At 52.9% G+C, this 57,671-nt stretch carries 42 protein-coding genes, 4 tRNA genes, 5 rRNA genes and 1 riboswitch (2 of these 52 only partly in view); of the genes, 34 read left to right on the top strand and 17 right to left on the bottom strand.

Annotated features, from left to right (window positions below; translation table 11 throughout):
* The 4 genes from ACMYSL_RS27655 to birA form a co-directional block, all read left to right on the top strand.
* A 23S ribosomal RNA gene (locus ACMYSL_RS27655) occupies positions 1-1,318 on the top strand (it extends 1,589 nt beyond the left edge of the window).
* Positions 1,319-1,384: 66 nt separating this feature from the next.
* Positions 1,385-1,500 (top strand): 5S ribosomal RNA (gene rrf / locus ACMYSL_RS27650).
* 190 nt (positions 1,501-1,690) lie between these two features.
* A complete protein-coding gene (gene murB, locus ACMYSL_RS27645; protein WP_434660741.1) occupies positions 1,691-2,719 on the top strand; it encodes a UDP-N-acetylmuramate dehydrogenase in 1,029 nt (342 codons plus the stop codon).
* A complete protein-coding gene (birA, locus tag ACMYSL_RS27640) occupies positions 2,716-3,678 on the top strand; it encodes a bifunctional biotin--[acetyl-CoA-carboxylase] ligase/biotin operon repressor BirA (protein ID WP_434660739.1) in 963 nt (320 codons plus the stop codon). Before murB ends, birA begins: the two co-directional genes overlap by 4 nt.
* Before the next feature lie 25 nt (positions 3,679-3,703).
* Here the strand turns inward: birA and coaA are convergent, their stop codons facing one another.
* Positions 3,704-4,654 (bottom strand): type I pantothenate kinase, encoded by a 951-nt coding sequence (coaA, locus tag ACMYSL_RS27635; protein WP_112217424.1) that lies wholly within the window; start codon positions 4,652-4,654, stop codon positions 3,704-3,706.
* A 441-nt stretch (positions 4,655-5,095) separates the two neighbouring features.
* On the opposite strand from coaA, the gene ACMYSL_RS27630 reads away from it, so the two are divergent.
* The 14 genes from ACMYSL_RS27630 (at position 5,096) to dcuB (ending at position 20,971) form a co-directional block, all read left to right on the top strand.
* Positions 5,096-5,171 (top strand) — tRNA-Thr (locus ACMYSL_RS27630).
* Between the two features lie 10 nt (positions 5,172-5,181).
* Positions 5,182-5,266: transfer RNA gene (locus ACMYSL_RS27625), tRNA-Tyr, on the top strand.
* A 119-nt stretch (positions 5,267-5,385) separates the two neighbouring features.
* A tRNA-Gly gene (locus ACMYSL_RS27620) sits at positions 5,386-5,460 on the top strand.
* A gap of 5 nt (positions 5,461-5,465) precedes the next feature.
* Positions 5,466-5,541, top strand: a tRNA-Thr gene (locus ACMYSL_RS27615).
* 115 nt (positions 5,542-5,656) lie between these two features.
* On the top strand, positions 5,657-6,841 hold the full coding sequence (gene tuf, locus ACMYSL_RS27610) for an elongation factor Tu (RefSeq protein ID WP_182235593.1): 1,185 nt from the start codon (positions 5,657-5,659) through the stop codon (positions 6,839-6,841).
* Positions 6,842-7,073: 232 nt separating this feature from the next.
* Complete coding sequence (secE, locus tag ACMYSL_RS27605) at positions 7,074-7,457, top strand: preprotein translocase subunit SecE (protein WP_110277335.1); 384 nt, start codon at positions 7,074-7,076, stop codon at positions 7,455-7,457.
* Between the two features lies 1 nt (position 7,458).
* Complete coding sequence (gene nusG / locus ACMYSL_RS27600) at positions 7,459-8,004, top strand: transcription termination/antitermination protein NusG (RefSeq protein ID WP_041143537.1); 546 nt, start codon at positions 7,459-7,461, stop codon at positions 8,002-8,004.
* 156 nt (positions 8,005-8,160) lie between these two features.
* Positions 8,161-8,589, top strand: coding sequence for a 50S ribosomal protein L11 (rplK, locus tag ACMYSL_RS27595; RefSeq protein ID WP_004097640.1), 429 nt, complete (start codon positions 8,161-8,163; stop codon positions 8,587-8,589).
* A gap of 3 nt (positions 8,590-8,592) precedes the next feature.
* Entirely contained in the window at positions 8,593-9,300 is a 708-nt protein-coding gene (gene rplA / locus ACMYSL_RS27590) for a 50S ribosomal protein L1 (protein ID WP_110277336.1), read from the top strand.
* Positions 9,301-9,593: 293 nt separating this feature from the next.
* Positions 9,594-10,091 carry a 50S ribosomal protein L10 gene (rplJ, locus tag ACMYSL_RS27585; RefSeq protein WP_111753862.1) on the top strand — a complete coding sequence of 166 codons (498 nt, stop codon included), beginning with the start codon at positions 9,594-9,596 and terminating at the stop codon, positions 10,089-10,091.
* Positions 10,092-10,157: 66 nt separating this feature from the next.
* Complete coding sequence (gene rplL / locus ACMYSL_RS27580; RefSeq protein WP_049842133.1) at positions 10,158-10,523, top strand: 50S ribosomal protein L7/L12; 366 nt, start codon at positions 10,158-10,160, stop codon at positions 10,521-10,523.
* A gap of 325 nt (positions 10,524-10,848) precedes the next feature.
* Positions 10,849-14,877: a DNA-directed RNA polymerase subunit beta gene (rpoB, locus tag ACMYSL_RS27575; protein ID WP_434660734.1), complete on the top strand. Its 4,029-nt coding sequence runs from the start codon at positions 10,849-10,851 to the stop codon at positions 14,875-14,877.
* A gap of 76 nt (positions 14,878-14,953) precedes the next feature.
* A complete protein-coding gene (gene rpoC, locus ACMYSL_RS27570; RefSeq protein ID WP_434660732.1) occupies positions 14,954-19,177 on the top strand; it encodes a DNA-directed RNA polymerase subunit beta' in 4,224 nt (1,407 codons plus the stop codon).
* A gap of 453 nt (positions 19,178-19,630) precedes the next feature.
* Positions 19,631-20,971: an anaerobic C4-dicarboxylate transporter DcuB gene (gene dcuB, locus ACMYSL_RS27565; protein WP_110277340.1), complete on the top strand. Its 1,341-nt coding sequence runs from the start codon at positions 19,631-19,633 to the stop codon at positions 20,969-20,971.
* A 43-nt stretch (positions 20,972-21,014) separates the two neighbouring features.
* Here the strand turns inward: dcuB and ACMYSL_RS27560 are convergent, their stop codons facing one another.
* From ACMYSL_RS27560 to rsd, 10 genes are all read right to left on the bottom strand, one after another.
* The gene (locus ACMYSL_RS27560) at positions 21,015-21,332 is read right to left on the bottom strand and encodes a PTS lactose/cellobiose transporter subunit IIA (protein ID WP_110277341.1); all 318 of its coding nucleotides are present in this window, start codon (positions 21,330-21,332) and stop codon (positions 21,015-21,017) included.
* A gap of 3 nt (positions 21,333-21,335) precedes the next feature.
* Positions 21,336-21,596 carry a PTS sugar transporter subunit IIB gene (locus tag ACMYSL_RS27555; RefSeq protein ID WP_249415956.1) on the bottom strand — a complete coding sequence of 87 codons (261 nt, stop codon included), beginning with the start codon at positions 21,594-21,596 and terminating at the stop codon, positions 21,336-21,338.
* Between the two features lie 219 nt (positions 21,597-21,815).
* Complete coding sequence (locus ACMYSL_RS27550) at positions 21,816-23,348, bottom strand: sensor domain-containing diguanylate cyclase (RefSeq protein WP_434664292.1); 1,533 nt, start codon at positions 23,346-23,348, stop codon at positions 21,816-21,818.
* 302 nt (positions 23,349-23,650) lie between these two features.
* On the bottom strand, positions 23,651-24,784 hold the full coding sequence (gene thiH / locus ACMYSL_RS27545; protein WP_434660729.1) for a 2-iminoacetate synthase ThiH: 1,134 nt from the start codon (positions 24,782-24,784) through the stop codon (positions 23,651-23,653).
* Complete coding sequence (thiG, locus tag ACMYSL_RS27540) at positions 24,781-25,551, bottom strand: thiazole synthase (protein ID WP_434660727.1); 771 nt, start codon at positions 25,549-25,551, stop codon at positions 24,781-24,783. Before thiG ends, thiH begins: the two co-directional genes overlap by 4 nt.
* Position 25,552: 1 nt before the next feature.
* The gene (gene thiS / locus ACMYSL_RS27535; RefSeq protein ID WP_181484078.1) at positions 25,553-25,753 is read right to left on the bottom strand and encodes a sulfur carrier protein ThiS; all 201 of its coding nucleotides are present in this window, start codon (positions 25,751-25,753) and stop codon (positions 25,553-25,555) included.
* Positions 25,737-26,492, bottom strand: coding sequence for a HesA/MoeB/ThiF family protein (locus ACMYSL_RS27530; protein WP_434660724.1), 756 nt, complete (start codon positions 26,490-26,492; stop codon positions 25,737-25,739). Before ACMYSL_RS27530 ends, thiS begins: the two co-directional genes overlap by 17 nt.
* A complete protein-coding gene (thiE, locus tag ACMYSL_RS27525) occupies positions 26,485-27,120 on the bottom strand; it encodes a thiamine phosphate synthase (RefSeq protein ID WP_434660722.1) in 636 nt (211 codons plus the stop codon). The genes ACMYSL_RS27530 and thiE overlap by 8 nt, the downstream gene beginning before the upstream one ends.
* On the bottom strand, positions 27,120-29,015 hold the full coding sequence (gene thiC / locus ACMYSL_RS27520; RefSeq protein WP_434660720.1) for a phosphomethylpyrimidine synthase ThiC: 1,896 nt from the start codon (positions 29,013-29,015) through the stop codon (positions 27,120-27,122). Before thiC ends, thiE begins: the two co-directional genes overlap by 1 nt.
* A gap of 85 nt (positions 29,016-29,100) precedes the next feature.
* Positions 29,101-29,214, bottom strand: a riboswitch (TPP riboswitch).
* 54 nt (positions 29,215-29,268) lie between these two features.
* Positions 29,269-29,766, bottom strand: coding sequence for a sigma D regulator (gene rsd, locus ACMYSL_RS27515; RefSeq protein WP_110277349.1), 498 nt, complete (start codon positions 29,764-29,766; stop codon positions 29,269-29,271).
* 95 nt (positions 29,767-29,861) lie between these two features.
* Between rsd and nudC the strand changes: the two genes are divergently transcribed.
* The 6 genes from nudC to ACMYSL_RS27485 all read left to right on the top strand — a co-directional run bounded on the left by nudC (position 29,862) and on the right by ACMYSL_RS27485 (position 34,218).
* Positions 29,862-30,635, top strand: coding sequence for an NAD(+) diphosphatase (gene nudC, locus ACMYSL_RS27510; protein ID WP_434660718.1), 774 nt, complete (start codon positions 29,862-29,864; stop codon positions 30,633-30,635).
* 40 nt (positions 30,636-30,675) lie between these two features.
* Positions 30,676-31,740 (top strand): uroporphyrinogen decarboxylase, encoded by a 1,065-nt coding sequence (gene hemE, locus ACMYSL_RS27505; protein ID WP_112217126.1) that lies wholly within the window; start codon positions 30,676-30,678, stop codon positions 31,738-31,740.
* Between the two features lie 9 nt (positions 31,741-31,749).
* Positions 31,750-32,421: a deoxyribonuclease V gene (nfi, locus tag ACMYSL_RS27500; RefSeq protein ID WP_182235601.1), complete on the top strand. Its 672-nt coding sequence runs from the start codon at positions 31,750-31,752 to the stop codon at positions 32,419-32,421.
* A gap of 42 nt (positions 32,422-32,463) precedes the next feature.
* Positions 32,464-33,054, top strand: a complete 591-nt coding sequence (locus tag ACMYSL_RS27495; RefSeq protein ID WP_110277353.1) for a YjaG family protein — start codon at positions 32,464-32,466, stop codon at positions 33,052-33,054.
* Between the two features lie 186 nt (positions 33,055-33,240).
* A complete protein-coding gene (gene hupA / locus ACMYSL_RS27490) occupies positions 33,241-33,513 on the top strand; it encodes a nucleoid-associated protein HU-alpha (protein WP_004097675.1) in 273 nt (90 codons plus the stop codon).
* Between the two features lie 6 nt (positions 33,514-33,519).
* Positions 33,520-34,218 carry a DUF1481 domain-containing protein gene (locus tag ACMYSL_RS27485; RefSeq protein WP_112217128.1) on the top strand — a complete coding sequence of 233 codons (699 nt, stop codon included), beginning with the start codon at positions 33,520-33,522 and terminating at the stop codon, positions 34,216-34,218.
* Between the two features lie 3 nt (positions 34,219-34,221).
* Here the strand turns inward: ACMYSL_RS27485 and zraP are convergent, their stop codons facing one another.
* Positions 34,222-34,659, bottom strand: a complete 438-nt coding sequence (gene zraP / locus ACMYSL_RS27480; RefSeq protein WP_182235603.1) for a zinc resistance sensor/chaperone ZraP — start codon at positions 34,657-34,659, stop codon at positions 34,222-34,224.
* Positions 34,660-34,908: 249 nt separating this feature from the next.
* Between zraP and zraS the strand changes: the two genes are divergently transcribed.
* Positions 34,909-36,300, top strand: coding sequence for a two-component system sensor histidine kinase ZraS (zraS, locus tag ACMYSL_RS27475; protein ID WP_434660714.1), 1,392 nt, complete (start codon positions 34,909-34,911; stop codon positions 36,298-36,300).
* Positions 36,297-37,628 carry a sigma-54-dependent response regulator transcription factor ZraR gene (gene zraR, locus ACMYSL_RS27470; protein WP_304255062.1) on the top strand — a complete coding sequence of 444 codons (1,332 nt, stop codon included), beginning with the start codon at positions 36,297-36,299 and terminating at the stop codon, positions 37,626-37,628. Before zraS ends, zraR begins: the two co-directional genes overlap by 4 nt.
* On the opposite strand, the gene purD is transcribed toward zraR, so the two are convergent.
* Together purD and purH are read right to left on the bottom strand one after the other, a co-directional pair.
* Positions 37,625-38,914 carry a phosphoribosylamine--glycine ligase gene (purD, locus tag ACMYSL_RS27465; protein ID WP_434660711.1) on the bottom strand — a complete coding sequence of 430 codons (1,290 nt, stop codon included), beginning with the start codon at positions 38,912-38,914 and terminating at the stop codon, positions 37,625-37,627. The two genes, zraR and purD, sit on opposite strands and share 4 nt — an antisense overlap.
* Positions 38,915-38,929: 15 nt before the next feature.
* Entirely contained in the window at positions 38,930-40,519 is a 1,590-nt protein-coding gene (gene purH, locus ACMYSL_RS27460) for a bifunctional phosphoribosylaminoimidazolecarboxamide formyltransferase/IMP cyclohydrolase (protein ID WP_434660709.1), read from the bottom strand.
* A 625-nt stretch (positions 40,520-41,144) separates the two neighbouring features.
* Here purH and ACMYSL_RS27455 point away from each other — a divergent pair.
* From ACMYSL_RS27455 to rrf (ACMYSL_RS27445), 3 genes are all read left to right on the top strand, one after another.
* Positions 41,145-42,684: ribosomal RNA gene (locus tag ACMYSL_RS27455) — 16S ribosomal RNA — on the top strand.
* Positions 42,685-42,910: 226 nt separating this feature from the next.
* Positions 42,911-45,816 (top strand): 23S ribosomal RNA (locus ACMYSL_RS27450).
* Positions 45,817-45,882: 66 nt separating this feature from the next.
* Positions 45,883-45,998 (top strand): 5S ribosomal RNA (gene rrf / locus ACMYSL_RS27445).
* Together the 16S, 23S and 5S rRNA genes form the textbook arrangement of a ribosomal RNA operon.
* Before the next feature lie 100 nt (positions 45,999-46,098).
* On the opposite strand, the gene ACMYSL_RS27440 is transcribed toward rrf (ACMYSL_RS27445), so the two are convergent.
* Positions 46,099-46,536, bottom strand: a complete 438-nt coding sequence (locus ACMYSL_RS27440; RefSeq protein ID WP_182235608.1) for an acetyltransferase — start codon at positions 46,534-46,536, stop codon at positions 46,099-46,101.
* 156 nt (positions 46,537-46,692) lie between these two features.
* Here ACMYSL_RS27440 and metA point away from each other — a divergent pair, with 156 nt between their 5' ends.
* From metA to aceK, 4 genes are all read left to right on the top strand, one after another.
* The gene (metA, locus tag ACMYSL_RS27435; RefSeq protein WP_434660707.1) at positions 46,693-47,622 is read left to right on the top strand and encodes a homoserine O-succinyltransferase MetA; all 930 of its coding nucleotides are present in this window, start codon (positions 46,693-46,695) and stop codon (positions 47,620-47,622) included.
* Between the two features lie 260 nt (positions 47,623-47,882).
* Positions 47,883-49,484: a malate synthase A gene (gene aceB / locus ACMYSL_RS27430; RefSeq protein WP_434660705.1), complete on the top strand. Its 1,602-nt coding sequence runs from the start codon at positions 47,883-47,885 to the stop codon at positions 49,482-49,484.
* A gap of 31 nt (positions 49,485-49,515) precedes the next feature.
* Entirely contained in the window at positions 49,516-50,820 is a 1,305-nt protein-coding gene (aceA, locus tag ACMYSL_RS27425; RefSeq protein WP_434660703.1) for an isocitrate lyase, read from the top strand.
* 54 nt (positions 50,821-50,874) lie between these two features.
* Positions 50,875-52,617, top strand: coding sequence for a bifunctional isocitrate dehydrogenase kinase/phosphatase (gene aceK / locus ACMYSL_RS27420; protein ID WP_434660702.1), 1,743 nt, complete (start codon positions 50,875-50,877; stop codon positions 52,615-52,617).
* Between the two features lie 14 nt (positions 52,618-52,631).
* Here the strand turns inward: aceK and ACMYSL_RS27415 are convergent, their stop codons facing one another.
* Together ACMYSL_RS27415 and iclR are read right to left on the bottom strand one after the other, a co-directional pair.
* A complete protein-coding gene (locus tag ACMYSL_RS27415; protein WP_434664291.1) occupies positions 52,632-53,036 on the bottom strand; it encodes an ASCH domain-containing protein in 405 nt (134 codons plus the stop codon).
* 9 nt (positions 53,037-53,045) lie between these two features.
* Positions 53,046-53,873 carry a glyoxylate bypass operon transcriptional repressor IclR gene (gene iclR, locus ACMYSL_RS27410; RefSeq protein ID WP_110277248.1) on the bottom strand — a complete coding sequence of 276 codons (828 nt, stop codon included), beginning with the start codon at positions 53,871-53,873 and terminating at the stop codon, positions 53,046-53,048.
* Positions 53,874-54,067: 194 nt separating this feature from the next.
* On the opposite strand from iclR, the gene metH reads away from it, so the two are divergent.
* Positions 54,068-57,671, top strand: partial view of a methionine synthase gene (metH, locus tag ACMYSL_RS27405; protein WP_434660701.1) — the 5' portion only. Its footprint extends 80 nt past the window's final position; the window shows 3,604 of its 3,684 coding nt (coding positions 1-3,604); its start codon is at positions 54,068-54,070; its stop codon lies off the right edge, out of view.

Genomic DNA, 57,671 nt, shown 5'->3' with positions numbered 1-57,671 from the left:
GTAACATCAAATCGTACCCCAAACCGACACAGGTGGTCAGGTAGAGAATACCAAGGCGCTTGAGAGAACTCGGGTGAAGGAACTAGGCAAAATGGTGCCGTAACTTCGGGAGAAGGCACGCTGATGGTAGGTGAAGTGACTTGCTCATGGAGCTGAAATCAGTCGAAGATACCAGCTGGCTGCAACTGTTTATTAAAAACACAGCACTGTGCAAACACGAAAGTGGACGTATACGGTGTGACGCCTGCCCGGTGCCGGAAGGTTAATTGATGGGGTTATCCTCGCGGAGAAGCTCTTGATCGAAGCCCCGGTAAACGGCGGCCGTAACTATAACGGTCCTAAGGTAGCGAAATTCCTTGTCGGGTAAGTTCCGACCTGCACGAATGGCGTAATGATGGCCAGGCTGTCTCCACCCGAGACTCAGTGAAATTGAACTCGCTGTGAAGATGCAGTGTACCCGCGGCAAGACGGAAAGACCCCGTGAACCTTTACTATAGCTTGACACTGAACACTGGTCCTTGATGTGTAGGATAGGTGGGAGGCTTTGAAGTGTGGACGCCAGTCTGCATGGAGCCATCCTTGAAATACCACCCTTTAATGGCTGGTGTTCTAACGTGGACCCGTAATCCGGGTTGCGGACAGTGTCTGGTGGGTAGTTTGACTGGGGCGGTCTCCTCCTAAAGAGTAACGGAGGAGCACGAAGGTTAGCTAATCCTGGTCGGACATCAGGAGGTTAGTGCAATGGCATAAGCTAGCTTGACTGCGAGCGTGACGGCGCGAGCAGGTGCGAAAGCAGGTCATAGTGATCCGGTGGTTCTGAATGGAAGGGCCATCGCTCAACGGATAAAAGGTACTCCGGGGATAACAGGCTGATACCGCCCAAGAGTTCATATCGACGGCGGTGTTTGGCACCTCGATGTCGGCTCATCACATCCTGGGGCTGAAGTAGGTCCCAAGGGTATGGCTGTTCGCCATTTAAAGTGGTACGCGAGCTGGGTTTAGAACGTCGTGAGACAGTTCGGTCCCTATCTGCCGTGGGCGCTGGAGAATTGAGGGGGGCTGCTCCTAGTACGAGAGGACCGGAGTGGACGCATCACTGGTGTTCGGGTTGTCATGCCAATGGCATTGCCCGGTAGCTAAATGCGGAAGAGATAAGTGCTGAAAGCATCTAAGCACGAAACTTGCCCCGAGATGAGTTCTCCCTGACTCCTTGAGAGTCCTGAAGGAACGTTGAAGACGACGACGTTGATAGGCCGGGTGTGTAAGCGTAGCGATACGTTGAGCTAACCGGTACTAATGAACCGTGAGGCTTAACCTTACAACGCCGAAGATGTTTTGGCGGATTTGAGAGAATTTCAGCTTGATACAGATTAAACAGAATTTGCCTGGCGGCAATAGCGCGGTGGTCCCACCTGACCCCATGCCGAACTCAGAAGTGAAACGCCGTAGCGCCGATGGTAGTGTGGGGTCTCCCCATGTGAGAGTAGGGAACTGCCAGGCATTAATTAAGTGAAGAGCCCATCCTGACGGATGGGCTTTTTGCGTTTTTGTATACCAAAAATTTTATGCTTGTCAGAATTGCCTGGTCGGCCATAGTAGAGAGTTATCGCTAACGTACTACTGACAATCAGGCAAGCCTTCCCCTGCTATATACGGTAAACTAATGCTGATTTTGCATCAGGAAACCACTATGAACCACTCCCTCAAACCCTGGAATACCTTTGGCATAGACTGCTCGGCCAGAGAGCTTGTACGCGTCGAAAACGAACAACAGCTGGTTGCTGTCTGGCAAAAGGCTGTTACAGCAAAACAACCTGTTTTGATCCTGGGAGAAGGAAGCAATATTCTCTTCCTGGAGGATTATTCTGGTACGGTAATTATCAACCGTATCATGGGCATAGAGGTTGGTGAAACACCTGATGCCTGGCATTTGCATGTTGGGGCGGGGGAGAACTGGCATCGGTTGGTGCAATTCGCGTTGAATAATAAAATGCCTGGTTTAGAAAATCTTGCATTAATCCCTGGCTGTGCCGGATCTTCCCCGATTCAAAATATTGGTGCCTATGGAATTGAATTACAGAGCGTTTGTCAGTATGTCGATTGCGTTGAGTTAGCCACTGGTCAGAAGCGACGCTTTTCCGCCGCTGAGTGCCGCTTTGGCTATCGCGACAGTATTTTCAAGCATGAGTATAAGGACCTCTACGCTATTGTGGCCGTAGGCCTAACTTTGGCAAAAGTATGGCGACCGGTCTTAACTTACGGTGATTTAACCCGCCTTGATCCTGAAAATGTTACGCCGCATCAGGTTTTTGATTCCGTTTGTCACATGCGAATGACTAAGCTTCCTGATCCAAAAGTGACGGGTAATGCGGGCAGTTTCTTTAAGAATCCGGTGATTAGTGCTGAAAATGCGCAAGGTTTGCTGGAGCAATATCCAGGTATTCCTCACTACCCGCAGCCTGATGGCAGCATAAAGCTGGCAGCAGGATGGCTCATCGATCAATGTCAGCTTAAAGGCAAGGTAATTGGCGGTGCAGCGGTACACAACCAACAGGCATTAGTATTGATTAATTACGATCGGGCAACCAGTGAAGATGTGGTTAAATTAGCCCACTATGTTCGCCAGCAGGTTGGGGATAAGTTCAATATCTGGCTACAACCGGAAGTGCGTTTTATTAGCAAAACAGGTGAAGTCGATGCGGAGGGGATTATTGTATGAAAGATTATACCGTTCCTCTGACGTTGGTATCAATACTGGCCGACGCTGAGTTTCACTCAGGCGAGCAACTTGGCGAGCGCTTAGGAATGAGCCGGGCGGCAATCAATAAACATATTCAAACCTTGCGTGACTGGGGAGTTGATGTATTTACCGTCCCAGGTAAAGGCTACAGCTTGCCGGAACCTATACAGCTATTAGACGAAGAACAGATTTCGAAGCAGATTGAACATGGGCGGGTAACCGTGCTACCGGTTATTGACTCTACGAATCAGTATTTACTGGATAGGCTTAGTGAACTGCAGTCTGGTGATGCTTGCGTAGCGGAATATCAACAGGCTGGTCGCGGTCGTAGGGGGCGTAAGTGGTTTTCGCCGTTTGGTTCTAACCTCTACCTTTCAATGTACTGGCGTCTTGAGCAGGGGCCCGCTGCTGCCATTGGTTTGAGTTTGGTCATCGGGATTGTGATTGCCGAGGTACTTCAAAGCCTGGGGGCCGATAAAGTACGGGTGAAATGGCCGAATGATCTCTATTTGCAGGATCGGAAACTGTCAGGGATCCTGGTGGAACTGACGGGTAAAACCGGTGACGCTGCACAGATAGTCAGCGGGGCAGGTATCAATCTTATGATGCGTCGTGTTGAGTCTGATGTTGTTAATCAAGGCTGGATCAGCTTACAGGAAGCAGGAATCTCTATCGATAGGAATACTCTGGCCGCGCGGTTGATTAAAGAATTGCGGGCTAGTCTGCAGCTTTTTGAACAGGAAGGTTTGGCACCGTATCTAAAACGCTGGGAAAAGTTAGATAACTTTATTAATCGTCCGGTTAAACTTATTATTGGTGATAAAGAAATCTTTGGTATTTCCCGCGGGATTGATGCTCAAGGAGCCTTATTGCTGGAACAGGATGGAGTAGTAAAACCCTGGATTGGTGGCGAGATATCGTTGCGCAGCGCTGAATGAAAAAAGGGAGCTAACGCTCCCTGTCTTATTTTCGTAATCGAACTTGATTGACGGAATGATTTGCACTTTTAGTCATTATAAGACTAGCTCGCTCACGAGTTGGAAGGATGTTTTCCTTTAAATTCAAAAGATTAATCTCATTCCATAACGATGTGGCAATGTTGATAGCTTCATCTTTAGAAAGCTGTGCGTAATTATGGAAATAAGAGTCGGGGTCGGTAAATGCCCCTTCGCGAAATTTCAGAAAACGATTGATATACCATGTTTTGAGCAAGTCTTCTGGCGCATCGACATAAATTGAAAAATCAACAAAATCTGAAACAAATACATGATGTGGATCGTGTGGGTAATCCATTCCACTTTGTAAAACATTTAATCCTTCAAGAATTAAAATATCCGGCTGGGTAACTGTTTTATCCCCATCAGGAATAACATCATAAATCAGATGTGAATAGACAGGAGCAGTGGCGTTTGGAATGCCTGATTTCAGGTCGGAAACGAATTTAACTAAGCGATGCATATCGTAAGACTGCGGGAAGCCCTTCTTCTTCATCAGGCCGCGTTCTTTCAATACTGCGTTAGGATGCAAAAAACCATCGGTAGTGATCAATTCAACATGGCGATGTTCGGGCCAGCGACTGAGTAAAGCTTGCAGCACGCGCGCAGTAGTACTTTTGCCGACAGCCACGCTACCCGCAATACTGATGATATAAGGGATGCGTTGACCATTGGTACCGAGGAATTGTTCCAGTACCGCCTGGCGGCGCAAGTTAGAACTGATATAAAAATTGAGCAAGCGCGACAGTGGCAAATAAATCTCTGCAACTTCTTCAAGGGAAAGATCTTCATTGATGCCTTTTAACCGCGTGATTTCTTCCTCTGCTAGCGTCATCGGAACAGAATCACGAAGTGCAGCCCATTGGTCGCGGTTAAATTGTAGGTACGGTGTCATTAACGTTTGCTCTTTTTGGCTCATAAGCATGTTCTTGCAGTCGCCGAATGAAAGAAAGGCGGGGGTGCTTCACACTAGTTAATCAGGACAATGGGCAGGAGGGTAACACCAGATTGCAAGGAATAATAAGAAAAAAACTCATTGAATGATGCTTTCTAACGGTAACATCACAGAGGCGAATGAGTTGGTGGTGGCATATAAAGTCTTCTACAGGGCTGCCAATGTTAATTAACTGAGACCACGGGTAGCTCGTAGCGGTAAAGATGTTATATCAAAAGGGGATTTTACATTTTCAGGAGTTACCTCTAAGTAACTTTGTGCGATGAATGGTGTATTTTTGTGCTTCGTTGTTTGAATTTACACCGTTTTTTCTCGATTAAGCACAAAATGTGAGCGATAGAACGTTTTATGCAATTTTTTAGTTGCATGAACTCTCAGGTCTCCCTAGAATGCGCGCTACTTGATGCCGACTTAGCTCAGTAGGTAGAGCAACTGACTTGTAATCAGTAGGTCACCAGTTCGATTCCGGTAGTCGGCACCATCAAGTGCCTGGTGGGGTTCCCGAGCGGCCAAAGGGAGCAGACTGTAAATCTGCCGTCATCGACTTCGAAGGTTCGAATCCTTCCCCCACCACCATCTTTCGGCAACGCTTTGCGAAGCCAGGGTTGATTGGTTAAACTAGTCAACTCAAACAGAAAAAGAGATTCATCTCTTTTTTTTGTTATAGAAAGAACTGGGTAGCCGAGTTTCAGGATGCGGGCATCGTATAATGGCTATTACCTCAGCCTTCCAAGCTGATGATGCGGGTTCGATTCCCGCTGCCCGCTCCAGACGTGCTGATATGGCTCAGTTGGTAGAGCGCACCCTTGGTAAGGGTGAGGTCCCCAGTTCGACTCTGGGTATCAGCACCACTTCTTTATCTCTCCTCCCTGTTTCTCTCTATTCTATTGCATTCAACAAGTCGGGCATGTTGCCTGGTTGATGTGGTGATATCACCGATTTATCCGTGTCTTAGAGGGACAATCGATGTCTAAAGAAAAGTTTGAACGTACAAAACCGCACGTTAACGTCGGTACTATCGGCCACGTTGACCATGGTAAAACAACGCTGACCGCTGCAATCACTACCGTACTGGCTAAAACCTACGGCGGTGCTGCTCGCGCATTCGATCAGATCGATAACGCGCCGGAAGAAAAAGCTCGTGGTATCACCATCAACACCTCCCACGTTGAATATGACACCCCGACTCGCCACTACGCACACGTAGACTGCCCGGGCCACGCCGACTATGTTAAAAACATGATCACCGGTGCTGCGCAGATGGATGGCGCGATCCTGGTTGTTGCTGCGACTGACGGCCCGATGCCGCAGACCCGTGAGCACATCCTGCTGGGTCGTCAGGTAGGTGTTCCGTACATCATCGTGTTCCTGAACAAATGCGACATGGTTGATGACGAAGAGCTGCTGGAACTGGTAGAAATGGAAGTTCGTGAACTTCTGTCTCAGTACGATTTCCCGGGCGACGACACTCCGATCGTTCGTGGTTCTGCTCTGAAAGCACTGGAAGGTGACGCTGAGTGGGAAGCGAAAATCATCGAACTGGCTGGCTTCCTGGATTCTTACATCCCGGAACCAGAGCGTGCGATTGACAAGCCGTTCCTGCTGCCTATCGAAGACGTATTCTCCATCTCCGGTCGTGGTACTGTTGTTACCGGCCGTGTAGAGCGTGGTATTGTTAAAGTTGGCGAAGAAGTTGAAATCGTTGGTATCAAAGAGACTGCGAAGTCTACCTGTACCGGCGTTGAAATGTTCCGCAAACTGCTGGACGAAGGCCGTGCTGGTGAGAACGTAGGTGTTCTGCTGCGTGGTATCAAACGTGAAGAAATCGAACGTGGTCAGGTACTGGCTAAGCCGGGTTCAATCAAGCCGCACACCAAATTCGAATCTGAAGTTTATATTCTGTCCAAAGATGAAGGCGGCCGTCATACTCCGTTCTTCAAAGGCTACCGTCCGCAGTTCTACTTCCGTACAACTGACGTGACTGGCACCATCGAACTGCCGGAAGGCGTAGAGATGGTTATGCCGGGCGACAACATCAAAATGGTTGTTACCCTGATCCACCCGATCGCAATGGACGACGGTCTGCGTTTCGCAATCCGTGAAGGCGGCCGTACCGTTGGCGCGGGCGTTGTTGCTAAAGTTCTCAGCTAATCACTGATAACATTTGACGCAATGCGCAATAAAAGGGCATCATTTGATGCCCTTTTTGCACGCTTTCACACCAGAACCTGGCTCATCAGTGATTTTTTGAGTCATAATCATTGCTGAGACAGGCTCTGAAGAGGGCGTTAAGTCCGAAACGCAACAGAGCATTTCGGTTTGGTCGCCTCGTATTTCATGCGGGGTGAAGATATTTGTCTGAATTCTTGTGACAGGTTGGTTTATGAGTGCGAATACCGAAGCTCAAGGGAGCGGGCGCGGCCTCGAAGCGATGAAGTGGGCGATTGTTGCCGTGCTGCTGATTATGGCTATCGTCGGCAACTTCCTCTATCGTGACATTATGCTGGCAGTGCGTGCGTTGGCCGTAGTGATTCTGATCGCTGCAGCAGGCGGCGTCGCGCTGTTAACGACAAAAGGTAAGGCGACAGTGGCTTTCGCTCGCGAAGCGAGAACTGAAGTCCGCAAGGTTATTTGGCCAACTCGCCAGGAAACGTTGCACACTACGCTGATTGTTGCCGCAGTGACTGCAGTAATGTCACTGATCCTGTGGGGACTGGATGGTATTCTGGTTCGCCTGGTATCCTTTATCACTGGCCTGAGGTTCTGAGATGTCTGAAGCTCCTAAAAAACGTTGGTACGTCGTTCAGGCGTTTTCCGGTTTTGAAGGTCGCGTAGCTACCTCGTTGCGTGAACATATCAAATTACACAATATGGAAGAGTTGTTTGGCGAAGTCATGGTGCCGACGGAAGAAGTGGTCGAGATCCGTGGCGGCCTGCGCCGTAAAAGCGAGCGTAAATTCTTCCCTGGTTATGTACTGGTCCAGATGGTCATGAATGACGCGAGTTGGCACCTGGTACGTAGCGTGCCTCGAGTGATGGGCTTTATCGGCGGCACCTCTGACCGTCCGGCTCCGATCAGTGATAAAGAAGTGGACGCGATCATGAACCGTCTGCAGCAGGTTGGTGATAAGCCGCGGCCGAAAACGCTATTTGAACCGGGTGAGATGGTACGCGTTAGCGATGGTCCGTTCGCAGACTTTAATGGCGTCGTCGAAGAAGTTGACTATGAGAAATCGCGTCTGAAGGTGTCCGTTTCTATCTTCGGTCGTGCAACTCCGGTTGAACTTGATTTTGCTCAGGTAGAAAAAGCTTAACTGCCGATCAAAAAAACAGCGATTTAATCATTGCGTGAGGCGCGAAATTGACATACAATTTCGCGCCTTTTGTTTTTATGGGTCATATGCCCATAAAGCGATATTTATCACGGGGAGCCTTTTTTAAAGGCGTTACACCCAAACGAGGAAATTTAAATGGCTAAGAAAGTACAAGCCTACGTCAAGCTGCAGGTTGCAGCTGGTATGGCAAACCCGAGTCCGCCGGTTGGTCCAGCACTGGGTCAGCAGGGTGTGAACATCATGGAATTCTGCAAAGCGTTCAACGCTAAAACCGAATCCCTGGAAAAAGGTCTGCCAATCCCGGTTGTTATCACCGTTTACGCTGACCGTTCTTTTACCTTTGTTACTAAGACTCCGCCGGCTGCTGTTCTCCTGAAGAAAGCTGCAGGCATCAAGTCTGGTTCCGGTAAGCCGAACAAAGATAAAGTAGGTAAAATTTCCCGCGCTCAGCTGCAGGAAATCGCGCAGACCAAAGCTGCCGACATGACTGGTTCCGACATTGAAGCGATGACTCGCTCCATTGAAGGTACTGCACGTTCCATGGGCCTGGTAGTGGAGGACTAAGAAATGGCTAAACTGACCAAGCGCATGTCCGTGATCCGTGACAAAGTTGATGCAACTAAACAGTATGACATCAACGAAGCCATTGCCCTGCTGAAAGAGCTGGCGACCGCTAAGTTTGTAGAAAGCGTTGACGTTGCTGTAAACCTCGGCATCGACGCTCGTAAATCTGACCAGAACGTCCGTGGCGCAACTGTACTGCCGCACGGCACAGGTCGTTCCGTTCGCGTAGCCGTATTTGCCCAGGGCCCGAACGCTGAAGCAGCTAAAGCTGCAGGCGCCGAGCTGGTAGGTATGGAAGATCTGGCTGACCAGATCAAAAAAGGCGAAATGAACTTTGACGTTGTTATTGCTTCCCCGGATGCAATGCGCGTTGTTGGCCAGTTGGGCCAGGTTCTGGGTCCACGTGGCCTGATGCCAAACCCGAAAGTTGGTACCGTGACTCCTAACGTTGCTGAAGCAGTTAAGAACGCTAAAGCAGGCCAGGTTCGTTACCGTAACGACAAAAACGGCATCATCCACACTACCATCGGTAAAGTGGATTTTGACGCTGACAAACTGAAAGAAAACCTGGAGTCTCTGCTGGTTGCGCTGAAAAAAGCAAAACCGACTCAGGCAAAAGGCGTGTACATCAAGAAAGTTAGCCTCTCCACCACCATGGGTGCTGGCGTTGCCGTTGATCAGTCTGGTCTGACTGCGACAGTGGCGAACTAATATTCGCCTTTACGTGGGCGTAGGATTTGTCTACAATTCTACCCCCACGTTTGTTAACGAAAGTTAGCAAATAACAGATTTGTTCGTTGGAGCCTGGCCTATCCAGGCCTCCGTCGAAGACCGCAGGTGTTTCGCAAGAAACTTAATGCCCTGCGTAGACGGTGACAGAACGCTAAGATTATTTTTGGATACTCTGGCTTGTTTCTGCTCACCGTATAAAGACGCTCTTTCGTTGGAAAGAGTGAAGTGAGTTCCAGAGCATAAACTCTGGCAAACATCCAGGAGCAAAGCTAATGGCTTTAAATCTTCAAGACAAACAAGCGATTGTTGCTGAAGTCAGCGAAGTAGCCAAAGGCGCGCTGTCTGCAGTAGTTGCGGATTCCCGTGGCGTTACTGTAGGCAAAATGACTGAACTGCGTAAAGCAGGTCGTGAAGCTGGCGTTTACATGCGTGTTGTTCGTAACACCCTGCTGCGCCGCGTCGTTGAAGGTACTCAGTTCGAGTGCCTGAAAGACACGTTTGTTGGTCCGACCCTGATTGCATACTCTATGGAACACCCGGGCGCAGCTGCTCGTCTGTTCAAAGAGTTCGCGAAAGCGAATGCAAAATTTGAGGTCAAAGCCGCAGCCTTTGAAGGTGAGTTGATCCCGGCATCGCAAATCGATCGCCTGGCAACCCTGCCGACCTACGAAGAAGCAATTGCACGCCTGATGGCAACCATGAAAGAAGCTTCGGCTGGCAAACTGGTTCGCACTCTGGCTGCTGTTCGCGATGCGAAAGAAGCTGCTTAATCGCAGTTGTCTTTGTAAAGCATCTGCTTACGTATAAACTTATTCTGATATTCAGGAACAATTTAAATGTCTATCACTAAAGATCAAATCATTGAAGCAGTATCCGCTATGTCCGTAATGGACGTTGTTGAGCTGATCTCTGCAATGGAAGAAAAATTCGGTGTTTCCGCTGCTGCTGCTGTAGCTGTAGCTGCTGGCCCGGCTGAAGCTGCTGAAGAAAAAACTGAATTCGACGTAATTCTGAAAGGTATCGGCGCTAACAAAGTTGCCGTTATCAAAGCAGTACGTGGCGCAACTGGCCTGGGTCTGAAAGAAGCTAAAGACCTGGTAGAATCTGCTCCGGCCGCTCTGAAAGAAGGCGTGAGCAAAGATGACGCTGAAGCACTGAAAAAATCTCTGGAAGAAGCTGGCGCTGAAGTTGAAGTTAAATAAGCCAACTTTTCCGGTTGCAGCCTGAGTAATCAGGCTGATGGCTGGTGACTTTTTGGTCACCAGCCTTTTTGCGCTGTAAGGCGCCAGTAGCATTTCACACTGTTTGACTACTGGTTGTCCTGACAATGCTTGTTTCTATAGACGACTTAATATACTGCGACAGGTTAGGGCTCCTGAGCTGTGTAAATTGCAATGAAATGGTTTAAGCGTGATAGAAACAGGTATTGCGGAAAGTGTTCCATTTTCCGGTCAACAAAATAGTGTTGCATAAAAAACTGCCTTATGTGGGCAGATGGGTCGACTTGTCAGCGAGCTGAGGAACCCTATGGTTTACTCCTATACCGAGAAAAAACGTATTCGTAAGGATTTTGGTAAACGTCCGCAGGTTCTGGACATACCTTATCTCCTTTCTATCCAGCTTGACTCGTTTCAGAAGTTCATCGAGCAAGATCCTGAAGGACAGTATGGTCTGGAAGCAGCTTTCCGTTCCGTATTTCCGATTAAGAGCTACAGCGGTAATTCTGAGCTGCAATACGTCAGCTACCGTCTGGGCGAACCTGTTTTTGACGTTAAAGAATGTCAGATTCGTGGCGTGACCTATTCGGCACCGCTGCGTGTAAAACTGCGTCTGGTGATCTACGAGCGCGAAGCGCCGGAAGGCACAGTCAAAGACATTAAAGAACAAGAAGTCTACATGGGCGAAATTCCGCTCATGACTGACAACGGCACCTTTGTTATCAACGGTACCGAGCGTGTTATCGTTTCTCAGCTGCACCGTAGCCCAGGCGTCTTCTTTGACTCCGACAAAGGGAAAACCCACTCTTCGGGTAAAGTGCTGTATAACGCGCGTATCATTCCTTATCGTGGTTCCTGGCTGGACTTCGAGTTCGACCCGAAAGACAACCTGTTTGTCCGTATTGACCGCCGTCGTAAGCTGCCAGCAACGATTATTCTGCGTGCGCTGCAGTACACCACTGAGCAGATCCTTGACCTGTTCTTCGACAAAGTGGTCTTTGAAATTCGCGATAACAAGCTGCAGATGGAGCTCATTCCTGAGCGTCTTCGCGGTGAAACAGCTTCTTTTGATATCGAAGCCAACGGCAAGTTGTACGTCGAAAAAGGCCGCCGCATCACTGCGCGCCACATTCGCCAGCTGGAAAAAGACGATATCAAACATATCGAAGTTCCGGTTGAGTACATTGCGGGTAAAGTTGCATCTAAAGACTATGTTGACGCATCTACCGGTGAGCTGATCTGCTCTGCGAACATGGAGCTGAGCCTGGATCTGCTGGCGAAGCTGAGCCAGTCTGGCCATAAGCGCATTGAAACTCTGTTCACCAACGATCTGGACCACGGTGCGTATATGTCTGAGACTATACGCGTTGACCCAACCAACGATCGTCTGAGCGCACTGGTAGAAATCTACCGCATGATGCGCCCTGGTGAACCGCCGACTCGTGAAGCAGCTGAAAATCTGTTCGAGAACCTGTTCTTCTCCGAAGACCGCTATGATCTGTCAGCGGTTGGTCGTATGAAGTTCAACCGCTCTCTGCTGCGTGATGAAATCGAAGGTTCCGGTATCCTGAGCAAAGAAGACATCATCGAAGTGATGAAAAAGCTCATCGATATCCGTAACGGTAAAGGCGAAGTCGATGATATCGACCACCTCGGTAACCGTCGTATCCGTTCCGTAGGCGAAATGGCGGAAAACCAATTCCGCGTTGGCCTGGTGCGTGTTGAGCGTGCGGTGAAAGAGCGTCTGTCTCTGGGCGATCTGGATACCCTGATGCCTCAGGATATGATCAACGCCAAGCCGATTTCTGCCGCGGTTAAAGAGTTCTTCGGTTCCAGCCAGCTTTCCCAGTTTATGGACCAGAACAACCCGTTGTCTGAGATTACGCACAAACGTCGTATCTCCGCACTCGGCCCAGGCGGTTTGACCCGTGAACGCGCAGGCTTTGAAGTTCGAGACGTACACCCGACTCACTACGGTCGCGTATGTCCTATCGAAACGCCTGAAGGTCCGAACATCGGTCTGATCAACTCCCTGTCCGTGTACGCACAGACTAACGAATACGGCTTCCTTGAGACTCCGTACCGTAAAGTAACCGACGGTGTTGTTACCGACGAAATTCATTACCTGTCTGCTATTGAAGAAGGCAACTACGTTATCGCTCAGGCGAACTCCAACCTGGATGACGAAGGCCACTTTGAAGAAGACCTGGTAACTTGTCGTAGCAAAGGCGAATCCAGCTTGTTCAGCCGCGACCAGGTTGACTACATGGACGTTTCCACCCAACAGGTGGTTTCCGTCGGTGCGTCCCTGATCCCGTTCCTGGAACACGATGACGCCAACCGTGCATTGATGGGTGCGAACATGCAACGTCAGGCGGTTCCGACTCTGCGTGCTGATAAGCCGCTGGTTGGTACCGGTATGGAACGTGCTGTTGCCGTTGACTCCGGTGTAACTGCGGTTGCTAAACGTGGCGGTCTGGTTCAGTACGTGGATGCCTCCCGTATCGTTATCAAAGTTAACGAAGACGAGATGTACCCGGGTGAAGCAGGTATCGACATCTATAACCTGACCAAATACACCCGTTCTAACCAGAACACCTGTATTAACCAGATGCCGTGTGTGTCTCTGGGTGAGCCAATCGAGCGCGGCGACGTGCTGGCAGATGGCCCGTCTACCGACCTCGGTGAGCTGGCGCTCGGTCAGAACATGCGCGTGGCATTCATGCCATGGAATGGTTACAACTTCGAAGACTCCATCCTCGTATCCGAGCGTGTTGTTCAGGAAGACCGTTTCACTACCATCCATATTCAGGAACTGGCATGTGTGTCTCGTGACACCAAGCTGGGGCCGGAAGAGATCACTGCTGACATCCCGAACGTGGGTGAGGCTGCGCTCTCCAAACTGGATGAATCCGGTATCGTTTACATTGGTGCAGAAGTTACCGGTGGCGACATTCTGGTTGGTAAGGTCACGCCGAAAGGTGAAACCCAGCTGACGCCAGAAGAGAAGCTGCTGCGTGCAATCTTCGGTGAGAAAGCGTCTGATGTTAAAGACTCTTCTCTGCGCGTACCAAACGGTGTTTCCGGTACGATTATCGACGTTCAGGTCTTTACCCGCGATGGCGTAGAAAAAGACAAACGTGCGCTGGAAATCGAAGAGATGCAGCTGAAGCAGGCGAAGAAAGACCTGTCTGAAGAATTGCAGATCCTCGAGGCTGGCCTGTTTGGTCGTATCTACGCGGTGCTGGTTTCCGGTGGTGTTGAAGCTGAGAAGCTCGACAAACTGCCGCGTGACCGCTGGCTGGAACTCGGCCTGACCGACGAAGAGAAACAAAATCAGCTGGAACAGCTGGCTGAGCAGTATGACGAACTGAAGCACGAGTTCGAGAAAAAACTCGAAGCGAAACGCCGCAAAATCACTCAAGGCGACGATCTGGCACCGGGTGTGCTGAAGATTGTTAAAGTGTATCTGGCCGTTAAACGTCAGATTCAACCTGGTGACAAAATGGCAGGCCGTCACGGTAACAAAGGTGTTATTTCTAAGATCAACCCGATCGAAGATATGCCTTACGATGAAAACGGCACACCGGTAGACATCGTACTGAACCCGCTGGGTGTACCGTCTCGTATGAACATCGGTCAGATTCTGGAAACCCACTTGGGTATGGCTGCGAAAGGCATTGGCGAGAAAATCAATGCCATGCTGAAGCAGCAGGAAGAAGTCGCTAAACTGCGCGAATTCATCCAGCGAGCCTACGATCTGGGTACTGACGTTCGTCAGAAGGTCGATCTGAACACCTTCACTGATGAAGAAGTTCTGCGTCTTGCTGAAAACCTGAAAAAAGGTATGCCGATCGCAACGCCAGTATTCGACGGTGCGAAAGAGTCTGAAATCAAGGAACTGTTACAGCTGGGTGGACTGCCGACTTCCGGTCAGATCACCCTGTTCGACGGTCGTACCGGTGAGCAGTTCGAGCGCCAGGTAACCGTTGGCTACATGTACATGCTGAAACTGAACCACCTGGTTGATGACAAAATGCATGCGCGTTCTACCGGTTCTTACAGCCTGGTTACTCAGCAGCCGCTGGGTGGTAAGGCGCAGTTCGGTGGTCAGCGCTTCGGGGAGATGGAAGTGTGGGCGCTGGAAGCTTATGGCGCGGCATACACCCTGCAGGAAATGCTCACCGTTAAGTCTGATGACGTGAACGGTCGTACCAAGATGTATAAAAACATCGTGGACGGCAATCATCAGATGGAACCGGGCATGCCGGAATCCTTCAACGTACTGTTGAAAGAGATTCGCTCGCTGGGCATCAACATCGAACTGGAAGACGAGTAACTCTCGCTCAAACAGGTCACTGGTGCCGGGATAATTCCCGGCACCAGATTGTGCTAACTCCGACGGGAGCAAATCCGTGAAAGATTTATTAAAGTTTCTGAAAGCGCAGACTAAAACCGAAGAGTTTGATGCGATCAAAATTGCTCTGGCCTCGCCAGACATGATCCGTTCATGGTCTTTTGGTGAAGTTAAAAAGCCGGAAACCATTAACTACCGTACGTTCAAGCCTGAGCGTGACGGCCTTTTCTGCGCCCGTATCTTTGGGCCAGTAAAAGACTACGAGTGCCTGTGCGGTAAGTACAAGCGCCTGAAACACCGTGGTGTGATCTGTGAGAAGTGCGGCGTTGAAGTGACCCAGACTAAAGTGCGCCGTGAGCGTATGGGCCACATCGAGCTGGCGTCTCCGACTGCGCACATCTGGTTCCTGAAATCGCTGCCGTCCCGCATCGGCCTGCTGCTCGATATGCCGCTGCGTGATATCGAACGCGTACTGTACTTCGAATCTTATGTCGTTATCGAAGGTGGTATGACCAACCTGGAACGTCAACAGATCCTGACTGAAGAGCAGTATCTGGACGCGCTGGAAGAGTTCGGTGACGAATTCGATGCGAAGATGGGTGCGGAAGCAATCCAGGCCCTGCTGAAAAGCATGGATCTGGAGCAAGAGTGTGAAACTCTGCGCGAAGAGCTGAACGAAACCAACTCCGAAACCAAGCGTAAAAAGCTGACCAAGCGTATCAAACTGCTGGAAGCGTTCGTACAGTCTGGTAACAAGCCAGAGTGGATGATCCTGACCGTTCTGCCGGTTCTGCCGCCAGATCTGCGTCCGTTGGTTCCGCTGGATGGCGGTCGTTTCGCAACGTCAGATCTGAACGATCTGTATCGTCGCGTGATTAACCGTAACAACCGTCTGAAACGTCTGTTGGATCTGGCTGCGCCGGATATCATCGTACGTAACGAAAAACGTATGCTGCAGGAAGCGGTTGACGCCCTGCTGGATAACGGTCGTCGCGGTCGTGCGATCACCGGTTCTAACAAACGTCCTCTGAAATCTTTGGCCGATATGATCAAAGGTAAGCAGGGTCGTTTCCGTCAGAACCTGCTCGGTAAGCGTGTTGACTACTCCGGTCGTTCTGTTATCACCGTAGGTCCATACCTGCGTCTGCATCAGTGCGGTCTGCCGAAAAAAATGGCACTGGAGCTGTTCAAACCGTTCATCTACGGCAAACTGGAACTGCGTGGCCTCGCCACCACCATCAAAGCCGCTAAGAAAATGGTTGAGCGTGAAGAAGCTGTCGTTTGGGATATCCTGGACGAAGTTATCCGCGAACACCCGGTACTGCTGAACCGCGCACCAACACTGCACCGTCTGGGGATCCAGGCGTTTGAACCGGTACTTATCGAAGGTAAAGCTATTCAGCTGCACCCGCTGGTTTGTGCGGCATATAACGCCGACTTCGATGGTGACCAGATGGCTGTTCACGTACCGCTGACGCTGGAAGCCCAGCTGGAAGCGCGTGCGTTGATGATGTCTACCAACAACATCCTGTCCCCAGCGAACGGTGAACCTATCATTGTTCCTTCTCAGGACGTTGTATTGGGTCTGTACTACATGACCCGTGACTGTGTTAACGCCAAGGGCGAAGGCATGGTGCTGACTGGCCCGAAAGAAGCTGAGCGTATCTATCGCGCAGGTCTGGCCTCTCTGCATGCGCGTGTAAAAGTGCGTATCACCGAATATGAAAAAGATGAAAACGGCGAATTCGTCGCGAAAACCAGCTTGAAAGACACGACCGTTGGCCGTGCCATTCTGTGGATGATCGTACCTAAAGGTCTGCCGTTCACCATCGTGAACCAGGCGCTGGGTAAAAAAGCGATCTCTAAGATGCTGAACACCTGTTACCGTATTCTGGGCCTGAAACCAACCGTTATTTTTGCGGACCAGACGATGTACACCGGCTTTGCTTATGCAGCGCGTTCAGGTGCATCCGTTGGTATCGATGACATGGTCATCCCGGAGAAAAAATACGAGATCATCAGCGAAGCGGAAGCTGAAGTTGCTGAGATTCAGGAACAGTTCCAGTCTGGTCTGGTAACTGCGGGCGAACGCTATAACAAAGTTATCGATATCTGGGCTGCGGCGAACGATCGTGTATCTAAAGCGATGATGGATAACCTGCAAACTGAAACCGTGATTAACCGTGACGGCGAAGAAGAGCAGCAGGTTTCCTTCAACAGCATCTACATGATGGCCGACTCCGGTGCGCGTGGTTCTGCTGCACAGATTCGTCAGCTTGCTGGTATGCGTGGTCTGATGGCGAAGCCAGATGGCTCCATCATCGAAACGCCAATCACCGCGAACTTCCGTGAAGGTCTGAACGTACTTCAGTACTTCATCTCCACGCACGGTGCGCGTAAAGGTCTGGCGGATACCGCACTGAAAACAGCGAACTCCGGTTACCTGACTCGTCGTCTGGTTGACGTTGCCCAGGACCTGGTTGTCACTGAAGACGACTGTGGTACCCTGGAAGGCATCACTATGACCCCGGTTATCGAGGGCGGCGATGTTAAAGAGCCGCTGCGCGATCGCGTACTGGGTCGTGTGACTGCTGAAGACGTTCTGAAGCCGGGCACCGCGGACATTCTGGTTCCACGCAATACGCTGCTGCACGAGCACTGGTGTGACCTGCTGGAAGAGAACTCCGTTGACTCCGTCAAAGTGCGTTCCGTTGTATCCTGTGACACCGACTTTGGTGTATGTGCGCACTGCTACGGTCGTGACCTGGCGCGTGGCCACATCATCAACAAAGGTGAAGCCATCGGCGTTATCGCGGCACAGTCCATCGGTGAGCCGGGTACACAGCTGACGATGCGTACGTTCCACATCGGTGGTGCGGCATCTCGTGCGGCTGCTGAATCCAGCATCCAGGTGAAAAACAAAGGTAGCATCCGTCTGAGCAATGCGAAGTCGGTTGTGAACTCTGCCGGTAAGCTGGTAGTGACCTCTCGTAACACCGAACTGAAGCTGATCGACGAATTCGGTCGTACCAAAGAGAGCTATAAAGTTCCTTACGGTGCGGTGATGGGCAAAGGTGATGGTGAGCAGGTTGCTGGCGGGGAAACCGTAGCGAACTGGGATCCGCACACCATGCCGGTAATCACTGAAGTAAGTGGTTTCATCCGCTTTACTGACATGATTGACGGCCAGACCATTACTCGTCAGACCGACGAGCTGACCGGTCTGTCTTCGCTGGTGGTTCTGGATTCTGCAGAGCGTACAGCGGGTGGTAAAGACCTGCGTCCGGCCCTGAAAATCGTTGATGCTAACGGTAACGACGTTCTGATCCCTGGTACCGATATGTCTGCGCAGTACTTCCTGCCAGGTAAAGCGATCGTCCAGTTGGAAGATGGCATCCAGATCAGTGCGGGTGACGCTTTGGCGCGTATTCCTCAGGAATCCAGCGGTACCAAGGATATCACCGGTGGTCTGCCGCGCGTTGCGGATCTGTTCGAAGCACGTCGTCCGAAAGAGCCAGCAATCCTGGCGGAAATCAGCGGCATCATTTCCTTCGGTAAAGAAACCAAAGGGAAGCGTCGTCTGGTTATCACTCCGTTAGACGGTAGCGATCCGTACGAAGAGATGATTCCGAAATGGCGTCAGCTCAACGTGTTCGAAGGCGAACGTGTAGAACGTGGTGACGTGGTTTCCGACGGTCCGGAAGCACCGCACGACATCCTGCGTCTTCGTGGCGTACACGCGGTAACGCGTTACATCACCAACGAAGTACAGGACGTATATCGTCTGCAAGGCGTTAAGATTAACGATAAACACATTGAAGTTATCGTTCGTCAGATGCTGCGTAAAGCGACCATCGAAAGTGCTGGTAGCTCCGACTTCCTGGAAGGCGAGCAGGTTGAATACTCCCGCGTCAAGATTGCTAACCGCGATCTGGAAGCGAATGGCAAAGTGGCGGCAACTTATTCCCGCGACCTGCTGGGTATCACCAAAGCGTCTCTGGCAACCGAATCGTTCATTTCTGCCGCATCGTTCCAGGAGACCACGCGTGTCCTGACCGAAGCAGCCGTTGCGGGTAAACGCGACGAACTGCGTGGCTTGAAAGAGAACGTCATCGTGGGTCGTCTGATCCCGGCCGGTACTGGTTATGCTTACCACCAGGATCGTATGCGCCGTCGCGCAGCAGGCGAACAGCCAGCTGTACCGCAGGTGAGTGTTGAAGAAGCTTCAGCTAACCTGGCAGAACTGCTGAACGCAGGTCTGGGTGGCTCTGACAACGATTAATCGTTGATTCGCTAAGCGCTTAAAAAGCCAGTCGGGTTTCCTGACTGGCTTTTTTTATTGTCATTTCTGAACATGGACCCTCTTCTCAGAGGGCCGTCATTTAGCGCCTGCCAACCGATCGGCATTCTTCATTACATCCATTTTAATTTACATTTTACTAATGTTAATACTCCAATTAATTAGCAATTAGTCATTAATATAAATCATTAATTGCTATTTATTAATTGCGTCATCAATTGATAGGCGGAAATTCTACACGTATCAAAAAATAAGAACCGTAAACTCTATATAGTCAAAAAACTCAAATAATCATGTGATTACTTTCCCTGTTCTTTTCGGTTTACCACAACTGAGGGGATTGCAACGCCTGTCGAAAAGGCGATAGAGGAGGTGAGCAAATAAAAACAAAGCGTGAGCATTGCCGTTATTTAATAGATAGTTTCTGGGGGATGCATGGAATTTGCTATACAGCTCATCATTATCTTAATTTGTCTGTTCTATGGCGCGAAAAAGGGCGGAATTGCGCTCGGTCTTTTAGGCGGCATTGGGCTAGTTATCTTAGTCTTTGTTTTTCATCTTCAGCCGGGAAAACCGCCCGTCGATGTCATGCTGGTGATTATCGCGGTGGTCGCTGCTTCGGCGACATTACAGGCCTCCGGCGGTTTAGATGTCATGTTGCAGATTGCCGAGAAACTCCTGCGGCGCAACCCGAAGTACGTCTCGATCGTCGCGCCATTTGTCACCTGTACGCTGACGATTCTTTGCGGTACTGGTCACGTCGTTTATACGATTCTGCCTATTATATATGACGTTGCCATTAAGAATAATATCCGTCCGGAACGGCCTATGGCGGCAAGTTCTATCGGTGCGCAGATGGGAATTATCGCCAGCCCGGTTTCCGTTGCGGTTGTCTCACTGGTTGCCATGCTTGGTAATTTCACGTTTAACGGTAAGCATCTTGAATTCCTCGATCTCCTGGCTATAACTATCCCGTCCACGCTATTAGGTATTCTGGCTATCGGTATTTTTAGCTGGTTTCGTGGTAAGGACCTGGATAAAGACGAAAAATTTCAGGACTTCATCTCGACACCGGAAAATCGCCATTATGTTTACGGCGATACGGCCACGCTACTGGATAAGAAGCTGCCGACCAGCAACTGGATTGCGATGTGGATTTTTCTCGCATCGATCGCAGTGGTTGCCTTACTCGGTGCCTTTTCCGAACTGCGCCCGGCGTTCGACGGTAAGCCGCTGTCGATGGTTCTGGTGATCCAGATGTTTATGCTGCTCTCCGGAGCGCTCATCATTATCATTACCAAAACTAATCCGGCATCGATTTCCAAAAATGAGGTTTTCCGTTCGGGGATGATCGCCATCGTTGCGGTGTATGGTATCGCGTGGATGGCGGAGACCATGTTCGGCGCGCACATGACCGAAATTAAAGGCGTGCTGGGGGAGATGGTCAAAGAGTATCCGTGGGCCTACGCCATCGTGCTGCTGATGGTGTCGAAGTTTGTTAACTCCCAGGCGGCTGCGCTGGCGGCGATTGTCCCGGTGGCGTTGGCGATTGGTGTCGATCCTGCCTATATTGTGGCTTCTGCGCCTGCCTGCTATGGCTATTATATTCTGCCGACCTACCCAAGCGATCTGGCGGCGATTCAGTTCGACCGTTCAGGTACCACGCATATTGGCCGCTTTGTGATTAACCATAGTTTTATCCTGCCAGGATTAATTGGCGTCAGCGTCTCTTGCGTCTTTGGCTGGGTATTTGCGGCGATGTACGGCTTTCTTTAAGAGGAGACAGGCGCCGATAGCGGCGCCTGTTAAATGGTCGAGGTTATTGTGCGAGCGGAATACGGCGATAGAGTTCAATCATATCGGTCGCCAGATCCTGAATGACCATCGCGTTCATCAGGTGATCCTGCGAGTGAACGGTAATCAGGTTGACCGGAAGCTTGCCGGTACCCTCGTCCAGACCGATGAGCTGAGTCTGGATTTTATGTGCATGCTTAACGAATTCGTGGGATTCAGCCATGGCCTGCTCGGCGGCGGCGAAATCACCTTTACGCGCCAGCTGCAGAGCGGTTAAGGCTGAACTACGTGCTGAACCGGCGTTAACCAACAGCTCCATAATGATCGTTTCTAAATCTTCCATCTCTTACTCCATCAACTTCAGGGCTTTATCAAGCACGGCATCGCCTTTCATCATGCCGTAATCCATCATATCGATAACGGCGACTTTTTTACCGAACGGATCGGCCTGCGCCTGTAGTTTCGCCTGCTCATACTTCACTTGTGGTCCGAGCAGGATAATATCGGCAGCCGCGAGGTTATCTTTAAACTCGGCGACCGGTACGGCTTTGATGGAGACTTCGATACCTTTCTGTTGCGCAGCCGCCTGCATGCGTTGAACCAGCATGCTGGTGGACATACCCGCAGCACAGCATAAAACGATATTCTTCATAGTTCGTGGCCCTTGTGTTCCTTGATATACCATCTTTATCGCGGGCAAGAGGGCGGAACAACCGCTTTACGATGATTGTGTGTAAGTCATCACAAAATAATGAAACCGGTTTCTTTTTTGTGGCCGAAAATATCAATAAAGCCCAGCGAAGTGGGCTTGTAGAAGCTGATTATCTCAAGTGCGAATGATACGATTCTTTCCCTGCTGTTTGGCTTTGTAAAGTGCCTCATCGACGCTCACTACCAATTGCTCTAGTGGTTCCATATTCCATTCGCCTAAGCCCGCGCTGAACGTTACCGTCAATCCCTCTTCACGCCAGGAGCGCTGCGCGACGTTGGCTCGCCAGTTTTCCAACAACATCAGGGCATTATCGATATGCTCAGCGGCAAATATTACCGCAAATTCTTCGCCACCGTAACGATAGAGTGAAACGTGCAAAGGTTGCAAAACCTGCAAACCCTCACGGGCCACGTTACGCAGGACGATATCGCCATTGAGATGGCCCCAGGTATCATTTATCGATTTAAAGTTATCAATATCAACCAGCGCGAGGGCGAAAGGCTGATGATCGTTCATCAGCGCGGCAATATCGTTGTCGAAGGCCCGGCGGTTTTTGCAGCCAGTTAGCGCGTCGATGGTTGCCTGACGAACGTAGGTCAGTTCGCGCTGCTTATTGCTCTCAATGGCCTTGCTGAGCATGGCCTCAAGGCGCGGCGCACGCTTAACGTCCCCGGTCTTAATTGCATTGATGATGTTCATCAGTACGGTGCGTGACGCATGGCGTAGGTATAGCCCAAACAGAACAATGACAATGGCGGCAAGGGCAAAACCCCAGGACACAATGTTGGTTTCGTGGCGCGTTAAGTTGATTAGCGTCGAATTGGCGACACGGTAGATAATGAACCAGTCAGGATTGGTAAAAGAGTAGTAATAGTACCAGACGTCTTTATCTGCATCATAAAGCTGGCCTTCGCCGCTGGTCATACTGTCCATCAAGGTGCTGCTAACATAGGGTTTAAACAGAGCGCCAGGATCGGGATGAAGAACGACTTTACCATCACGTTGCACGACAAAAAATTCGCCCTGAACAGGTGCAACCATTTGTCGTAACGCGTAACCCATTGATGTCAGGTCGAGATGAAAAGCGAGGCTCCCTTTGAGTCGCCCTTCTGGAGAGATAATGGGTTTATAGAGAGTAATGGTTGGATGATGCGTGAAATAGTCGAGATAGGGACTGGTATAGAGGCTGACAGTGCTAGCTCCTGCCTGTTTGATAAACCACGGCCGCGATTTGGCATCAAAGGTCCGACTATCTTCGGTCTCCAGCACCTCGGGCACGCGTAGATAGTGCCCGTCTGTATCTGCCAGCGAGATTGAGGAAACTGTCTGCATCATGTTTTGCAACTGCATTAACAGCATTAAACCTTTTTCAGGGTTGATGTTAACGGCATTGTTTAATTCATCATTGCGCGCAAAGAAAGTTGCTGCGCGAGCGAGGATAAAATCATTTCCCCGGAGCAGCGTTTCCGTGTAATTCGTCGCCATGTTATGAGTGAAGTTGCGGTTTGTATGATGATAACCCTCAAGAAAATCGTTGCGCTGAGTCTGAGTGACAAACACCGCGATCAGCAAGAAGCTGAGTAAAATACCCGCAAACCCGATCAAAATCGGCGTGGTGAAAGAGAGTTTTCTGTTATGACGAGCCATGAGTCGTAAATCGTTCCAGAAGAGATAAACCGTGGGTTTAAACGCAGGTTTAGCCAGCATGCCTGCTGAGCGAATCAGATAAAACTCCGTTAATTATAACTCTCGCTTTGTAAGATGGATTTATTTATATGCGATAACAATGTGAGAGTGGAGCAGGGCGAAAATGAGGAAGAGCTATCATTCGCCCTGGACAGCATCCACTGCTGACGAAGACAGGGTAGAGAAACGGAAATCTGACAACAATCTCCCGTTTCTCTTTTTACGAGCATGCACGAAGAACTTTTAAGGAATTACATTCCTCTTCATGACGACCGGGAAGCGCGTCCCAGCCAGCTGTCCCAATCCTTCCAAACTGGCTGAAGCCCACTGGCAACCAGCGCGCTGGCGACCTCTTCGGGGCGACGGTCATCGTGAGGCGCAAACTGTTCGAGCTCAGGATGGTTATCGGCATAGCCACCTGGCTGGGTTTTCGAAAATGCACTGACGTTGTTAATGGCCAGCGGAATGACCCGATCGCGAAACCAGGGAGATTCGCGGGTTGAGAGCGAGAGTTCGATTTCCGGAGCCAGCAGACGGAAGGCGCAAATAGTTTGCACCAGTTGACGTTCATCCATGAGCGAGGCCGGTTCGATGCCTCCGGCGCAAGGTCGTAATCGCGGAAAAGAGATGGAGTAGCGGCTGCGCCAGTAGCGCTGCTGGAGCCACAGCAGATGCTCCGCCACCATAAAGCAATCTACGCGCCAGCTGTCGGAGAGGCCGATTAATGCGCCGAGGCCAATCTTATCAATCCCCGCCTGGCCGAGTCGGTCCGGCGTATCTAAGCGCCAGAAGAAGTCCTGTTTTTTCCCTTTCAGATGATGCTTCGCATACATGCTTTCATGGTAGGTCTCCTGGTAGACCATTACTCCGTCCAGACCGAGAGTTTTGAGTTCGGCATACTCCTCCATCGCCAGCGGCTGAACTTCCATATGTAGCGAGGCGAACTGGCGGCGAATAGCGGGCAAATGCTGACGAAAATAGTCCATACCGACTTTACCCTGATGTTCACCGGTGACCAGCAGCAGATGCTCAAAGCCCATTTCGCGGATTGCCGCGCACTCGCGAGCGATCTCATTATCGTCCAGAGTCTTGCGCTTGATGCGGTTGCTCATTGAGAAGCCACAGTAGGAACAGTCGTTGGCGCACAGATTGGAGAGGTACAGCGGGACGTAAAAACTGACGGTATTACCAAAACGCTGGCGGGTCAGACGCTGTGCACGCTGCGCCAAAAGTTCCAGATAGCCCGCGGCAGCAGGCGAGAGCAGGGCCATCATGTCATCGCGACTGAGCTGTTTTGCTGCCAGTGCGCGTTCGACGTCAGCCGGGGTTTTACTGTTAATACGCAGGCGAATGTCGTCCCAGTCCAGTTGCCGCCAGCGGTCAGTGAAAGTTTTCATACCAGCGCCTCCAGAAAGCCGGTCAACGGGCTGGTGGCCTGTGCCAGGCTGCTACGAGCACCGGGCCCGGCCTGTCTCGCCAGCGATCCTGCCTCGATCGCTAAGCGGAACGCGCGGGCCATGGTTACCGGATCGTCGGCAACGGCGATAGCGGTATTGACCAGGACCGCATCAGCGCCCATTTCCAGCGCCTGTGCCGCGTGGCTCGGTACGCCAATACCTGCATCAACGACCACCGGTACCGTGGCCTGTTCGATGATAATCTCCAGCATCGCTTTGGTTTCCAACCCCTGGTTGGAGCCGATAGGCGCGCCGAGCGGCATCACCGCCGCGCAGCCCGCTTCTTCCAGACGCTTGCACAGCACAGGGTCAGCGCCGCAGTAAGGCAGTACTACGAATCCTTCCCGCACTAATATTTCTGCCGCTTTCAGGGTTTCAATTGGGTCAGGGAGAAGCCAGCGGGCATCCGGGTGGATTTCCAGCTTCAGCCAGTTTGTGCCCAGCGCTTCCCGCGCCAGACGGGCGGCAAAGACGGCTTCTTCCGCCGTTTTCGCCCCTGAAGTATTGGGGAGCAGGTTCACACCCGCCGCCAGCAGCGGCGGGAGAATAGCGTCATTATGCTGACGCAGGTCGACACGTTTCATCGCCAGCGTAACCAGTTGGCTACCGGAGGCGCGAATGGCTTCGACCATGACGTCGGGGGCTGCGAATTTCCCGGTGCCGGTGAAAAGACGCGATTCAAAAGTTTTATCTGCGATACGTAACATGTCAGCCTCCAGCGATAACCTGAAAAAGCAGGATCTGGTCGCCTTCCTGCAAAAGTTGATCTTCCCAGCGCTCGCGCGGCAGGATGTGTTGATTGAGCGCCAGCGCGACGCCCGGTTGCTGCTGTTCCAGTTGAGCGAGCAGATCCGCAACGGATGTCGCTTCGGCGCACTGTAACGGCTCATCGTTAAACCACACTTGCATGCTTCCCTCCACATACCGGGCAGCCCTGAGCCCGTTGAAGTGCAAGAGTGCGCCAGTTGCTGGTCCGGGCATCGAACAGACGCAAGCTATTGCGCGGGGCCGCCATGCCGCTGAGCAGTTTGATTGCCTCCAGCGCCTGTAAGGTACCCATCATGCCGACCACCGGGCCGATAATGCCCGCCGTGCGACAGTTGCGTTCCGGTTCGGCAGCGTCCGGCCATAAGCAGCGATAGCACCCCTGTTCCCAGGGCGGCGTCAGCACCATAAACTGGCCTCCCAGTCCGACAGCGCTGGCGGTAATCAGCGGTGTTTCAAGCGCGACGCTGGCGGAGTTAATTTCCTGACGAGTCGCCATGTTATCGGTGCAATCCAGCACTACATCGGCCTTTGCCACTTCGTCCTGTAGCGCCTGACCGCTTAATCGCTGCTGTAGCGTAATCAGTTCAATCTGCGGGTTGAGGCGCGCCAGCCGTTCTCGGGCGGCGGTGGTTTTTGGCTGCGCAATATCATCGCTGGTGAACAGAATTTGCCGCTGTAGATTGCTGACATGCACGTCATCGTCATCGGCCAGCACCAGCGTGCCGACGCCTGCGCCTGCGAGATACAGCGCAGCGGGCGAGCCCAGTCCGCCGAGGCCAATAATCAATACCCGGCTGGCCAGCAGCTTTTGTTGGCCCTCAATGGCGATATCCTCCAGCAGCAGCTGGCGGCTATAGCGCATAAAATCGCTGTCATTCATCGCCAACTCCTGCTATTTCCAGCAACTGTGCTGTTGCCTGTCGCCAGTCAGCCGCCTGCGTGATGGCGCTGACGACCGCAATACTGCCAACGCCAGTTGCCAGTACCGCCGGAGCGCGCTCAAGGCTAATACCACCGATGGCGACCGTCGGATAATCCCCAAGACGTTGGATATGCTGCGCGAGCTGTTCCAGTCCCTGAGGGGCGGAAGGCATCTGCTTGGTTTGCGTCGGGAAAACGTGACCGAGAGCGATGTAGGAGGGACGAGCCGCCAGCGCGATATCCATTTCCATATCGTCGTGAGTGGAAACACCAAGGCGCAGCCCAGCGTTGCGGATTGCGCTGAGATCGGTGGTTTCGAGATCCTCCTGGCCTAAGTGCACGCCGTAAGCCTGATGTTTAATGGCCAGGTGCCAGTAGTCATTAATAAACAGCCGGGCATTGTGCTTGCGCCCCAGGGTGATGGCGGCGATCACATCGTCTTCAACTTCGCTATCGCGTTTATCTTTGATGCGCAGCTGAATGGTACGAACGCCCGCAGTCAATAAACGTTCAATCCACTCTACGCTATCGACGACCGGGTAGAGTCCTAAGCGGAAAGGGACGGATGGGAAATCAGGTTGGTACATCAGGCTTCCTCCTTTTTCAGGTAGATTTCGCCGCCGCGGGCGCGGAAGCTATTCGACATATCGCTCATGCCAACTTCGATATCCTGGCGGGCTGCATAATCGCGCACTTCCTGGCTGATTTTCATTGAGCAGAATTTGGGGCCGCACATGGAGCAGAAGTGAGCCACTTTGCCGGACTCCTGCGGCAGAGTCTCGTCGTGGTAAGCGCGAGCGGTGAACGGGTCGAGCGCCAGGTTAAACTGGTCTTCCCAGCGGAATTCGAAGCGTGCTTTTGACATCGCGTTATCGCGGATCTGCGCTCCGGGATGGCCTTTGGCAAGGTCAGCGGCATGGGCGGCGATTTTGTAGGTAATCAGCCCTTGCTTAACGTCTTCTTTGTTCGGTAGGCCGAGGTGCTCTTTTGGCGTCACGTAGCAGAGCATCGCGCAGCCGAACCAGCCAATCATTGCGGCGCCAATGCCCGAGGTGAAGTGGTCATAGCCCGGTGCGACATCGGTGGTGAGCGGCCCTAAGGTGTAGAAAGGTGCTTCGTGGCAGTGTTCCAGCTCCTCGGTCATATTGCGCTGAATCATCTGCATCGGCACGTGGCCTGGGCCTTCAATCATCACCTGTACATCGTACTCCCAGGCGATTTTGGTCAGTTCGCCCAGCGTGTGCAGCTCGGCAAACTGCGCTTCGTCGTTAGCATCCTGAATAGAGCCCGGACGCAGACCATCGCCCAGCGATAGGGAAACATCATAGGCAGCGCAGATTTCACAGATTTCGCGGAAATGCTGATAAAGGAAGTTCTCCTGATGATGGGAGAGGCACCACTTCGCCATAATAGAACCGCCGCGTGAAACAATGCCAGTCAGCCGCCTGGCGGTCATCGGCACGTAGCGTAGCAGCACGCCCGCATGGATAGTGAAGTAGTCGACTCCTTGTTCAGCCTGCTCCAGCAACGTGTCGCGGAAGGCTTCCCAGGAGAGATCTTCGGCGATCCCGTTAACTTTCTCTAGCGCCTGGTAGATCGGCACGGTACCGATTGGTACCGGACTGTTACGCAGGATCCACTCGCGGGTTTCGTGAATATAGCGACCGGTCGACAGGTCCATCACCGTATCCGCGCCCCAGCGAGTGGACCACACCAGCTTCTCGACCTCTTCTTCGATAGATGAAGTGACCGCCGAGTTGCCGATATTGGCATTGACCTTCACGAGGAAGTTGCGGCCGATTATCATCGGTTCTGACTCAGGGTGATTGATATTGGCGGGGATAATCGCGCGCCCGGCAGCGACTTCATCGCGTACGAATTCCGGGGTGATGTTCTCCGGCAGTCGTGCGCCAAACCCAACTCCGGGATGCTGGTGTCTCAACACTTCGCCACGAATGCGCTCGCGGCCCATGTTTTCACGGATGGCGATGAACTCCATCTCTGGGGTGACAACGCCCTGGCGGGCATAGTGCAACTGAGTCACGCATTTCCCGGAGATAGCGCGTTTTGGTGTTAGCAGGCCGGTAAAGCGCAGTTCGTCGAGGCCATCATCTGACAGGCGCTGTTTGGTATATGCCGAGCTGCGATCGCAGAGTTCTTCGCAGTCGCCACGCGCTTCAATCCACGGCTGGCGTAGTTTTGCCAGACCTTGTTGGACATTGATTACTATCTCCGGGTCGCCATAAGGGCCGGACGTGTCATAGACAGGAATGGCTTCGTTAGCTTCATAGCGGGGATTATCTTTAGCGCCGCCGATGAGCGTCGGGCTCAGCTGAATTTCGCGCATCGGGACGCGAAGATCTTCACGTGAGCCGCGGATATAGATGCGTTGCGAATTGGGAAATGCGGTGCCTTCCAGCGTGTCGATAAAGCGTTGCGCATGTTCGCGTTGCTCTCGACGGGTCATTTTTGTTGTAGACATAGCTCATTCCAGGTGAACAGGATATGGCTTGTCAGACGACGGATGGAGTAACAGATGCGATCGGGCCCAGATGGGCTGACGCTAAATGCAGTTTACTCTTGTTCCCTTCGCAGGTATTAGCCTGATCAGGTTCCGCGGATCCCGAATTAACGGTCTCAGCCTTTTCCACTGTGGAAAATGGGCACTCCGACAAGATGACATCCCCTCTCTGAGAGGGGGAATGTATGTAAACTACTCGTTAATAGCGGACAACTCAAGCCGTCGGCGCGATATTGTCGCTGACGGGGTCCTTTCGGCTGTGGGCGATGGCGAGGGCGATGAGTTTATCCTCCAGCGCAAAGCGTGCTTCCAGCGCTTCGCCGATATCCGATAACGCCTGTTGAAACTCAAGGTAGTTATCGTGATCGATGGCGTTTTCGAGGCAAGAGTCGTAGTCATCCATGATCTGCTGAGTGTTGGCTTGCAGCTGTGGATAAAGCTTAGTGGCGGTTAAAAGTGGCGTATCACCTTCCAATTCGGCGATAAAGCGTTCATAAATACTAAAATGACCGGAGGAGAGATAGTCCACCAGACTTTGACAAAAATCATCCAGCGCCTTCTCATTAAGCCGCATAAATGATTCCTTGCCAGGTTTCAGGCCAACCAGGTTGTAGTAAGCCACGAGTAAATGCTTACGTACTTGTAGCCAGCGATCGACCAGTTTATTGCTGCCTCCAACACGTTCCGTCAGGTTTTCCAGCTGGTTTAACATGGTTGACTCCGCAAGTTTTAAAGAGAAATACGTTGCTCACCAAAATGTAAATTTAATGTTAAAAGTGCCAGTAAAATGAAGGTAGTGCAATAGATATGGATCGTATTATTGAAAAATTAGATCGCGGTTGGTGGATAGTCAGCCACGAACAGAAATTATGGTTACCCGACGGGGAATTACCATATGGCGAAGCGGTAAATTTTAATCTTGCGGGGCAACCCGCGCTGCGCATAGGGGAATGGCAGGGCGAACCGGTGTGGCTGGTTCGTCAGGAGCGTCGACATGAGATGGGATCGTTGCGTCAGGTACTCGATCAGGATGCTGGCCTTTTTCAACTGGCAGGACGCGGGATCCAACTGGCGGAGTTCTATCGCTCGCATAAATTCTGCGGTTATTGCGGGCATCCGATGCACCCCAGCAAAACTGAATGGGCGATGCTCTGCAGCCACTGCCGTGAGCGTTATTACCCGCAAATCGCGCCGTGCATCATCGTTGCTATTCGACGGGATGATTCTATTTTGCTGGCGCAGCACACGCGCCATCGCAACGGCGTGCATACGGTGCTGGCCGGGTTTGTCGAAGTCGGTGAAACACTGGAGCAGACGGTTGCCCGTGAGGTCATGGAAGAGAGCGGCATTAAGGTGAAAAACCTGCGCTACGTGACCTCCCAGCCGTGGCCGTTCCCGCAATCGCTAATGACTGCGTTTATGGCGGAATACGACAGCGGCGAGATTGTTATCGATAAGAAAGAGTTGCTGGAAGCGGGATGGTATCGCTATGACGATCTGCCGCTCCTGCCGCCGCCGGGCACGGTTGCCCGCCGCCTGATAGAAGATACCGTGGCGATGTGTCGGGCAGAGTATGAGTGACATGTTACACTTGGCGCATCAACGCTAAAGGAATGTAAAAATGACCGAATTGAAGAACGATCGTTACCTGCGCGCGCTGCTACGTCAGCCGGTTGATGTCACCCCGGTGTGGATGATGCGCCAGGCGGGCCGCTATTTACCGGAATATAAAGCCACTCGCGCCGAAGCGGGCGACTTTATGTCGCTGTGTAAAAATGCTGAGCTGGCTTGCGAAGTGACGCTGCAGCCGCTGCGTCGCTATAAGCTGGATGCGGCAATCCTCTTCTCGGACATTCTGACTATCCCGGACGCCATGGGGCTGGGGCTTTATTTCGAAGCCGGTGAAGGCCCGCGTTTTACCTCGCCCATCACCTGTAAAGCGGATGTCGATAAACTACCGATCCCTGACCCGGAAGGGGAGCTCGGCTATGTGATGAACGCGGTGCGTACAATCCGCCGCGAGCTCAAAGGTGAAGTGCCGCTGATTGGTTTCTCCGGTAGCCCGTGGACGCTGGCGACCTATATGGTTGAAGGCGGCAGCAGCAAAGCATTTACGGTGATCAAGAAGATGATGTATGCCGAGCCGCAGGCGCTGCATGCCCTGCTGGATAAGCTGGCGAAAAGCGTCACGCTGTATCTGAACGCGCAAATCAAAGCGGGCGCTCAGTCGGTGATGATTTTTGACACCTGGGGCGGCGCGCTGACCGGTCGTGATTATCAGCAGTTCTCGCTCTACTACATGCATAAAATCGTCGATGGTCTGCTGCGTGAGAACGAAGGCCGTCGCGTACCGGTAACCCTGTTTACCAAAGGCGGTGGGCAGTGGCTGGAAGCGATGGCGGAAACCGGTTGCGATGCGCTGGGCCTCGACTGGACTACCGATATCGCCGATGCGCGCCGTCGCGTGGGCCATAAAGTCGCTCTGCAGGGCAACATGGACCCTTCAATGCTTTACGCTCCTGCGGCGCGTATCGAGGAAGAAGTGGCGACCATTCTCGCCGGATTCGGTCAGGGTGAGGGTCATGTCTTCAACCTCGGCCACGGGATTCACCAGGACGTCGACCCGGAACACGCGGGTGTGTTTGTGGAGGCGGTGCACCGTTTGTCGGCGCAATACCACCGTTAAGGAGTGATTATGGATTTGGCATCGCTACGCGCCCAACAGCTGAGCCTGGCGGAATCGGTGGAGCGAGTCGATCGTCTGGACCAGGATCCGCCGATGCTGATCGGCGGGGCGGATGTTGGATTTGAGCAAGAGGGCGAAGTCACCCGGGCGGCGATGGTGCTGCTGAGCTATCCGTCGCTGGAGCTGGTGGAATATCAGGTGGCGCGCGTTGCCACCGCGATGCCCTACATTCCCGGTTTCCTCTCCTTTCGCGAAACGCCTGCGCTGCTGGCGGCGTGGGAGCAACTTTCACAAAAACCGGATCTTTTATTCGTCGACGGGCACGGTATTTCTCATCCGCGCCGCCTCGGCGTCGCCAGCCATTTTGGGCTGCTGGTGGATGTCCCGACGATCGGTGTGGCGAAAAAGCGGCTATGCGGTAAGTTTGAACTGCTCGGCGATGAGCCCGGTGCGCTGGCTCCATTGCAGGATAAAGGTGAGCAGTTGGCATGGGTCCTGCGCAGTAAAGCGCGCTGCAACCCGCTGTTCGTCAGCACCGGACATCGCGTTGGCCTTGATAGCGCGCTGATGTGGGTAGAACGTTGCCTGAAAGGCTACCGTCTGCCGGAGCCGACGCGCTGGGCTGATGCGGTGGCGTCCCGCCGACCGGCGTTTGTGCGTTGGCAAGCAAATCACGGCTGATTCAGGTACACTGCGGCTAATTTCTGACTTCGAGAATTCATCATGTTACAAAACCCGATTCACCTGCGTCTGGAGAAGCTGGAGAGCTGGCAGCACGTCACTTTTATGGCCTGTCTGTGCGAGCGGATGTACCCCAACTACGCCATGTTCTGCAAGCAAACTGAGTTCGCTGATGGCCAGCTGTATCGTCGTATCCTTGACCTGATCTGGGAAACGTTGACGGTTAAAGATGCGAAAGTGAATTTTGATAGTCAGCTAGAAAAGCTGGAAGAGGCGATTCCGGCCGCTGATGATTACGATCTGTACGGTGTTTATCCGGCCATTGACGCCTGCGTCGCATTAAGTGAATTGATTCACTCGCGGCTGAGTGGGGAAACGCTTGAACATGCGATCGAAGTGAGCAAGAGTTCCATCACCACCGTTGCGATGCTGGAAATGACCCAGGCTGGTCGCGAAATGACCGACGAAGAGCTCAAAGAAAACCCAGCTGTTGAGCAAGAATGGGATATTCAGTGGGAGATTTTCCGTCTTTTGGCCGACTGTGAAGAACGAGACATTGAACTGATCAAAGGGCTTCGTGCAGACCTCCGCGAGGCCGGCGAGAGCAATATTGGTATAAATTTTCAGCAGTGAGACAAGAAAACGTGATTTACCGCCTGAATTGTAGCGTCTGAAGGCTTCCATTCCGCCCCCCGTCTGGTCTACATTTGGGGGGCGAAAAAAAGTGGCTATCGGTGCGTGTATGCAGGTGGGTGCTTTTTTGGCATTTCCGTCGCACTCGATGCTTAGCAAGCGATAAACACATTGTAAGGATAACTTATGAACAAGACTCAACTGATTGATGTAATTGCGGACAAAGCTGACCTGTCCAAAGCACAGGCGAAAGCTGCCCTGGAATCTACCCTGGCTGCAATTACTGAGTCTCTGAAAGAAGGTGATGCTGTTCAACTGGTTGGTTTCGGTACCTTCAAAGTGAACCACCGCGCTGAGCGTACTGGCCGCAACCCGCAGACCGGTAATGAAATCAAAATCGCCGCAGCTAACGTACCGGCATTTGTTTCAGGCAAAGCACTGAAAGACGCAGTTAAGTAAGACCGCGTGGCAGTTTACAGTTTTATCGAAGGGGCTTTTAAGCCCCTTTTGTCTACCTGGCGTCGTCCGTTGGCGCTGGTGGGCGTATTGCTGCTTACTGCCTGCAGCCACGATTCTTCTCTCCCACCGTTTACCGCCAGCGGGTATGCGGATAACCAGGGAGCGATGCGTATCTGGCGTAAAGATTCAGATGGCGAGGTTCGCCTTCTTGCCGCCTTTAGCCCGTGGCGTCACGGGAATACCTCGACCAGCGAGTACCGTTGGCAGGACGATCAGCTTGCGCTAATCGAACTGAACGTTTACGGCAAACCCCCGGAACATATTCGCGCCCGCTTTGATGCGCAGGGCGAGCTAAGCTTTATGCAGCGTGAAGTCGACGGGCAGAAGCAGCAGCTTTCCAGCGATCAGGTTGCGCTGTATCGTTACCGCGCAGAGCAAATACGCCAGACCAGCGATGCTTTACGTCAGGGGCGCGTGATGCTGCGTCAGGGGCGCTGGCATGCCAACCAGACGGTAACGACCTGCGAAGGTCAGACCGTGAAGCCTGACCTTGATGCGCGAGCGCTAGCCCATATTGAACGTCGCCAGAATCACTCATCCATTGAGGTGAGCGTGGCGTGGCTGGAAGCGCCGGAAGGTTCCCAGTTGCTGCTGGTGGCAAACGAAGACTTCTGTACCTGGCAGCCGACTGAGAAAAACTTCTAAATTTTACCAGTGGTTCATGCCCATATGACCGCGGCCACCACCCCCACAGCCTCCACGCCCCATTCCCTCGCCGCGAGGAATACCCGCCTGGGCTAAAGCGACATCAAACTTAACCCGCTGCTGGGCCAGCTTCTGACCGAGAGCTTCCATCTCCTGGGCAACAGATTCAATTTTTGTACTGTCCGGTTTATCCGCAGTTAACAACGCATTGTATTCGTAGCGTTTTGATGTGAGCTGCTGGCGTAGAGCGCGGGTTTGCTCATAGAAATCGCTATGCAGCTTCTGGGCAGTGGCCTGCTGTTCAGTCGTCAGTTGGCTATAGCCCTGCGGACCCATTCCGTTGCCGTTATTCCAGTGGTGTCCTGCCCATGCAGAGCTGCTACCAAAGGTTAAGGCGGCAAGGGCGATGAGTGTCAGAGTGAATTTGTGGTTCCGTTTCATGGTTTATTCTCCTGGTTTATGGTTTCTTCCGTATTTGCATCTTCCGTGCCAGGATGAAAACTCCGCAGGATATAAGGTTTTCTATCGCATCAGCAGATGACAACGAGTAAAAATGACTCGCGGAAAAGATCGATGCGGGTCATTTTTACCCGCCGTCTTGCGGGTTTATGCCTGAGAGCCCGTTTGCCGGGCCGGAAAAATGGCATGATTTCTGCTGGGAACCGTAGAGCCTGATAAAAGGGAGTTGCAATGAACGTGATGCGGTTGTCGAAGGATTCTGTCGCCGTTGGGCTGAGCTGGCTATTGACTGGCCTCATCTTACTGCTGGTGTGCCTGTTTTCCGTACTTATCGTGCGCGACAATGGTCGTGAGAACGACGCCGCGCGCCAGACCATTCAGGAAAAAGGCAGCGTACTGATTCGCGCCCTTGAGTCCGGAACTCGCGTCGGTATGGGAATGCGTATGCATCACGCCCAGCTTCAGGCATTGCTTGAGGAGATGGCCTGGCAGCCTGGCGTACTGTGGTTTGCGGTGACGGATGAGAATGGCAAAATTATTGCTCATAGCGATCCGCAGCAGGTTGGTGGGACGCTGTATCCTGCCGATGCGATGCGCGAGTTGAACATTGGCAGCGAGGAACGCTGGCGGCGGCTTGAAAAACCGGAGCCGGCACTGGAAATCTATCGCCAGTTTCGCCCGCTTAACGGTGGGGGCGCTCACCATATGCGCATGATGATGCGCCGCGAATCTGCCGACCTGCGTGCTCAGGTGCCGCAGGTCATTTTTATCGCCTTTGATGCCCGGGAACTGGATGCCGACAACGCCCGTGGTCTGCGGAATATGATCGTTATGCTGTGCGCGGCAGGCGTGGTGATGGTGGCAACCGTGCTGGCTCAATTTTGGTTCCGACGCTATCAGCGCTCGCGTAAGCAACTACAGGAAGCGATGGCGCGTAAAGAGAAACTGGTGGCGATCGGGCATTTGGCTGCGGGCGTCGCGCATGAAATTCGTAACCCGTTATCATCCATTAAAGGGCTGGCAAAGTATTTTGCTGAACGTACCCCGCCCGACGGCGAAGCGCATCAGTTGGCCCAGGTGATGGCAAAAGAAGCCGATCGTTTAAACCGGGTGGTCAGCGAACTTCTGGAACTGGTGCGTCCGGCACATTTAAAATATCAATGGGTTGATTTGAATGAGGTTATTACCCACTCGCTGCAACTGATTGGTCAGGATGCGCAGAGCCGCGCTATCGAGCTGAACTTTAACGCTCAGCCTTCGCTACGCCGGATTCAGGCCGACCCTGACAGGCTTAAGCAGGTATTACTGAACCTGTATCTCAACGCGATGCAGGCCATTGGACATCATGGGACGATTCGCGTGGAAGTCGGTGAATGCGATGGTCAAAGAGTGAAAATCGTCGTGACCGATAGTGGAAAAGGGATGACAGCAGAGCAAAGACAGGCCATCTTCACCCCCTATTTTACGACCAAAGCAGATGGCACCGGACTGGGGCTGGCGGTAGTGCAGAATATTGTTGAACAACATGGCGGAACGATCCACGCCGACAGTACGCCGGGAAAAGGCGCCGTTTTTACGCTTTATCTGCCGGTGAGCGCGCAACAAAAGGATGAACAAGGATGACGGATGAGAAGGTAGACATTCTGGTTGTTGATGACGATGTCAGCCATTGCACGATCCTCCAGGCCTTACTGCGGGGCTGGGGCTATAACGTCGCATTGGCCCACAACGGGCTGTTGGCTCTGGAGCTAGTGAAGCAAAAAGTATTTGACCTGGTGCTGTGCGATATCCGTATGGCGGAGATGGACGGTATCGAAACGCTCAAGGAAATTAAGGCATACAACCCGGCAATTCCGGTACTCATCATGACCGCTTTCTCCAGCGTAGGAACGGCGGTTGAAGCTATCAAGTCCGGGGCGCTGGATTATCTCATCAAACCGCTGGATTTTGACAAACTGCAGGAGACGCTTGCCCAGGCGTTGGCACATACGCGCCAGTCCGATAGCGGCATGGAACCAGGCCCAGCAGCACAATTTGGCATGGTGGGTGATAGCCCGGCGATGCAGACGCTACTCAGCAATATCGCCCTGGTGGCGCCATCTGACGCGACAGTGTTGATCTGCGGTGAGTCAGGTACCGGCAAAGAGCTGGTTGCCCGTGCGCTCCACGCCAGTAGCAGGCGTAATAATCAACCGCTGGTGACGCTGAACTGTGCGGCGCTCAATGAATCGCTGCTGGAGTCGGAGCTGTTCGGTCATGAGAAGGGGGCGTTTACCGGGGCCGATAAACGGCGGGAAGGGCGTTTTGAGCAAGCCGATGGCGGCACATTATTCCTCGATGAGATTGGTGATATCTCACCGCTGATGCAGGTGCGATTGTTACGAGCGATCCAGGAACGAGAAGTTCAACGCGTTGGGAGTAATCAGACGATTAAGGTTGATGTCAGACTGATTGCCGCCACCCATCGCGATTTAGCCGAAGAGGTGAGTGCCGGTCGCTTTCGTCAGGATCTCTACTATCGCCTGAACGTGGTGACTATCGACATGCCGCCGTTGCGTCAGCGTCGAGAAGATATCCCACAGCTGGCGCGCTATTTCCTGCAACGTTATGCCGAGCGGAACCGCAAGGCGGTGCAGGGTTTTACGCCGCAGGCGATGGATTTGCTGATCCACTACGACTGGCCTGGCAATATTCGTGAGCTGGAAAACGCGGTAGAGCGGGCGGTGGTTCTGCTGACGGGAGAGTATATTTCCGAACGCGAGCTACCGTTGTCGATTGCCGGTACGCCACTTCCGGCGTTGTCACTATCCGATGATGTGATTCAACCGCTGGTGGAAGTAGAAAAAGAGGTGATTCTGGCGGCGCTTGAAAAAACGGGCGGCAACAAAACTGAAGCCGCCCGCCAGTTAGGCATTACGCGCAAAACGCTGCTGGCTAAGCTTAGCCGCTAGTTTTGCTCGCGTTCGATAGCGCGCCAGCCGATGTCGTTACGGCTAAAGCTGTCGTCCCAGCGAATATCGGTCATCAGGGCGTAAGCGCGTTTCTGCGCTTCGGCAACGGTATGACCCAATGCGGTGGCGCATAGTACGCGACCGCCGCTGGTCAACACACGGTCGTCATCCGCGAGCTTAGTCCCTGCATGGAATACTTTACCGTTTGCGGTTTCTGCCAGCGGCAGGCCGTGGATAACGTCCCCGGTACGGTAGTCAGCCGGATAACCTCCGGCGGCAATTACCACGCCTAACGCGGCGCGTTCATCCCATTCGGAGGTTTGTTCGTCCAGCTTGCCTTCACAAGCGGCCAGACACAGATCCACCAGATCCGATTTCATGCGCAGCATGATCGGCTGAGTTTCTGGATCGCCGAAGCGACAGTTGAATTCGATAACCTTCGGGTTGCCCTGTTTATCGATCATCAGGCCTGCGTACAGGAAGCCGGTGTAGGTGTTTCCTTCCGCTGCCATGCCTTTGACGGTTGGCCAAATAATACGTTCCATAGTGCGCTGGTGAACTTCATCGGTCACGACGGGTGCCGGTGAGTAGGCGCCCATCCCGCCGGTGTTCGGGCCGGTGTCGCCATTGCCAACACGTTTGTGGTCCTGGCTGGTGGCCATCGGCAGCACGTGCTCGCCATCGACCATCACGATAAAGCTCGCCTCTTCACCGTCGAGGAACTCTTCGATCACGATACGATGACCCGCGTCGCCAAAAGCGTTGCCTGCCAGCATGTCATGCACGGCGGCTTCGGCTTCTTCAAGCGTCATTGCCACGATAACGCCTTTACCGGCAGCCAGACCGTCGGCTTTGATGACAATGGGTGCGCCTTTCTCGCGCAGGTAAGCCAGCGCGGGTTCGATTTCGGTGAAGTTCTGATATTCCGCCGTCGGAATGTTATGACGGGCGAGAAAATCTTTGGTGAAGGCTTTTGAGCCTTCAAGCTGCGCGGCACCTTCGGTGGGGCCAAAGATTTTCAGACCGGCGGCGCGGAAGGCGTCGACCACGCCAATCACCAGCGGCGCTTCCGGGCCGACGATAGTCAGGTCAATCTTCTCGCTCTGGGCAAAGGCCAACAGTGCCGGGATATCGGTAACACCGATAGCCACGTTTTGCAGCGCAGGCTCCAGCGCGGTGCCCGCGTTACCCGGTGCGACAAAAACGGTATCGACATTTGGTGACTGTACCGCTTTCCAGGCCAGGGCGTGCTCGCGCCCGCCGTTGCCAATAACTAATACTTTCATCGTCTGCTCCGTGGATTAATGGCGGAAGTGGCGCATGTCGGTGAAGATCATCGCAATGCCGTGTTCGTCGGCAGCGGCAATCACCTCTTCGTCGCGAATAGAACCGCCAGGCTGGATAACGCAGCTCACGCCAACGGCGGCAGCGGCATCAATACCATCACGGAACGGGAAGAACGCGTCGGAAGCCATGGCGGAACCTTTGACTTCCAGCCCTTCGTCGGCGGCTTTAATCCCGGCGATTTTGGCGGAGTAAACGCGGCTCATCTGGCCTGCGCCTATCCCGATGGTCATATTCTCTTTGGCGTAGACAATGGCGTTAGATTTGACGAACTTCGCCACTTTCCAGCAGAACAGCGCATCGCGCAGTTCCTGTTCGGTAGGCTGACGCCTGGAAACCACGCGCAGTTCGCCTTCGGTGACCATACCCAGGTCACGATCCTGAACCAGCAGGCCGCCGTTCACACGCTTGAAGTCCAGACCGGCAACGCGGTTTGCCCACTGACCACAGGTCAGGACGCGTACGTTCTGTTTGGCGGCAGTGATTTTCAGCGCTTCTTCTGTTGCAGACGGTGCAATGATCACTTCCACAAACTGGCGGGAGATAATGGCTTGTGCCGTTTCGGCATCCAGTTCGCGGTTGAAAGCGATGATGCCGCCAAACGCAGAAGTTGGGTCGGTTTTATAGGCGCGGTCGTAAGCGTCGAGAATAGAGGTGCTGACGGCCACACCGCATGGGTTAGCATGCTTAACGATAACGCAGGCCGGTTCGTTGAACTCTTTCACGCACTCCAGCGCGGCATCGGTATCGGCGATGTTGTTATAAGAGAGCGCTTTGCCCTGGACCTGGGTCGCAGTGGCAACGGAAGCCTCTTTAACATTCTCTTCTATATAGAAGGCAGCTTGCTGGTGGCTGTTTTCGCCGTAGCGCATATCCTGCTTCTTAATGAAGTTCAGGTTAAGAGTACGCGGGAAGCGACCCGCAGCTTCTTTGCTTTCACCATAATAGGCCGGAACCATGCTGCCGAAGTAGTTGGCAATCATGCTGTCGTAGGCCGCGGTATGTTCGAAAGCTTTGATGGCGAGGTCGAAGCGGGTTTCCAGAGTGAGGGAGCCTTCGTTGGCATCCATCTCATTAATAATAGCTTCGTAGTCGTTGCTCTTCACCACGATGGCCACATCTTTATGGTTCTTTGCCGCTGAACGAACCATGGTCGGGCCGCCGATATCAATATTCTCTACCGCATCTTCCAGCGAACAGCCTTCACGGGCAACGGTCTCGGCGAACGGATAAAGGTTAACGACAACCATATCGATGGGTGCGATACCGTGCTGTTCCATAATGCCATCATCCTGACCACGACGACCGAGAATGCCGCCGTGTACTTTCGGATGTAGGGTCTTCACGCGTCCATCCATCATTTCCGGGAAACCGGTGTAGTCAGAGACTTCGGTTACCGGCAGACCTTTCTCAGCCAGCAGGCGTGCAGTACCACCTGTAGACAGTAGCTCTACACCACGAGCGGAAAGTGCCTGCGCGAATTCGACGATACCGGCCTTGTCAGAAACACTGAGCAGTGCGCGGCGGACTGGACGACGTTGTTGCATGGTATTAAATCCCCAGGATTTGAATATTACAGAGAGCGTTAGGTGAGTTTTTGTCTAAAAACTCACCTAACGCACCCAACCGGGCGTCCTTGTTATAGCGCGGCATTGTAACGAAAACGTTTGCGCAACGCTCGCGAATTTTTATCTTTCTCTTTTTTGCCCTGAATTGCTGCTTATATAGAGAAGGGGGAGGGCCGTTGTAGAAGGATATCGCCAGTTGTCTGTGGATAATTCTGTGTGCAACAGGGTATAAAGTGGGCTTCTGCTGGGGATTGCAGCAGTCAGTCATTTTTCTGCAATTTAACTATTGCGGATGCTCGGGAACTCCCTATAATGCGCCTCCATCGACACGGCAGATGTGAATCACTTCACACAAACAGCCGGGTCGGTTGAAGAGAAAAGCCTGAAAATAAGGTTGACTCTGAAAGAGGAAAGCGTATTATACGCCACCTCGCAACGGTGAGCGAAAGCCGCGTTGCACTGCTCTTTAACAATTTATCAGACAATCTGTGTGGGCACTCAAAGTGACATGGATTCTTAACGTCGCAAGACGAAAAATGAATACCAAGTCTCTGAGTGAACATACGTAATTCATTACGAAGTTTAATTCACGAGCATCAAACTTAAATTGAAGAGTTTGATCATGGCTCAGATTGAACGCTGGCGGCAGGCCTAACACATGCAAGTCGAGCGGTAGCACAGAGAGCTTGCTCTCGGGTGACGAGCGGCGGACGGGTGAGTAATGTCTGGGAAACTGCCTGATGGAGGGGGATAACTACTGGAAACGGTAGCTAATACCGCATAACGTCGCAAGACCAAAGTGGGGGACCTTCGGGCCTCATGCCATCAGATGTGCCCAGATGGGATTAGCTTGTTGGTGAGGTAACGGCTCACCAAGGCGACGATCCCTAGCTGGTCTGAGAGGATGACCAGCCACACTGGAACTGAGACACGGTCCAGACTCCTACGGGAGGCAGCAGTGGGGAATATTGCACAATGGGCGCAAGCCTGATGCAGCCATGCCGCGTGTATGAAGAAGGCCTTCGGGTTGTAAAGTACTTTCAGCGAGGAGGAAGGCATTAAGGTTAATAACCTTAGTGATTGACGTTACTCGCAGAAGAAGCACCGGCTAACTCCGTGCCAGCAGCCGCGGTAATACGGAGGGTGCAAGCGTTAATCGGAATTACTGGGCGTAAAGCGCACGCAGGCGGTCTGTCAAGTCGGATGTGAAATCCCCGGGCTCAACCTGGGAACTGCATTCGAAACTGGCAGGCTAGAGTCTTGTAGAGGGGGGTAGAATTCCAGGTGTAGCGGTGAAATGCGTAGAGATCTGGAGGAATACCGGTGGCGAAGGCGGCCCCCTGGACAAAGACTGACGCTCAGGTGCGAAAGCGTGGGGAGCAAACAGGATTAGATACCCTGGTAGTCCACGCTGTAAACGATGTCGACTTGGAGGTTGTTCCCTTGAGGAGTGGCTTCCGGAGCTAACGCGTTAAGTCGACCGCCTGGGGAGTACGGCCGCAAGGTTAAAACTCAAATGAATTGACGGGGGCCCGCACAAGCGGTGGAGCATGTGGTTTAATTCGATGCAACGCGAAGAACCTTACCTACTCTTGACATCCAGAGAACTTAGCAGAGATGCTTTGGTGCCTTCGGGAACTCTGAGACAGGTGCTGCATGGCTGTCGTCAGCTCGTGTTGTGAAATGTTGGGTTAAGTCCCGCAACGAGCGCAACCCTTATCCTTTGTTGCCAGCGGTTCGGCCGGGAACTCAAAGGAGACTGCCAGTGATAAACTGGAGGAAGGTGGGGATGACGTCAAGTCATCATGGCCCTTACGAGTAGGGCTACACACGTGCTACAATGGCATATACAAAGAGAAGCGACCTCGCGAGAGCAAGCGGACCTCATAAAGTATGTCGTAGTCCGGATCGGAGTCTGCAACTCGACTCCGTGAAGTCGGAATCGCTAGTAATCGTGGATCAGAATGCCACGGTGAATACGTTCCCGGGCCTTGTACACACCGCCCGTCACACCATGGGAGTGGGTTGCAAAAGAAGTAGGTAGCTTAACCTTCGGGAGGGCGCTTACCACTTTGTGATTCATGACTGGGGTGAAGTCGTAACAAGGTAACCGTAGGGGAACCTGCGGTTGGATCACCTCCTTACCTTAAAGAACCTGCCTTTGTAGTGCTCACACAGATTGTCTGATGAATGATGAACTTCTTAATGTACTTTCGAGTGTATTAAGAAGTTTTGCTCTTTAAAAATCTGGATCAAGCTGAAAATTGAAACGACACACTGCGTCTGTTCTCCGTAATAAGAACAGCATGACGGTGTGTTCGAGTCTCTCAAATTTTCGCAATCATGAAGTGAAACATCTTCGGGTTGTGAGGTTAAGCGACTAAGCGTACACGGTGGATGCCCTGGCAGTCAGAGGCGATGAAGGACGTGCTAATCTGCGATAAGCGTCGGTAAGGTGATATGAACCGTTATAACCGACGATTTCCGAATGGGGAAACCCAGTGTGTTTCGACACACTATCGTTAAGTGAATACATAGCTTAACGAAGCGAACCGGGGGAACTGAAACATCTAAGTACCCCGAGGAAAAGAAATCAACCGAGATTCCCCCAGTAGCGGCGAGCGAACGGGGAGGAGCCCAGAGTCTGAATCAGTTTGTGTGTTAGTGGAAGCGTCTGGAAAGTCGCAGGGTACAGGGTGATACTCCCGTACACAAAAACGCACAGGCTGTGAACTCGAAGAGTAGGGCGGGACACGTGGTATCCTGTCTGAATATGGGGGGACCATCCTCCAAGGCTAAATACTCCTGACTGACCGATAGTGAACCAGTACCGTGAGGGAAAGGCGAAAAGAACCCCGGCGAGGGGAGTGAAACAGAACCTGAAACCGTGTACGTACAAGCAGTAGGAGCCCACTTGTTGGGTGACTGCGTACCTTTTGTATAATGGGTCAGCGACTTATATTCTGTAGCAAGGTTAACCGTATAGGGGAGCCGCAGGGAAACCGAGTCTTAACTGGGCGTTAAGTTGCAGGGTATAGACCCGAAACCCGGTGATCTAGCCATGGGCAGGTTGAAGGTTGGGTAACACTAACTGGAGGACCGAACCGACTAATGTTGAAAAATTAGCGGATGACTTGTGGCTGGGGGTGAAAGGCCAATCAAACCGGGAGATAGCTGGTTCTCCCCGAAAGCTATTTAGGTAGCGCCTCGTGAACTCATCTTCGGGGGTAGAGCACTGTTTCGGCTAGGGGGTCATCCCGACTTACCAACCCGATGCAAACTACGAATACCGAAGAATGTTATCACGGGAGACACACGGCGGGTGCTAACGTCCGTCGTGAAGAGGGAAACAACCCAGACCGCCAGCTAAGGTCCCAAAGTCATGGTTAAGTGGGAAACGATGTGGGAAGGCACAGACAGCCAGGATGTTGGCTTAGAAGCAGCCATCATTTAAAGAAAGCGTAATAGCTCACTGGTCGAGTCGGCCTGCGCGGAAGATGTAACGGGGCTAAACCATGCACCGAAGCTGCGGCAGCGACGCTTATGCGTTGTTGGGTAGGGGAGCGTTCTGTAAGCCGTTGAAGGTGGCCTGTGAGGGTTGCTGGAGGTATCAGAAGTGCGAATGCTGACATAAGTAACGATAAAGCGGGTGAAAAGCCCGCTCGCCGGAAGACCAAGGGTTCCTGTCCAACGTTAATCGGGGCAGGGTGAGTCGACCCCTAAGGCGAGGCCGAAAGGCGTAGTCGATGGGAAACAGGTTAATATTCCTGTACTCGGTGTTACTGCGAAGGGGGACGGAGAAGGCTATGTTAGCCGGGCGACGGTTGTCCCGGTTTAAGCATGTAGGCGGATGTTCCAGGTAAATCCGGAACGTTATTCAACGCTGAGGTGTGATGACGAGGCACTACGGTGCTGAAGTAACAAATGCCCTGCTTCCAGGAAAAGCCTCTAAGCATCAGGTAACATCAAATCGTACCCCAAACCGACACAGGTGGTCAGGTAGAGAATACCAAGGCGCTTGAGAGAACTCGGGTGAAGGAACTAGGCAAAATGGTGCCGTAACTTCGGGAGAAGGCACGCTGATGGTAGGTGAAGTGACTTGCTCATGGAGCTGAAATCAGTCGAAGATACCAGCTGGCTGCAACTGTTTATTAAAAACACAGCACTGTGCAAACACGAAAGTGGACGTATACGGTGTGACGCCTGCCCGGTGCCGGAAGGTTAATTGATGGGGTTATCCTCGCGGAGAAGCTCTTGATCGAAGCCCCGGTAAACGGCGGCCGTAACTATAACGGTCCTAAGGTAGCGAAATTCCTTGTCGGGTAAGTTCCGACCTGCACGAATGGCGTAATGATGGCCAGGCTGTCTCCACCCGAGACTCAGTGAAATTGAACTCGCTGTGAAGATGCAGTGTACCCGCGGCAAGACGGAAAGACCCCGTGAACCTTTACTATAGCTTGACACTGAACACTGGTCCTTGATGTGTAGGATAGGTGGGAGGCTTTGAAGTGTGGACGCCAGTCTGCATGGAGCCATCCTTGAAATACCACCCTTTAATGGCTGGTGTTCTAACGTGGACCCGTAATCCGGGTTGCGGACAGTGTCTGGTGGGTAGTTTGACTGGGGCGGTCTCCTCCTAAAGAGTAACGGAGGAGCACGAAGGTTAGCTAATCCTGGTCGGACATCAGGAGGTTAGTGCAATGGCATAAGCTAGCTTGACTGCGAGCGTGACGGCGCGAGCAGGTGCGAAAGCAGGTCATAGTGATCCGGTGGTTCTGAATGGAAGGGCCATCGCTCAACGGATAAAAGGTACTCCGGGGATAACAGGCTGATACCGCCCAAGAGTTCATATCGACGGCGGTGTTTGGCACCTCGATGTCGGCTCATCACATCCTGGGGCTGAAGTAGGTCCCAAGGGTATGGCTGTTCGCCATTTAAAGTGGTACGCGAGCTGGGTTTAGAACGTCGTGAGACAGTTCGGTCCCTATCTGCCGTGGGCGCTGGAGAATTGAGGGGGCTGCTCCTAGTACGAGAGGACCGGAGTGGACGCATCACTGGTGTTCGGGTTGTCATGCCAATGGCATTGCCCGGTAGCTAAATGCGGAAGAGATAAGTGCTGAAAGCATCTAAGCACGAAACTTGCCCCGAGATGAGTTCTCCCTGACTCCTTGAGAGTCCTGAAGGAACGTTGAAGACGACGACGTTGATAGGCCGGGTGTGTAAGCGTAGCGATACGTTGAGCTAACCGGTACTAATGAACCGTGAGGCTTAACCTTACAACGCCGAAGATGTTTTGGCGGATTTGAGAGAATTTCAGCTTGATACAGATTAAACAGAATTTGCCTGGCGGCAATAGCGCGGTGGTCCCACCTGACCCCATGCCGAACTCAGAAGTGAAACGCCGTAGCGCCGATGGTAGTGTGGGGTCTCCCCATGTGAGAGTAGGGAACTGCCAGGCATTAATTAAGTGAAGAGCCCATCCTGACGGATGGGCTTTTTGCGTTTTTATGGTATTTAAAAAAACCGGATATCAGCTTTGCCTCATCCGGCCTTGTAGATTACTCGTGCACCAAATTGAGCAACGGATACGGTTTTCCCAGATCGTCCGTCTCTGAACGCCCCGTCACCTTGAAGCCCATCTTCTTATAAAATCCAACCGCCTGTTCATTCTGCTCGTTGACGTTGGTCGTCAGTTTCGATGATAGCGTCAGCGCATGGTTGATCAGTAATTTCCCCACGCCACAGCCGCGGACATCGGGATCGACGAACAACGCGTCCATATGTTCACCAGTAAGAAGCATAAAGGCGATAGGCTCATCTTTCTCCGTCACCGCTACCCACAGTGGTGCTTCGGGCAAAAATGATCTCACTAACTCTTCCAGCTCTACCCTATACTCCTTCGACAGGAAATTGTGCGTTGCATCGACCGAACGACACCAGATCGCAATGAGTTTTTCCCCTTCGTCATGCCGTGAACGGCGGATGTTAATAACCATATGTTCTCCTTTTATTCGTTCTTATATTCTAACTCAAATATCTCCGTGAAACTTTCTCACCCTGAACATGCAGGCTCGACATTCTCCTGATTTCTGGGTATCTTCAGCTGTCTGGATGTCTAAACGTTTATACGTATGCTATGAGGTAATCAAGTTATGCCAATTCGGGTGCAGGACGAGCTACCGGCCGTCAGTTTCTTGCGTGATGAAAACGTCTTTGTGATGACGACAACTCGCGCGACAACTCAGGAAATTCGCCCGCTGAAGGTGCTCATCCTCAACCTGATGCCGAAGAAAATCGAGACTGAGAACCAGTTCCTACGCCTGCTATCGAACTCACCGTTACAGCTTGATATTCAACTGCTGCGCATTGATGCCAGGGAATCACGTAACACGCCGATGGAGCATCTGAATAACTTTTACTGTAATTTCGAGGAGATCTGCGATCAAAACTTTGATGGGCTAATTGTTACCGGTGCCCCGTTGGGGCTGGTTGAGTTCAATGATGTCGCCTACTGGCCACAGATTAAACAGGTCCTTGAATGGGCCAAAGATCACGTTACCTCGACGCTTTTTGTCTGTTGGGCGGTACAGGCCGCCCTCAATATTCTCTACGGCATCCCAAAACAGACTCGTTCCGAAAAGATTTCAGGTGTATACGAACACCATATCCTGCAACCACATGCCCTATTGACTCGCGGTTTTGATGATAGCTTCCTTGCTCCACACTCACGCTATGCTGACTTTCCGGCGGTATTGATTCGTGACTACACTGATTTAGAGATTCTGGCGGAGACGGAAGAGGGAGATGCCTACCTGTTTGCCAGTAAAGATAAGCGTATTGCCTTCGTGACCGGCCATCCAGAGTATGATGCGAATACCCTCGCCAGCGAGTTTTTCCGCGATGTTGAAGCTGGCCTCGATCCACAGGTCCCGCACAATTATTTCCCACAAAACGATCCGCAGAACAAACCACGAGCCAGCTGGCGAAGTCATGGTAATTTACTGTTTATCAACTGGCTCAACTATTACGTTTACCAGATCACGCCATACGATCTACGCCATATGAATCCGACGCTGGATTAATCTTCTACATAACACGATCCTAAAGCGTTTCAGCATTTTGCCTCTGGCACCTTCGGGTGCCTTTTTTGTTTTCGAAATCTGCTTCATGTTGTAATTTATTTTTAATTTTATTGTTATCAATAAGTTAATTGATATTTAAATTAAAAATGGAAATTGTTTTTGATTTTGTGATTTAATTGCGTAATCTTAATTGTGCTGAACGAAAACTACACAACGATCTTACGTTCGCGCCAACTGGATCAACCAAGAGGAGCAGCACAATGACGCAGCAGGCGACAATCACTGATGAACTGACTTTCAGTCAGCCCTACGGCGAACAGGAAAAGCAAATCTTAACGCCTGAGGCGGTGGAATTCCTGAGCGAACTGGTGAGCCGTTTTACGCCTGAGCGCAATAAACTGCTGACGGCACGAATCCAGCAACAGAAGGCAATTGATGATGGAAAGCTTCCTGATTTTATTTCGGAAACAGCTTCCATTCGTAATGGTGACTGGAAAATTCGCGGCATTCCTGAAGACTTACAGGATCGCAGGGTAGAAATTACCGGCCCGGTTGAGCGCAAGATGGTCATCAACGCGCTCAATGCGAACGTGAAAGTCTTTATGGCCGATTTTGAAGACTCGCTGGCACCCGAATGGAGCAAAGTCATTGATGGGCAAATTAACCTGCGTGATGCGGTAAACGGCACTATTAGTTACACCAACGAGGCTGGCAAGATTTACCAGCTTAAGCCGGACCCGGCATTACTTATTTGTCGTGTACGCGGCCTGCATTTGCCGGAAAAACACGTGACATGGCGTGGGGATGCTATTCCCGGCAGCCTGTTCGATTTTGCTCTCTATTTCTTCCACAACTACAAGGCGTTGCTGGCAAAAGATAGCGGTCCTTATTTCTATCTGCCGAAGACTCAGGCCTGGCAGGAGGCCGCGTGGTGGAGTGAAGTCTTTAGCTTCACTGAAGACCGCTTTGAGCTTCCGCGCGGCACCATCAAAGCCACTCTACTGATTGAAACGCTGCCGGCCGTCTTCCAGATGGATGAGATCCTGCACGCGCTGCGTGACCATATAGTGGGTCTGAACTGCGGGCGCTGGGACTACATTTTCAGCTATATCAAAACCCTGAAGAACCACCCGGATCGCGTGCTGCCGGACCGACAGGTCGTGACAATGGACAAACCTTTCCTCAGCGCCTACTCGCGATTGCTGATTAAAACCTGCCACAAGCGCGGTGCGTTTGCGATGGGCGGCATGGCGGCATTTATTCCGAGCAAAGATGCTGAGCGAAATAATCAGGTACTGAATAAGGTAAAAGCCGACAAATCGCTGGAAGCCAATAACGGCCACGATGGCACCTGGATCGCCCATCCGGGGCTGGCGGATACCGCAATGGCCGTCTTTAACGGCGTGCTGGGCGAGAATAAAAACCAGTTGTTCGTCACCCGTGATGACGATGCGCCAATTACCGCCGAGCAACTGCTGGCTCCTTGTGAAGGCGAACGAACTGAAGAAGGCATGCGCGCCAATATTCGCGTGGCGGTGCAGTACATCGAAGCATGGATCTCCGGCAACGGCTGCGTGCCGATTTACGGTCTGATGGAAGATGCGGCCACTGCCGAAATCTCCCGTACTTCCATTTGGCAGTGGATCCACCACCAGAAGACGCTCAGCGACGGCAAACCGGTGACCAAAGCGCTGTTCCGTCAGTGGCTGGCTGAAGAGATGCGGGTGATTCAGGACGAACTTGGCGAGCACCGTTACAGCAGCGGGCGTTTTGATGAAGCCGCCCGCCTGATGGAACAAATCACCACTTCTGACGAATTAATCGACTTCCTGACTCTGCCGGGCTACCGCCTGCTGGCCTAATTCACCACATAACAATATGGAGCATCTGCACATGAAAACTCGTACCCAACAAATCGAAGAATTAAATAAAGAGTGGACGAACCCGCGCTGGGAAGGCATTACCCGCCCATACAGCGCTGAAGACGTGGTGAAATTACGCGGCTCAGTCAATCCGGAATGCACCCTGGCTCAGCTGGGCGCGGCGAAGATGTGGCGGCTGCTGCACGGTGAAGCGAAAAAAGGCTATATCAACAGTCTCGGCGCGCTGACCGGCGGGCAGGCGTTGCAGCAGGCGAAAGCGGGTATTGAGGCCATTTATCTTTCTGGCTGGCAGGTTGCGGCGGACGCCAACCTGGCGTCCAGCATGTACCCGGATCAATCGCTCTATCCGGCGAACTCGGTACCGGCCGTTGTCGATCGGATCAACAACACTTTCCGCCGCGCGGATCAGATCCAGTGGTCTGCCGGTATTGAGCCGAACGATCCGCGTTACACCGATTATTTCCTGCCGATCGTCGCCGATGCGGAAGCAGGATTTGGCGGCGTACTCAACGCGTTTGAGTTGATGAAATCGATGATTGAGGCCGGTGCAGCGGCCGTTCACTTCGAAGATCAGCTGGCCTCGGTGAAGAAATGCGGTCATATGGGCGGCAAAGTGCTGGTGCCGACCCAGGAAGCCATTCAGAAACTGGTTGCCGCGCGCCTGGCGGCCGACGTCATGGGTGTCCCGACGCTGGTTATTGCTCGCACTGATGCTGATGCGGCGGATTTAATTACGTCAGACTGCGACCCTTACGATCGCGAATTTATCACTGGCGACCGTACCAGCGAAGGTTTCTTCCGTACCCACGCGGGTATCGAACAGGCGATCAGTCGCGGGCTGGCCTACGCACCGTATGCTGACCTGGTGTGGTGCGAAACCTCTACCCCGGACCTTGAGCTGGCGAAACGCTTTGCCGATGCGATTCACGCCAAATATCCGGGTAAGCTGCTGGCTTACAACTGCTCGCCGTCCTTTAACTGGCAGAAAAAACTGGATGATAAAACCATCGCCAGCTTCCAGCAGCAGCTGGCGGATATGGGCTACAAGTATCAGTTCATCACCCTGGCCGGTATTCACAGCATGTGGTTCAACATGTTCGACCTGGCGCACGCTTACGCTCAGGGCGAAGGCATGAAGCACTACGTTGAGAAGGTCCAGCAGCCGGAGTTTGCGGCGGCTAAAGATGGCTACACTTTTGTCTCTCATCAGCAGGAAGTCGGCACCGGCTACTTCGATAAGGTGACCACTATTATTCAGGGTGGGGCCTCGTCGGTCACGGCGTTAACCGGTTCAACAGAAGAAGAGCAGTTCTGATGATTTCCCCCTCTCCCTCGCTCCGGGGGGAGAGGGATGGGTGAGGGGGAAGATATGACGCGTGGCCTGGAATTATTGATTGCTCAGACTATCTTGCAGGGTTTTGACGCCCAGTACGGGCGTTTTCTTGAAGTCACTTCCGGTGCCCAGCAGCGCTTCGAACAGGCTGACTGGCATGCCGTCCAGCAGGCAATGAAACAGCGCATTCATCTCTATGATCACCATGTCGGTCTGGTTGTCGAACAGCTGCGCTGCATTACCGATGGCAAAAATACCGATGCTGATTTTTTGCTGCGGGTGAAAGAGCACTACACCCACTTGTTGCCGGATTACCCTCGCTTCGAAATTGCGGAGAGCTTTTTCAATTCCGTCTATTGTCGGTTGTTTGACCACCGCTCGCTGACTCCCGAGCGGCTTTTTATTTTCAGTTCACAGCCCGAGCGCCGTTTGCGCTCTATCCCGCGCCCGCTGGCAAAAGATTTCTTCCCCGATCGGGGCTGGGACACCTTATTACGCAAGGTGTTATCCGATCTCCCTCTGCGTCTACCGTGGCAAAACCGGGCACGTGATATCGGCTATATCACCGCTTGTTTGCAGGAGGCGCTTGGCAGCGAACTGCTCTCCCGGTCGCATTTGCAGGTAGCGAACGAACTGTTTTATCGCAATAAAGCTGCCTGGTTGGTGGGTAAACTCGTCACGCCAATGACGACGCTGCCTTTCCTGCTGCCAATTCATCGTACCGACGAAGGCGAGCTGTTTGTCGATGCCTGCCTGACGACGCATGCCGAAGCGAGTATCGTTTTTGGCTTCGCCCGCTCCTATTTTATGGTTTACGCGCCGCTGCCCGGCGCGCTGGTCGAATGGCTGCGCGATATCCTGCCGGGTAAAACCACCGCCGAACTGTATATGGCGATTGGCTGTCAGAAGCATGCGAAAACCGAAAGCTATCGCGAATACCTGCACTATATCTCCCGCAGCGATGAGCAATTTATCGAAGCGCCGGGCATTCGCGGGATGGTGATGTTGGTATTCACCTTGCCGGGATTTGACCGGGTATTTAAGGTAATCAAAGACAATTTTGCGCCGCAAAAAGAGATGACCGCCGCCCACGTGCGCGCTTGCTATCAGTTGGTTAAAGAGCACGACCGCGTGGGAAGAATGGCGGATACCCAGGAGTTTGAAAATTTTGTGCTGGAGAAACGGCAAATTGCGCCTGAACTCATGACCCTGTTACAAACCGAGGCTGGAGCAAAAATCACCGATCTCGGGGAGCGGATTGTCATCAGCCATCTCTATATTGAGCGGCGGATGGTGCCGTTGAATATCTGGCTGGAGCAGGTGGACGGTCAGGCGTTGCGCGATGCGGTAGAGGAGTATGGGAACGCCATTCGTCAACTGGCCGCCGCTAATATTTTCCCCGGCGATATGCTATTTAAGAACTTTGGCGTCACGCGCCACGGCCGGGTGGTGTTCTACGATTATGATGAAATTTGCTATATGACCGAAGTGAATTTCCGCGAAATACCGCCTGCACGTTATCCGGAAGACGAGCTGGCCAGCGAGCCCTGGTATAGCGTTTCGCCGGGGGATGTCTTTCCAGAGGAGTTTCGCCACTGGCTGTGCGCTGACCGGCGCATCGGGCCGCTATTTGAAGAGATGCATGCCGACCTGCTGCGTGCTGATTACTGGCGGGCGCTGCAAACGCGGATTCGAGAGGGCCACGTGGAGGACGTCTACGCCTATCGCCGCCGCCAGCGCTTTTGCGTGCGCTACGACAACCTACAGCAGGCGGGTTAAGCAAATGGCCTGGTTCAGGCCACTTCAATAACGGCGAATTCTTCGTACACCAGCTCCATATCCGGCGCCCAAGTGCCTTCGCGCTCAAAAAACGTCTGATGCGCAGATTGCCAGTAAGCCAGGCTCAAATCACCTTCGCCTTCCTGCGCGGCCAGTTCCGCGCTCATTTCGTTAAAACGTATCAACCTGAGCGCCAGGGTGCGTATGACGCATACGGCTTTACCTTTTCCGTCCAGCACAATGTGATATGCCCCAGGCGTCACGGGCGGCAGCTCTTGCTGATAGCTGGCAAGCGAGCCGCAGGTGCCGCGCTTTTTCCCGGCGACGACCAGGGCTGCCAGCTCGTCGGCGAGCTCCGGTGAATCACCGAAAGACCAGCAGAAAGCAGAAGGGTATTTATCTTGCCAGTATGATTTCAGATCGCTCATTTATCGCACTCCTCCATACGCCAGCGTCACTTCTTTCGCCGCCTTAATCGCCAGCGCCCCCAGTTCGGTAACGCGATCGTCGGTAATGCGCGAAATCGGCCCGGAGATAGAAATCGCGGCGAACGGCTCGCGGTGTTCATCATAAATACACGATGCCACGCAGCGCAGGCCAAGCGCGTGTTCTTCATCATCAAACGAATAGCCGCGTTTACGCGTCTGGGCCAAATCTTCTTTCAGATGCACCGGCGACACCAGCGTGGCGTGAGTATAAGCATGCAGGCCTTTACGATGCAGCAGGCTGGTCACTTGCTCTTCACTCAACTGCGACAGAAACGCTTTTCCCGCGCCGGAAGCGTGCATCGGCAGCTTGCCGCCAATTGGCGCCGACATACGCATCAGTTGGGTACACTGTACCTGGTCGATGATAATCGCCTGATGGTCGCCCTGGTCCAGCACCGCGAGGTTTACCGTCTCGCCGGAATCTTCCATCAGTTGGCGCAGAATCGGATGGACGATCGCCAGCAGGTTACGGCTTTGCAGGAAACTGCTGCCGACAACAAATGCATGCGCCCCCACCGACCAGTGTCCCAGCTCGCCGACCTGGCGAACAAAGCCCAACTGTTGCATGGTGGTCAGCAGGCGGTGAGTGGTCGAATTAGGTAAACCGGCCTGCTGGGCCAGCTCAGTCAGCGCGACGCTGCCATGAGATTCAGAAATCCATTCGAGTAGCTTCAGGCCACGTGTCAGGGACTGAACTTGTCCGCCAGCCGGAGCGGCGGCGGGTGAGGCAGGTTTTCTGCCGCGTTTTGCAGGAACGGGGGTAGCCATCGCGGACTCCTTTTTCTGTATCGTGGAAATGATTTTCGTTTTATTTGGCGATAATGCAATCACTACCAGACTGATCGGATGAGTGAAGCTGAACATGTCTCATGTTGCCGTTGTTTTCTTTTCCACCCTCCAGGTTTATGCCAGTATGGTCTGTTGAGTTTTTTCGGTCTGATTGAGCGTTGTCGGGAGCGAGTGTGAGCAGCAAAGTTGAGCAACTGCATCAGCAGTTAAAAGAACGTATTTTGGTTCTGGACGGAGGCATGGGCACCATGATCCAGAGCTATCGTCTGAGCGAGCAGGACTTTCGTGGCGATCGCTTTGCCGACTGGCCGTGCGATCTGAAGGGCAACAACGACCTGCTGGTTCTCAGCAAGCCGGAGGTGATAACCGCGATCCACGATGCCTACTTTGCGGCCGGGGCGGATATCATTGAAACCAATACCTTTAACTCGACGACCATCGCGATGGCGGATTACCAGATGGAATCCCTGTCGGCGGAGATCAACTTTGCGGCGGCGAAACTGGCCCGCGCCAGCGCCGATGCCTGGACCGCCCGCACGCCGGAAAAACCGCGCTACGTCGCAGGCGTTCTCGGCCCGACTAACCGCACCGCGTCTATTTCTCCGGACGTCAACGACCCGGCCTTTCGCAATATCACTTTCGACGGGCTGGTGGCGGCCTATCGCGAATCCACCAAAGCGCTGGTGGAGGGCGGCAGTGACCTGATCCTGATTGAAACCGTCTTCGATACCCTTAACGCCAAAGCGGCGATTTTTGCGGTGAAGGAAGAGTTTGAAGCGCTGGGCGTGGATCTGCCTATTATGATCTCCGGCACCATCACCGACGCCTCCGGGCGTACGCTTTCCGGCCAGACCACTGAAGCCTTCTATAACTCACTGCGCCACGCCGATGCGCTGACCTTTGGTCTCAACTGTGCGTTAGGCCCGGATGAACTGCGTCAGTACGTGCAGGAGCTGTCGCGCATTGCCGAATGCTACGTCACCGCGCACCCGAACGCCGGGCTGCCGAACGCTTTTGGTGAATACGACCTGGACGCCGACAATATGGCGGCGCAAATCCGTGAATGGGCAGAGGCTGGCTTCCTGAATATCGTTGGCGGCTGCTGCGGCACCACGCCGGAACATATCGCCGCCATGAGCCGCGCCGTTGAAGGGCTGACGCCGCGCCAGTTGCCGGAACTGCCGGTTGCCTGCCGTCTCGCAGGCCTTGAGCCGCTGAATATCGGCGACGACAGCCTGTTCGTTAACGTTGGCGAGCGTACCAACGTGACCGGCTCAGCAAAATTTAAACGCCTGATTAAAGAAGAAAAATACAACGAAGCGCTGGACGTTGCCCGCCAGCAGGTGGAAAGCGGTGCGCAGATTATCGATATCAACATGGATGAGGGGATGCTCGACGCCGAAGCGGCGATGGTGCGATTCCTCAACCTGATCGCCGGTGAGCCGGATATTGCCCGCGTACCGATTATGATTGACTCCTCAAAGTGGGAGGTCATTGAGAAAGGGCTGAAATGCATTCAGGGCAAAGGCATCGTCAACTCCATCTCGATGAAAGAGGGCGTTGAGCCGTTTATCCATCATGCCAAAAAAGTGCGCCGCTACGGTGCTGCCATGGTAGTGATGGCTTTTGATGAACAGGGCCAGGCCGATACCCGGGCGCGCAAAATTGAGATTTGCCGCCGGGCGTACAAGATTCTCACCGAAGAAGTGGGCTTCCCGCCGGAAGACATCATTTTTGACCCGAATATTTTCGCCGTGGCAACCGGCATTGAAGAGCACAACAACTACGCCCAGGACTTTATCGGTGCCTGTGAAGACATCAAACGCGAGCTGCCGCATGCGCTAATTTCCGGCGGCGTCTCCAACGTCTCTTTCTCGTTCCGCGGCAACGACCCGGTACGCGAAGCGATTCACGCAGTATTCCTCTACTACGCCATCCGTAACGGCATGGACATGGGCATCGTCAACGCCGGTCAGCTGGCGATTTACGACGACCTGCCCGCCGAGCTGCGCGATGCGGTTGAAGATGTGATTCTGAACCGCCGCGATGATGGCACTGAACGTCTGCTGGATCTGGCGGAGAAATATCGCGGTAGCAAATCCGACGAAAGCGCCAACATCCAGCAGGCTGAATGGCGTTCGTGGGAAGTGAAAAAGCGTCTCGAATATTCGCTGGTCAAAGGCATTACCGAATTTATCGAGCTGGATACCGAAGAAGCCCGTCAGCAGGCCGCGCGCCCTATCGAGGTCATCGAAGGGCCGCTGATGGACGGTATGAACGTAGTTGGCGATCTGTTTGGTGAAGGGAAAATGTTCCTGCCGCAGGTGGTGAAATCTGCCCGCGTGATGAAGCAGGCGGTGGCTTATCTTGAACCGTATATCGAAGCCAGCAAAGAGAAAGGCTCCAGCAACGGCAAGATGGTCATTGCGACCGTGAAGGGCGATGTTCATGACATCGGTAAAAATATCGTTGGGGTTGTACTGCAATGTAACAACTACGAAATCGTCGATCTTGGCGTGATGGTCCCCGCAGAGAAAATCCTCCGAACGGCGAGAGAAGTGAATGCTGATCTGATTGGCCTTTCCGGACTGATTACTCCGTCGCTGGACGAAATGGTCAACGTGGCGAAAGAGATGGAACGCCAGGGCTTTACCATTCCGCTGCTGATCGGCGGCGCGACGACTTCGAAAGCGCATACAGCAGTGAAAATCGAGCAGAACTACAGTGGCCCGACGGTCTACGTGCAGAACGCCTCGCGCACCGTAGGTATTGTTGCCGCGCTACTGTCTGATACTCAGCACGATGATTTTGTTGCCCGCACGCGTAAAGAGTATGAAACCGTGCGTATCCAGCACGCGCGCAAAAAGCCGCGTACGCCGCCGGTCACGCTGGAGGCTGCGCGCGATAACGATCTGGCCTTTGACTGGGAAAACTATACCCCGCCGGTGGCCCATCGTCTGGGCGTGCAGGAGGTTGAAGCCAGTATCGAAACCCTGCGTAACTATATCGACTGGACGCCGTTCTTTATGACCTGGTCGCTGGCCGGGAAATATCCGCGCATTCTGGAAGATGAAGTGGTCGGCGTTGAGGCGCAGCGTCTGTTCAAAGATGCCAACTATCTGTTGGATAAGCTGAGTGCTGAAAAATCTCTTAACCCGCGCGGCGTGGTGGGGCTGTTCCCGGCAAACCGCGTCGGCGACGATGTGGAAATTTATCGCGATGAAACCCGCACTCACGTGCTGACCGTGGGCCATCATTTGCGCCAGCAGACCGAGAAAGTCGGCTTTGCAAACTACTGTCTGGCGGATTTTGTCGCCCCGAAATTGTCAGGGAAAGCGGACTACATCGGCGCGTTCGCGGTAACCGGCGGTCTTGAAGAGGATGCGCTGGCCGATGCTTACGAGGCGCAGCACGATGACTACAACAAGATCATGGTGAAGGCGATTGCCGACCGTCTGGCGGAAGCCTTTGCTGAATATCTGCATGAGCGCGTGCGTAAAGTGTACTGGGGTTATGCGGCGAACGAGAACCTCAGCAACGAGGAACTCATCCGCGAAAACTACCAGGGGATCCGCCCGGCACCCGGTTATCCTGCCTGCCCGGAGCACACCGAAAAGGCGACCATCTGGGAACTGCTGGAAGTGGAGAAACACACCGGTATGAAGCTGACCGAATCCTTCGCCATGTGGCCCGGAGCCTCGGTTTCCGGCTGGTACTTCAGCCATCCGGACAGCAAGTATTTCGCGGTAGCGCAAATTCAGCGCGATCAGGTGGAGG

It is taken from the genome of Klebsiella sp. MISC125 (genome assembly GCF_051131775.1).
Taxonomy (GTDB): Bacteria; Pseudomonadota; Gammaproteobacteria; order Enterobacterales; family Enterobacteriaceae; genus Klebsiella.
Note: the sequence above shows the minus strand (reverse complement) of the source record. Positions and strands in the feature narration are given on the sequence as shown.

What these genes read in the sequence shown, in the direction of transcription:
- murB (WP_434660741.1), top strand. Translation starts at nt 1,691, where the DNA reads ATGAACCACTCCCTCAAACCCTGGAATACCTTTGGCATAGACTGCTCG.
- birA (WP_434660739.1), top strand. Translation starts at nt 2,716, where the DNA reads ATGAAAGATTATACCGTTCCTCTGACGTTGGTATCAATACTGGCCGAC.
- coaA (WP_112217424.1), bottom strand. Translation starts at nt 4,654, where the DNA reads ATGAGCCAAAAAGAGCAAACGTTAATGACACCGTACCTACAATTTAAC.
- tuf (WP_182235593.1), top strand. Translation starts at nt 5,657, where the DNA reads ATGTCTAAAGAAAAGTTTGAACGTACAAAACCGCACGTTAACGTCGGT.
- secE (WP_110277335.1), top strand. Translation starts at nt 7,074, where the DNA reads ATGAGTGCGAATACCGAAGCTCAAGGGAGCGGGCGCGGCCTCGAAGCG.
- nusG (WP_041143537.1), top strand. Translation starts at nt 7,459, where the DNA reads ATGTCTGAAGCTCCTAAAAAACGTTGGTACGTCGTTCAGGCGTTTTCC.
- rplK (WP_004097640.1), top strand. Translation starts at nt 8,161, where the DNA reads ATGGCTAAGAAAGTACAAGCCTACGTCAAGCTGCAGGTTGCAGCTGGT.
- rplA (WP_110277336.1), top strand. Translation starts at nt 8,593, where the DNA reads ATGGCTAAACTGACCAAGCGCATGTCCGTGATCCGTGACAAAGTTGAT.
- rplJ (WP_111753862.1), top strand. Translation starts at nt 9,594, where the DNA reads ATGGCTTTAAATCTTCAAGACAAACAAGCGATTGTTGCTGAAGTCAGC.
- rplL (WP_049842133.1), top strand. Translation starts at nt 10,158, where the DNA reads ATGTCTATCACTAAAGATCAAATCATTGAAGCAGTATCCGCTATGTCC.
- rpoB (WP_434660734.1), top strand. Translation starts at nt 10,849, where the DNA reads ATGGTTTACTCCTATACCGAGAAAAAACGTATTCGTAAGGATTTTGGT.
- dcuB (WP_110277340.1), top strand. Translation starts at nt 19,631, where the DNA reads ATGGAATTTGCTATACAGCTCATCATTATCTTAATTTGTCTGTTCTAT.
- ACMYSL_RS27560 (WP_110277341.1), bottom strand. Translation starts at nt 21,332, where the DNA reads ATGGAAGATTTAGAAACGATCATTATGGAGCTGTTGGTTAACGCCGGT.
- ACMYSL_RS27555 (WP_249415956.1), bottom strand. Translation starts at nt 21,596, where the DNA reads ATGCTGGTTCAACGCATGCAGGCGGCTGCGCAACAGAAAGGTATCGAA.
- ACMYSL_RS27550 (WP_434664292.1), bottom strand. Translation starts at nt 23,348, where the DNA reads ATGGCTCGTCATAACAGAAAACTCTCTTTCACCACGCCGATTTTGATC.
- thiH (WP_434660729.1), bottom strand. Translation starts at nt 24,784, where the DNA reads ATGAAAACTTTCACTGACCGCTGGCGGCAACTGGACTGGGACGACATT.
- thiG (WP_434660727.1), bottom strand. Translation starts at nt 25,551, where the DNA reads ATGTTACGTATCGCAGATAAAACTTTTGAATCGCGTCTTTTCACCGGC.
- thiS (WP_181484078.1), bottom strand. Translation starts at nt 25,753, where the DNA reads ATGCAAGTGTGGTTTAACGATGAGCCGTTACAGTGCGCCGAAGCGACA.
- ACMYSL_RS27530 (WP_434660724.1), bottom strand. Translation starts at nt 26,492, where the DNA reads ATGAATGACAGCGATTTTATGCGCTATAGCCGCCAGCTGCTGCTGGAG.
- thiE (WP_434660722.1), bottom strand. Translation starts at nt 27,120, where the DNA reads ATGTACCAACCTGATTTCCCATCCGTCCCTTTCCGCTTAGGACTCTAC.
- thiC (WP_434660720.1), bottom strand. Translation starts at nt 29,015, where the DNA reads ATGTCTACAACAAAAATGACCCGTCGAGAGCAACGCGAACATGCGCAA.
- rsd (WP_110277349.1), bottom strand. Translation starts at nt 29,766, where the DNA reads ATGTTAAACCAGCTGGAAAACCTGACGGAACGTGTTGGAGGCAGCAAT.
- nudC (WP_434660718.1), top strand. Translation starts at nt 29,862, where the DNA reads ATGGATCGTATTATTGAAAAATTAGATCGCGGTTGGTGGATAGTCAGC.
- hemE (WP_112217126.1), top strand. Translation starts at nt 30,676, where the DNA reads ATGACCGAATTGAAGAACGATCGTTACCTGCGCGCGCTGCTACGTCAG.
- nfi (WP_182235601.1), top strand. Translation starts at nt 31,750, where the DNA reads ATGGATTTGGCATCGCTACGCGCCCAACAGCTGAGCCTGGCGGAATCG.
- ACMYSL_RS27495 (WP_110277353.1), top strand. Translation starts at nt 32,464, where the DNA reads ATGTTACAAAACCCGATTCACCTGCGTCTGGAGAAGCTGGAGAGCTGG.
- hupA (WP_004097675.1), top strand. Translation starts at nt 33,241, where the DNA reads ATGAACAAGACTCAACTGATTGATGTAATTGCGGACAAAGCTGACCTG.
- zraP (WP_182235603.1), bottom strand. Translation starts at nt 34,659, where the DNA reads ATGAAACGGAACCACAAATTCACTCTGACACTCATCGCCCTTGCCGCC.
- zraS (WP_434660714.1), top strand. Translation starts at nt 34,909, where the DNA reads ATGAACGTGATGCGGTTGTCGAAGGATTCTGTCGCCGTTGGGCTGAGC.
- zraR (WP_304255062.1), top strand. Translation starts at nt 36,297, where the DNA reads ATGACGGATGAGAAGGTAGACATTCTGGTTGTTGATGACGATGTCAGC.
- purD (WP_434660711.1), bottom strand. Translation starts at nt 38,914, where the DNA reads ATGAAAGTATTAGTTATTGGCAACGGCGGGCGCGAGCACGCCCTGGCC.
- purH (WP_434660709.1), bottom strand. Translation starts at nt 40,519, where the DNA reads ATGCAACAACGTCGTCCAGTCCGCCGCGCACTGCTCAGTGTTTCTGAC.
- ACMYSL_RS27440 (WP_182235608.1), bottom strand. Translation starts at nt 46,536, where the DNA reads ATGGTTATTAACATCCGCCGTTCACGGCATGACGAAGGGGAAAAACTC.
- metA (WP_434660707.1), top strand. Translation starts at nt 46,693, where the DNA reads ATGCCAATTCGGGTGCAGGACGAGCTACCGGCCGTCAGTTTCTTGCGT.
- aceB (WP_434660705.1), top strand. Translation starts at nt 47,883, where the DNA reads ATGACGCAGCAGGCGACAATCACTGATGAACTGACTTTCAGTCAGCCC.
- aceA (WP_434660703.1), top strand. Translation starts at nt 49,516, where the DNA reads ATGAAAACTCGTACCCAACAAATCGAAGAATTAAATAAAGAGTGGACG.
- aceK (WP_434660702.1), top strand. Translation starts at nt 50,875, where the DNA reads ATGACGCGTGGCCTGGAATTATTGATTGCTCAGACTATCTTGCAGGGT.
- iclR (WP_110277248.1), bottom strand. Translation starts at nt 53,873, where the DNA reads ATGGCTACCCCCGTTCCTGCAAAACGCGGCAGAAAACCTGCCTCACCC.